At 64.4% G+C, this 57,671-nt stretch carries 40 protein-coding genes (2 of these 40 cut by a window edge); 17 read left to right on the top strand and 23 right to left on the bottom strand.

What is annotated here, in order from left to right; genetic code table 11:
* Positions 1-2,568, top strand: the 3' portion of a protein-coding gene (locus ACW73L_RS12250; RefSeq protein WP_498922342.1) for an AAA family ATPase. 765 nt of this gene lie to the left of the window's left edge; the window shows 2,568 of its 3,333 coding nt (coding positions 766-3,333); its start codon lies beyond the left edge, outside the window; it ends in the stop codon at positions 2,566-2,568.
* A gap of 46 nt (positions 2,569-2,614) precedes the next feature.
* On the opposite strand, the gene ACW73L_RS12255 is transcribed toward ACW73L_RS12250, so the two are convergent.
* From ACW73L_RS12255 to ACW73L_RS12280, 6 genes are all read right to left on the bottom strand, one after another.
* The gene (locus tag ACW73L_RS12255; protein WP_498922344.1) at positions 2,615-5,974 is read right to left on the bottom strand and encodes an adenylate/guanylate cyclase domain-containing protein; all 3,360 of its coding nucleotides are present in this window, start codon (positions 5,972-5,974) and stop codon (positions 2,615-2,617) included.
* Between the two features lie 73 nt (positions 5,975-6,047).
* Entirely contained in the window at positions 6,048-7,094 is a 1,047-nt protein-coding gene (locus ACW73L_RS12260; protein ID WP_498922345.1) for an NAD-dependent epimerase/dehydratase family protein, read from the bottom strand.
* 105 nt (positions 7,095-7,199) lie between these two features.
* Positions 7,200-9,659, bottom strand: a complete 2,460-nt coding sequence (locus tag ACW73L_RS12265) for a hypothetical protein (RefSeq protein ID WP_498922346.1) — start codon at positions 9,657-9,659, stop codon at positions 7,200-7,202.
* A gap of 36 nt (positions 9,660-9,695) precedes the next feature.
* Entirely contained in the window at positions 9,696-10,757 is a 1,062-nt protein-coding gene (locus tag ACW73L_RS12270) for a polyprenyl synthetase family protein (protein ID WP_498922347.1), read from the bottom strand.
* Positions 10,754-11,584, bottom strand: coding sequence for a hypothetical protein (locus ACW73L_RS12275; protein ID WP_498922349.1), 831 nt, complete (start codon positions 11,582-11,584; stop codon positions 10,754-10,756). The genes ACW73L_RS12270 and ACW73L_RS12275 overlap by 4 nt, the downstream gene beginning before the upstream one ends.
* Entirely contained in the window at positions 11,565-13,772 is a 2,208-nt protein-coding gene (locus tag ACW73L_RS12280; RefSeq protein WP_498922350.1) for an FAD-dependent oxidoreductase, read from the bottom strand. Before ACW73L_RS12280 ends, ACW73L_RS12275 begins: the two co-directional genes overlap by 20 nt.
* A gap of 469 nt (positions 13,773-14,241) precedes the next feature.
* On the opposite strand from ACW73L_RS12280, the gene ACW73L_RS12285 reads away from it, so the two are divergent.
* Complete coding sequence (locus ACW73L_RS12285) at positions 14,242-15,621, top strand: OmpP1/FadL family transporter (protein ID WP_498922352.1); 1,380 nt, start codon at positions 14,242-14,244, stop codon at positions 15,619-15,621.
* Between the two features lie 221 nt (positions 15,622-15,842).
* Here the strand turns inward: ACW73L_RS12285 and ACW73L_RS12290 are convergent, their stop codons facing one another.
* The 5 genes from ACW73L_RS12290 to ACW73L_RS12310 form a co-directional block, all read right to left on the bottom strand.
* The gene (locus ACW73L_RS12290; RefSeq protein WP_498922353.1) at positions 15,843-16,325 is read right to left on the bottom strand and encodes a hypothetical protein; all 483 of its coding nucleotides are present in this window, start codon (positions 16,323-16,325) and stop codon (positions 15,843-15,845) included.
* A gap of 210 nt (positions 16,326-16,535) precedes the next feature.
* Entirely contained in the window at positions 16,536-17,396 is an 861-nt protein-coding gene (gene rpoH, locus ACW73L_RS12295) for an RNA polymerase sigma factor RpoH (protein WP_498922354.1), read from the bottom strand.
* A gap of 100 nt (positions 17,397-17,496) precedes the next feature.
* Positions 17,497-19,497, bottom strand: coding sequence for a signal recognition particle-docking protein FtsY (gene ftsY, locus ACW73L_RS12300; RefSeq protein ID WP_498922355.1), 2,001 nt, complete (start codon positions 19,495-19,497; stop codon positions 17,497-17,499).
* 175 nt (positions 19,498-19,672) lie between these two features.
* Positions 19,673-20,272 carry a redox-active disulfide-containing membrane protein gene (locus ACW73L_RS12305; protein ID WP_498922356.1) on the bottom strand — a complete coding sequence of 200 codons (600 nt, stop codon included), beginning with the start codon at positions 20,270-20,272 and terminating at the stop codon, positions 19,673-19,675.
* A 34-nt stretch (positions 20,273-20,306) separates the two neighbouring features.
* On the bottom strand, positions 20,307-21,053 hold the full coding sequence (locus ACW73L_RS12310; RefSeq protein ID WP_498922357.1) for an SURF1 family protein: 747 nt from the start codon (positions 21,051-21,053) through the stop codon (positions 20,307-20,309).
* A gap of 72 nt (positions 21,054-21,125) precedes the next feature.
* Here ACW73L_RS12310 and ACW73L_RS12315 point away from each other — a divergent pair, with 72 nt between their 5' ends.
* Together ACW73L_RS12315 and ACW73L_RS12320 are read left to right on the top strand one after the other, a co-directional pair.
* On the top strand, positions 21,126-21,389 hold the full coding sequence (locus ACW73L_RS12315) for a twin transmembrane helix small protein (protein ID WP_498922358.1): 264 nt from the start codon (positions 21,126-21,128) through the stop codon (positions 21,387-21,389).
* 56 nt (positions 21,390-21,445) lie between these two features.
* Positions 21,446-22,207: a GGDEF domain-containing protein gene (locus tag ACW73L_RS12320; RefSeq protein WP_498922360.1), complete on the top strand. Its 762-nt coding sequence runs from the start codon at positions 21,446-21,448 to the stop codon at positions 22,205-22,207.
* On the opposite strand, the gene ACW73L_RS12325 is transcribed toward ACW73L_RS12320, so the two are convergent.
* Complete coding sequence (locus tag ACW73L_RS12325; protein WP_498922362.1) at positions 22,113-23,015, bottom strand: DNA-formamidopyrimidine glycosylase family protein; 903 nt, start codon at positions 23,013-23,015, stop codon at positions 22,113-22,115. The two genes, ACW73L_RS12320 and ACW73L_RS12325, sit on opposite strands and share 95 nt — an antisense overlap.
* A gap of 495 nt (positions 23,016-23,510) precedes the next feature.
* On the opposite strand from ACW73L_RS12325, the gene zwf reads away from it, so the two are divergent.
* The gene (gene zwf, locus ACW73L_RS12330; protein ID WP_498922364.1) at positions 23,511-24,977 is read left to right on the top strand and encodes a glucose-6-phosphate dehydrogenase; all 1,467 of its coding nucleotides are present in this window, start codon (positions 23,511-23,513) and stop codon (positions 24,975-24,977) included.
* A 97-nt stretch (positions 24,978-25,074) separates the two neighbouring features.
* On the opposite strand, the gene glgB is transcribed toward zwf, so the two are convergent.
* Together glgB and ACW73L_RS12340 are read right to left on the bottom strand one after the other, a co-directional pair.
* Positions 25,075-27,309, bottom strand: coding sequence for a 1,4-alpha-glucan branching protein GlgB (gene glgB, locus ACW73L_RS12335; protein WP_498922365.1), 2,235 nt, complete (start codon positions 27,307-27,309; stop codon positions 25,075-25,077).
* 352 nt (positions 27,310-27,661) lie between these two features.
* The gene (locus ACW73L_RS12340) at positions 27,662-30,484 is read right to left on the bottom strand and encodes a putative Ig domain-containing protein (RefSeq protein WP_498922367.1); all 2,823 of its coding nucleotides are present in this window, start codon (positions 30,482-30,484) and stop codon (positions 27,662-27,664) included.
* A gap of 330 nt (positions 30,485-30,814) precedes the next feature.
* Between ACW73L_RS12340 and hemN the strand changes: the two genes are divergently transcribed.
* The 7 genes from hemN (at position 30,815) to ACW73L_RS12375 (ending at position 41,259) form a co-directional block, all read left to right on the top strand.
* On the top strand, positions 30,815-32,203 hold the full coding sequence (gene hemN / locus ACW73L_RS12345; RefSeq protein ID WP_498922368.1) for an oxygen-independent coproporphyrinogen III oxidase: 1,389 nt from the start codon (positions 30,815-30,817) through the stop codon (positions 32,201-32,203).
* 63 nt (positions 32,204-32,266) lie between these two features.
* Entirely contained in the window at positions 32,267-33,961 is a 1,695-nt protein-coding gene (locus tag ACW73L_RS12350) for a choice-of-anchor tandem repeat GloVer-containing protein (protein ID WP_498922370.1), read from the top strand.
* A gap of 497 nt (positions 33,962-34,458) precedes the next feature.
* Entirely contained in the window at positions 34,459-34,998 is a 540-nt protein-coding gene (hemG, locus tag ACW73L_RS12355; protein ID WP_498922372.1) for a menaquinone-dependent protoporphyrinogen IX dehydrogenase, read from the top strand.
* Between the two features lie 321 nt (positions 34,999-35,319).
* A complete protein-coding gene (locus tag ACW73L_RS12360; RefSeq protein WP_498922373.1) occupies positions 35,320-36,738 on the top strand; it encodes an acetyl-CoA carboxylase biotin carboxylase subunit in 1,419 nt (472 codons plus the stop codon).
* 18 nt (positions 36,739-36,756) lie between these two features.
* A complete protein-coding gene (oadA, locus tag ACW73L_RS12365) occupies positions 36,757-38,559 on the top strand; it encodes a sodium-extruding oxaloacetate decarboxylase subunit alpha (RefSeq protein WP_498922375.1) in 1,803 nt (600 codons plus the stop codon).
* A 220-nt stretch (positions 38,560-38,779) separates the two neighbouring features.
* Positions 38,780-39,244, top strand: a complete 465-nt coding sequence (locus tag ACW73L_RS12370; RefSeq protein ID WP_498922376.1) for a hypothetical protein — start codon at positions 38,780-38,782, stop codon at positions 39,242-39,244.
* A gap of 110 nt (positions 39,245-39,354) precedes the next feature.
* Positions 39,355-41,259, top strand: a complete 1,905-nt coding sequence (locus tag ACW73L_RS12375) for a SpoIIE family protein phosphatase (protein WP_498922378.1) — start codon at positions 39,355-39,357, stop codon at positions 41,257-41,259.
* Between the two features lie 19 nt (positions 41,260-41,278).
* Here ACW73L_RS12375 and ACW73L_RS12380 read toward each other — a convergent pair whose 3' ends face one another.
* The 5 genes from ACW73L_RS12380 to ACW73L_RS12400 all read right to left on the bottom strand — a co-directional run bounded on the left by ACW73L_RS12380 (position 41,279) and on the right by ACW73L_RS12400 (position 45,126).
* The gene (locus ACW73L_RS12380) at positions 41,279-41,725 is read right to left on the bottom strand and encodes an ATP-binding protein (protein WP_498922379.1); all 447 of its coding nucleotides are present in this window, start codon (positions 41,723-41,725) and stop codon (positions 41,279-41,281) included.
* 15 nt (positions 41,726-41,740) lie between these two features.
* Positions 41,741-42,061: an STAS domain-containing protein gene (locus ACW73L_RS12385; protein ID WP_498922380.1), complete on the bottom strand. Its 321-nt coding sequence runs from the start codon at positions 42,059-42,061 to the stop codon at positions 41,741-41,743.
* A gap of 23 nt (positions 42,062-42,084) precedes the next feature.
* Positions 42,085-43,506 (bottom strand): aldehyde dehydrogenase family protein, encoded by a 1,422-nt coding sequence (locus tag ACW73L_RS12390; protein WP_498922382.1) that lies wholly within the window; start codon positions 43,504-43,506, stop codon positions 42,085-42,087.
* A gap of 143 nt (positions 43,507-43,649) precedes the next feature.
* Entirely contained in the window at positions 43,650-44,636 is a 987-nt protein-coding gene (locus ACW73L_RS12395) for a serine/threonine protein kinase (RefSeq protein WP_498922384.1), read from the bottom strand.
* Positions 44,637-44,745: 109 nt separating this feature from the next.
* Positions 44,746-45,126 (bottom strand): YajD family HNH nuclease, encoded by a 381-nt coding sequence (locus ACW73L_RS12400; protein ID WP_498922386.1) that lies wholly within the window; start codon positions 45,124-45,126, stop codon positions 44,746-44,748.
* Between the two features lie 249 nt (positions 45,127-45,375).
* Here ACW73L_RS12400 and ACW73L_RS12405 point away from each other — a divergent pair, with 249 nt between their 5' ends.
* The 3 genes from ACW73L_RS12405 to ACW73L_RS12415 all read left to right on the top strand — a co-directional run bounded on the left by ACW73L_RS12405 (position 45,376) and on the right by ACW73L_RS12415 (position 48,915).
* On the top strand, positions 45,376-46,764 hold the full coding sequence (locus ACW73L_RS12405) for a DEAD/DEAH box helicase (RefSeq protein WP_498922388.1): 1,389 nt from the start codon (positions 45,376-45,378) through the stop codon (positions 46,762-46,764).
* Positions 46,761-47,228: a YaiI/YqxD family protein gene (locus tag ACW73L_RS12410; RefSeq protein WP_498922389.1), complete on the top strand. Its 468-nt coding sequence runs from the start codon at positions 46,761-46,763 to the stop codon at positions 47,226-47,228. The genes ACW73L_RS12405 and ACW73L_RS12410 overlap by 4 nt, the downstream gene beginning before the upstream one ends.
* A gap of 328 nt (positions 47,229-47,556) precedes the next feature.
* Positions 47,557-48,915 carry an O-linked N-acetylglucosamine transferase, SPINDLY family protein gene (locus ACW73L_RS12415; protein ID WP_498922390.1) on the top strand — a complete coding sequence of 453 codons (1,359 nt, stop codon included), beginning with the start codon at positions 47,557-47,559 and terminating at the stop codon, positions 48,913-48,915.
* Positions 48,916-49,000: 85 nt separating this feature from the next.
* Here the strand turns inward: ACW73L_RS12415 and ACW73L_RS12420 are convergent, their stop codons facing one another.
* Together ACW73L_RS12420 and ACW73L_RS12425 are read right to left on the bottom strand one after the other, a co-directional pair.
* Entirely contained in the window at positions 49,001-51,277 is a 2,277-nt protein-coding gene (locus ACW73L_RS12420; RefSeq protein ID WP_498922391.1) for a TIGR03032 family protein, read from the bottom strand.
* A gap of 110 nt (positions 51,278-51,387) precedes the next feature.
* Positions 51,388-52,380, bottom strand: coding sequence for a Do family serine endopeptidase (locus tag ACW73L_RS12425; RefSeq protein ID WP_498922392.1), 993 nt, complete (start codon positions 52,378-52,380; stop codon positions 51,388-51,390).
* A 393-nt stretch (positions 52,381-52,773) separates the two neighbouring features.
* Here ACW73L_RS12425 and ACW73L_RS12430 point away from each other — a divergent pair, with 393 nt between their 5' ends.
* Together ACW73L_RS12430 and ACW73L_RS12435 are read left to right on the top strand one after the other, a co-directional pair.
* Positions 52,774-54,453 (top strand): ExeA family protein, encoded by a 1,680-nt coding sequence (locus ACW73L_RS12430; RefSeq protein WP_498922393.1) that lies wholly within the window; start codon positions 52,774-52,776, stop codon positions 54,451-54,453.
* A gap of 14 nt (positions 54,454-54,467) precedes the next feature.
* Positions 54,468-55,301, top strand: coding sequence for a general secretion pathway protein GspB (locus ACW73L_RS12435; RefSeq protein WP_498922394.1), 834 nt, complete (start codon positions 54,468-54,470; stop codon positions 55,299-55,301).
* A gap of 210 nt (positions 55,302-55,511) precedes the next feature.
* Here ACW73L_RS12435 and ACW73L_RS12440 read toward each other — a convergent pair whose 3' ends face one another.
* Both ACW73L_RS12440 and ACW73L_RS12445 read right to left on the bottom strand, forming a co-directional pair.
* Positions 55,512-56,897, bottom strand: a complete 1,386-nt coding sequence (locus ACW73L_RS12440; RefSeq protein WP_498922395.1) for a right-handed parallel beta-helix repeat-containing protein — start codon at positions 56,895-56,897, stop codon at positions 55,512-55,514.
* Between the two features lie 660 nt (positions 56,898-57,557).
* On the bottom strand, positions 57,558-57,671 hold the 3' end of the coding sequence (locus tag ACW73L_RS12445) for a hypothetical protein (RefSeq protein WP_498922397.1). Its footprint extends 201 nt past the window's final position; 114 of the gene's 315 nt are visible here — the last part of the coding sequence; its start codon lies off the right edge, out of view; its stop codon occupies positions 57,558-57,560.

A 57,671-nucleotide genomic window follows, 5' to 3' on the forward strand; every position in this document is an offset into this window, starting at 1 on the left:
GGGGTTCCGGAGCACCTTCGGCGGGCTCCGCCCAGTCTGGCAATTCCTCTGGTGGGGCGGTCGCAACAGCGCGCCGTGCTGACCCGTTGTGCAGCGCGCCTGCACGACGGATCGGGACAGATCGTGTTGATCCGGGGCGAGGCCGGGGTCGGAAAGTCACGGCTCGCCAAGGAAGCCCTGCAGTGGCTGGGCGGCCGGTATAACACGTTTGCGATCGAACTCTGTTGTTCTCCCGCACACACTGACAGTGCCTACCATCCACTGATCCAGTGTCTGAATCAGCTGTTTTTCGCGGGCCGCCGTCCTCCGGAAGCGCTGGACGCCTGGTCCGGCATCTGCCGCTTGCTGGCAGAGCTGGCCCTGGAAGACCTGGCGGAGGTGCCGCCGCTGTTCGCGCAATTGCTGTCCGTGCCGCTGCCGTCCGAAGCAGGCCAGGCGACCCGGGCTCCGCATGTTCCGGAGCGGCAGCAGCGCCTGATTCAGCAGTCGCTGTTGTCGTTGATGCTGCGGCGAGCCGGCGGCAAGCCATTGTTGCTGGTGATCGAGGACCTGCAGTGGGCCGACCCCTCGACGCTGGATTTCGTCGCGTTTGTCGCGACCCAGGCCGCCTCGCTGCCGGTGTTGGGGCTGATCACGGCACCCGCCGACTTCAACCCCGCCTGGTTCCTGCAGCGCAACGTCACCCTGATCGCTCTGGAGCGCCTCGACACGGCGGATGCGACCGCGATGGCGGCTGCGGTGGCCGCACCGGCGACGCTGGATCCCGCGACCATCGCCAGGGTGTTGGCGCGCAGCGGCGGCTTGCCGTTGTATATCGAGGAATTCACCAAGGCGCTCGTTGCCGCCAGTGCACGGCGCGACATGACCGCTGACGACCGGATCCCGGAGCCAGGATCGCTGCGGGACGCGGTGCGCAGCCGGCTGGGCAGTGGTGCGGCGGTGGCGCGACTGGCCGCGGTGCTCGGCTACGAATTCCGGCTGCCAGTGTTGGCCGCGGCCTGGTCCGGCGCTCCGGACGCGCTGGCACCCGGACTGACCGATCTGCTGCAGGCCGGTTTCGTGGAGACCCGGGGCCCGTCGTCGGCGGGTCGCTATGTGTTCAAGCATGCCTTGATTCGCGACGCCGTGTACGGACTGTTGTCACCCACGGAGCGGGTGGCGGAGCACGCCCGTATCGCGGGCATACTCGAACGCGATTTCCCCGAGCTGGCTGCCTCAGAGCCCGAGACACTGGCCCAGCACTTTGCCGGGGGCGACATGGCGATGCGCGCGGTGGGGTGTCTCGAGTGGGCCGGGCGACGCGCGGTCGAACTGGGCGGGCACGCGGAAGCCGGCGTCCATTTCTCCCATGCACTGCGCTTGCTCGCGACGCTCCCCGAAAGTGCGGAACGTCAACGTCTGGAGCTGGATCTGCTGGTGCAGGCCGGGGTCAGCCTGTCCATGCGTTCCGGGTACGCCGCGGCGGAGGTCGAGGCCACCTACGATAGGGCGCGTGAACTTTGCCGCTTGCGCGGCGACAGCGCGGAGTTGTATCCGGTGTTGAGGGGGCTCAGCGCGTTCTATCTGGTGCGGTCCAAGCTGCAGACCGCACGTGAACTGGCCGAGGAGTGCGTGCGCCTGGGCAAGGAACTGCAGCGCGTCGATTATCTGATCGGGAGTTACGACGTGCTCGGTTATGCGCTGGTGTTCGCCGGCGAACTGGGCGCGGCGCGTTCGGCGCTGCTCGCGGGTTTCGATCTGTTCCTGACCCACGACGACGGGCAGTTCACATATCCGACGCCCCAGCATCCGGCGATTGCCTACGGTTGCCTGCTGGCCGTGATCAGCTGGATGGCCGGGGACGATAACGGGGCCACGCGCTACATGCGGGAAACCTTGGAGCGCGCCGAATGCTCCGGACGCCCTTTCGACCAGGCCTACACGCACGGTTTTGCCGCGCTGCTCGAGACGCTGCGGCGCAACCTCGCGGCGGCAGTCGATCAGGCGAATCGGGTGATCGAATTGTCGCAGCAGCATGGGTTCGCCGTCTGGTTGCAGGCTGGCACCCTCTATCTGGCCGTGGCCGAAGGCCTGCGCGGCGGCGGGAGCGAAGCCATCAACCTGCTGATCACCGGACTGCAGGGCTGGCGGGCGTCAGGCGGCGAAATCAATCGCTCGTTCTTCCTCGGCCATCTGGCCGAGATCTACCGCAACAACGGAATGCTGGGTCCTGCCTTCGATACGATCGAGGAAGCGGTCGAACATGCGCGGCACCACAACGAGCACCTGTACGACGCGCTGCTGTTCCAGCTTCGCGGCGAATTGCGGGCGCTCAGTGAGCCCGGAGACGATGAGGCGGCGCAGGCTGACCTGATGCGGGCCATCGAGATTGCCCAGGGCCAGGGAGCCGTGATGTTCGAACTCCGGGCTGCGACCAGCCTGCACAAGCTGTGCATTGCCCGCGGCTGCCCCGAGGTGTCGCGGGCGGCGCTGGAATCGATCTGCGAAGCCGTCGGGCACGGCAGTTCGGGCGACATGCTGGCCGACCTGCACGACGCGCGCGCGCAACTCGGCAAGACGATCTTCTAGGCGATCGCGTGCGCCTCGGGCATCCCCCGCCTGGAGCCGTCGCCGTTCATGCGGACGTCGCGATGCTCTCCTCGGTCAATGCCTTTGCCGCCAGCACGTCGACTTCTTCGGCAAAGCCGCCCGCGGTCAATCCCTCGCACAGCGCCGTCAATGCCGCGCGGTCCTCGGCCGGGCGCCCGGCCTGGTGGTCCAACCGATACAACGAGATCAGGGCCCGCAGATGGAAGAAGCGCGCGCCCTGCTGCTCGGCAAAGTCCCGGGCGCGTTCCAAATCGGCCCGCGCGGCAGGTGATCCAGGGCCCTCCTTGTGCGCGCGCAGTTCACCGCGCAGTCGCAGGATTTCCGCGAGAAAGAAATGCTCGTGGAAGTCTTCGGCGTGTTCGCGAGCCTGTTCGATCATGCTCAGCGCGTCGTCGTGGCGGCCGGCATCCCGGTAACTCTCCGCAAGTCCCGCCAGGAAGTACGCCCGATGCAGGCCGGCGCCCTTCTCGTGCCACGCATCGAGCGACTTTTCCAAAAGGCGGATGGCCTCCTCACTTTTCCCGAGACCGTTCAGCGCCATGGCTTGGTGGAACCGCGCGGCCTCCTCCCATAGCGTGAAGCCATAGCGGTGCGCCAGTTCCAGCGTCAAGGTCGCATAGCGGGCACCGTCGACGTACCGCCGCCGCATGATCTGCAACTCGGCCGTGTAGCAGCAGGCGTAGGTGCGATCGAAGGGGCGGTCGAGCCGTTCAGCAGTCGCAATCGGGTCCATGCGCCCATTGCGCGACAAGGCGCGGTTGCCGGTCAGCCAGGCCAGATGCACCAGCAGCGCCTGACCGGCGACCAATGGATGGTGCTGCGTGGCATAGTGATCGACCTTGTCGTGCTCGCTGCAAATGCGCACGCATTCCTGCAGCCGCTCCACGCTTGCCGGGAAGTCACCACGGTACATCAACGCGTACCCCAGGGCGGAGAAGGTTTCCGCGAGGCAGTCGGTCCGTCGTTGCTCCGTGCCGAGGCGCAGACAGTCCTCGGCCAGACCGATGGCCGTGTCGATTTCGCCACGGACCAGATAAAAGCTCCACAAGCCCAGTAGTACAGGAAACTGCTCGATCGCATCGCCGAGTTGCCCGCACAGGTCCCGTGCGCGCTGAAAGGCTGCACCAGCCTCCGGCGCGGTATAAACGAAGGTCGACAGGCTCATTCCCAGCTGCAGTTGCAGGCTCAGTTCGAGTGCATCGCGGTTCATCTCCTGCGGCAGTCGCGCCAACAGGCCCAGCGCGGTCGAGAAATGCTGGCCTGCCTCGTAGGGCGCGGCCAGCGCGTTCGCGCGCTGCCCGGCCTTCTCCCACCAGGTGATGGCCTTGAAGGTCGCTTTCGCCGCACTGTAGTGGTGGGCGAGCAGCTCCGGCTGCGCGTTGGCGATTTCCGGGAACCGGTTTTCCAGCGTCTCGGCGATCCGTCCGTGATACTTCAGCCGGGTGCTGCGCAGCAGCGACTCGTAGGCGGCGTCCTGCAGCAGCGCGTGCCGGAAGATGTAGCTTTCCTGCGCGGGCTCGGGATGGGCGTTGACGACTTCTTCGTCGATCATGCGCTTGAGACCGGTCCAGAATGCGTCGGAACTGCCGGTCCAGACCGCTTCCAGCACCGGCGCGCTGAACTCCCGTCCGAGCATCGCGGCCAGTTGCGCCAGAAACTTGGCGTCGCCCAGACGGTCGAGGCGGGCCAGCAGCAGCTCGTGCAGCGTGGTCGGGATCGGGTTGGCTCCGCTGCGCGCAGCGGCTCCATCGGCGCGCGTATCGGACATCGCGCGCGCGTACTCCTGGACATAAAGCGGTATGCCGTCCGTTTTCTCGACCACGGCGGCGACGATGTCCGGTGCCAGATCGGCGCTGCCGATACTCTCTCGGGCCAGGGCCTGAGCGTCCTGGCCGGCGAGTCGGCCCAGGGGAATGACGGTCACGTGAGGCCTGAAGGTCCACGGCGGGGTGAAGTCGGGGCGCGTCGTGAACAGGGCCAGCAGCGAATCCGAGCCGCCGCGTTCGACGATGAAGTTGACGAACTCCAGCGTGGAGGGATCCGCCCAGTGCAGGTCCTCCAACAACAGCAGCAGCGGCTGGCGGCGCGCCAACTGCGCCACCAGGGCAAACAGGTACTGCATGGTCAGCCGCCGCTGGCGCTCGGGTGTCATCAACGGGGCGGTGAGATGCGCGGGGACGGGTATGGACAACAGGCTCGCGAACAGCGGCAGCGCTTCCTCGGCGGGCGTCACTTCATGGTTGTCCAGAAAGGCCGTCAGCCGCGCCCAGGCGGCGGCGGTGTCCGCCGGCCGCGCGCCGCCGAACACCAGGTGCTCCAGCGTGTTGATCATGGGAAACAACGCGCTCTTCGTGTGCAGCGGCGAACATTGGATCTCGAGCAACTGGGCGGACCATTCCGTCCGCATCCGGTCAACCAGATCGCGCGCCAGCCGAGACTTGCCGATGCCGGGTTCGCCGCCGATCAGCACCACCTGCCCGGCGCCGGCCATGACCCGGTTGCAACGTTCCATCAATAGGGCCCGTTCGTGCGTCCGGTCTATCATGCGGGTCATGAACGACGCGCGCACCGCCTTGAAGCGGCTGTCGACCGCGCGTTGCGACACGACCTGCCACACCTGGGCCGGTTGCTCGAATCCCTTGAAGGCATGCTGGCCGGCATCGGCGTATTCGAATTGCTCCCCCAGCAGGCTACGTGTCAGGGACCCGATGTAGACCGAGCCGGGTTGGGCGACACTGGCGATGCGGGCCGCGAGGTTCGGCGTTTCGCCGACGACGCCGACTTCCCAGCTCTCACCCTTGGCGATGCGATCGCCGACTACGACCAGGCCCGTCGCTATCCCGACCTGGGGTCGCCATTGCAGGCTGATGGCAGCCGGCAACGCGGACACGGCTTCGATGATCTTGAGTCCGGCACAGACGGCCCGCTCCGCGTCGTTTTCGTGTGCCTTCGGATAGCCGAAATACACCATGACCTCATCGCCCACGAACTGGGCGACGAACCCGTCGAACTCGGCGGTGACCCGGGCACAGGTGCGTTCGTAGTCGCGCAGCAGGTTGCGCAACACTTCCGGGTCCAGGCTGTCGGCCGAGGTTCCGCACTTGACCAGCTCGCAGAACATCACCGTCAGCTGCCGTCGCTCGACCTGGGATTCATCGTGGAACGTCGTACCGCCGTCGCCGGACTTGGTCAGCGTGGCCGCTGCCAAGTTCGGTGAGTCGGCTCCCGCTCCGACTGCCAGGGGCTGTCCGCAGCCGCCGCAAAACCGGGCCTCCGGCAGGTTGAGGAAGCCGCAGGCGGCGCAGAAATTGTGCAACGCGGTGCCGCACGCACTGCAGAACCGGTGACCCGGGCGGACTTCAGTGGAACACTTCGGGCAATGCATGCTGGACTACCATCGACTTGACTGACTGTGACCCGCCCGGCCCGATCGCAAGCCGGCACCGCGGTGCGCTGGCTCAGGCCGAGGGCGTGGGCGCGGCCCCGGAGTCGAGGGTGCGCGCGGGTTCCAGATAACCCGCGGAAGCATACCAGTTGATGGCGTCGCGTAAAGTCTCGCTGAGTGGCCGCGGCACGATCCCGAGCTGCTTCTGCGTCGTTCCCGGTGTCATTGGATAGCTGTAGCGAGCCAGCAGAGACGGGAGCGACGGTACCGGCGAGTTCAGTCCCAGTGCGCCCCAGCCCGCTTCGCCCCAAAGCGCCAGGCCCGCCGCGCATCGGGTCGAGCCGTACAGTGGCGGCGGGCGGACGCCGGCCAGCGCGCAGGCTTCCCGGGTCAGCTCGCATAGCCGCAGGTTATGACCGCACAGCGGCTGGCGGGCGCCGAAGCGCCCGTTCAGCACGGCGCGGACCAGCCCGGTCGCGACCTCCCGGACATCGATCACGTTGATCACGCGGGTACTCGCGAACGGCAGCCGGCCGTTGAGGATTAGCGGCAGGAAGCAGAGGTCCGGATCCTTCCCGTCCCATGGGCCGAGCACGGCGGTGGGACTGATCACGAGCCCCTGCAGGCCGCGACGGGCGGCCCCCAGCACCGAGGCATCGATCGCCTGCTTGACCTCGAAATAGGGATGCAGCCGATCGAGCAGTCCGGCTTCGATACGTTCCGCTAGCCGTCCCGGGCGCGGCAGTGTCGTGAAGGAGCCGACTACGGCCAGCCGGCTGCGGGCCCGGCGCGCGGCCGCGATCAACGCCTCGGTCCGGCAGGCCGCGTAGTCGAAAGGGTTCATGCCGCAGGGGCGGTCCCGGTCGAAGATACGCAAGGGATAGGGGGCCGCGGCGTCGACGACGAGATCATGGCCGTGAACCAGATCGCCGGCCTTGTGGGGGATCTCGCCGCGGACCCTGACGAAGTCGATGTCCAGCCCCTGGAGGTTCGGTGTCCGCTCCGCACGCCGGGAGGTCACGGTGACCCTCGCGCCGCATGCCAACAGTTCGCGCACGACGGCATTGCCGATGTGGCCCGTGCCGCCCAGCACGAGAGCCCGCGCGACGCCCTGGCTCATGCCGGTGGCCGGAACGACGTCACTCGCTGGCGCATCAGGACGACGGAAAATGCGGGGTGGGGCGGCGATGGGCGTGGTTCCCTCCCGGGCGGCGTTCCGGTTGGGTCAATCCGGGTCTCCCGGGAGCCAGCGTCCCTCATGGGTGCGCCAGCACAAGGTTCGACCGAGTTCTTCTCGCAGGTGAACGCGCAGTCGGAATGCGCCCTTGGGCTCGAGAACCTGGAACAGCCGCGGTCCTGTGTGTTCCTCGCTCTGGACCGCAAGTCCCAGGATTCGCGCGATGGGATAGGCGGGCGTCAGCGCAAGACGGATCTGGACGCCGGGCTCGATCGACACGAGTTCATAGCCTTTCTCGACGTACCAGGGCATTGCGGTCACCGCTTGATAGCAGGCACGACCGACCTGCCGCGCATCGCGGTACTGCTTCAGGTTGTAGCGCATCAGAGACGGTCGGCCTGGGCTCTTCCGGGAGCGTGCCGCCGGATCGGGCGCGAGTGCCAGCCAATCGGGCAGCGGAATGCCGGATTGGGTAGAGGCGCCGCGCCGGGCTTTTTCCGGCGGGGGCGTTGCACTCGTCTCGTTTGCCCGGCTGACCTGGCAGATCTCGATCAAGGTGTCCCGCTCGGCTTCCTGCCCCATGAAGAACGCGGGAAACATGTCGGTCGAAACGGTCAGCAGCGGGCGCAGGTTCTCGGCATCGTCGCTGGCGGTGAACCGTGACCCGGCCGCGGCGTCGATTTCGGCATAGATCGTCGATCGCCCGTTGATCTCCCGGTCCGAGATCACGGCGCGGCTGCGGTTCGCGAACGCGAAGGGGGTCACGAGGCCCGTGTCCTTCAGGGCCCACTGCGACGCGGCTCCCGCCGCTCGCTGGTAGTGCTTGACGGGAATGGCGAACGACACATCCTTGTCGGCCCACCACCCGATGTCGTTCGACTCGGACCACATACCACCCCCCTTGGGCCCGAGCGTCGAAACCAGCACGTAGACCTGCGTGCCGGTCGCTTCGAAGCGGTGCTCGCCGTGCGACTCGTCGCTCCCGAGTGGAACGTTCAGATAGCCGTTGACGAACTCCTGGAGCGTCGACGGATCGGCGTCGAGCGGAAATACCTGAAGCGTCAGGTCGGGAAACTCGAAGGGACCCGAGACGGCCTGGGTGCCCGCGCCCTGCAGCGTGTTGTAGAGCAGAAAACCGGTCGCGGCTTTGGCCGCCTTGCCGGCGGTCGAAGGATCTGACGCAGGTCGGGGGGCCGCCGGTTCAGTCGTCTCCGTGGCCGGTGCCGGCGCATCGGTCTGCCAGTCGGTGCAAGGCGCATCCGGATGCGCGCACTGCGCCCGCCAGCACAGGGTTTCGCCCGTCCCGTACCTGAGGTCGACGTCGGTCCAGAAGGGAAACGTCGGTTTCAGAATATCCACGGTGTTCCCGCCGTTGGCTTCGCTGCGGTGGACCTGCAAACCCAGGCAGTCGACGATGGGTTGCGCCGCATAGCGGTGGATGCGGATGGCATAGCCGCCGGAAGGGTCTCCGCGCAGCAGGTTGTAGTCGCCCAGCAGGCCACAGCGATTGACGCGGTCGATGCTCATGCGCGAACTCACCACGGCCTGGTAGCAGGCCTGGGTGGGATCGCCGGTGTCGCGAAACTGTTTCAGCGTGATCATGTCGACGCCGAGGCCGGTGGCGTCCGGGGCGTCGAGCCGGTTCCACCCGAGCAACGGCTGCAGCCAGCCACCGACCTGCTGCGGCAGAAAGCTCAGTAGATTGCGGCCCGCCACCCGGCACATGGGCCCCAGTGCGGCCTTGTCCCAGCCATGTCGATAGCCGCGAGCCTTGGCGCGCACCAGCATGTCGGCGGCCTCTTCCATCAGGCCGAATGCGTTGCGTGCGCTGCCGGCCAGGACCGACAAGGGATTCCACGGGTTGTCGGGATCGGGTGGAATTTCCGTGAAGCGGGGAACCGAGTCGCGGTCGACCTGCAGCAACTCGCGCATGTGCTCGTCGCCGCCGTCGTACAGGTCGGCGATGATGGGCGTGCGCAGCGAGAACAGCCGTGTCGGTGCGCGCGGGTTGGTGGCCCACAGCGGCACGTCGGCGCTGACTTCGGCAAGGACCTTCGGCCAGCCGTAGACTTCCCGCCCGGTGCTCAGAGACAGCGCATCGTCGACGAAAATGAACGGTGAGACGCAGGCCCAGTCCACGAACCGCCAGGGGCCGTTGGCCTCGTCGCGCACCCAGCGTTCGAGCGGCACCGTGAACGTGACTTCACGTTGTGCGACCCAGCCGAAGTTCTGCGCGCGCGCCGACGCGGCGGACATGCTGCCGTAATTGATGACCATCATGTACACGTACGGCAGCGATGGCCGGAAGTGCACCAACCTGTCGGGGATGTCGAGGTTCAGGTACTGGTCGCAGAACGTGTACAGGCGGCCGATGTTGGCCCTGATCGGAAAGACCCGCGAAGTCACCTCGCGGAACAGGAAAGGCGGGCATGAAGCCAGATCCGCCAGCTCGGTCGGGCCGTTGACTTCGTTGTAGCGTGGTTTGCTGCCGCACGAATGCGCTGTCATGTCGTTTCCCCCTTGATCGATCGGGTGCCACCCCGGTCAGGGTGCGGAGCCCGAGGTGCGTTCGAAGACCCAGGTGACCAGGCCGCGAATGAACTGCTTGTCCCGCGAGTCGGGAAGATTCCGGTAGATTTCGGAGTACTCGTGCAAGGCGGCGCCGGCCAGGCCGTGCGCGATCCCGCGCGCGTACTTCACCGAGCCGTAGTGGTCCATCCGCTCCCGGATCCAGCCGACCTGTTCGGCCGTGCGCTGCTCCCGCGGCAGCGCCAGCATGGCCTCCATGCGGCAGCGTTCGACGGCGGTGGCCTTGCGGAGCAGATGGTTCAGCATCAGGGTCCGCTTGCCTTCCCAGATGTCGCCGTCCGGCTCCTTGCCGTACCGCGTGTCCGCTCCGAGGTTCAGCAAGTCGTCCTGGATCTGGAAGGTGGCCCCCAGAAAGAAGCCGAAGCGTATGAAGGGTTCGAGCTTCATCCGGCCGCGAGTGCCGATCAGCGCGCCGACCCGGCTCGGGTGGATGATTGCGAGCCAGCAGGTCTTCTTCAGGACCATCGTCAGATAGTCCTCGTCGGTCAGGTCAGTGGCATTGTCGCGCCGCCAGCCGAGTTCGAGTGCCTGACCCTCGGCGCTCTCCCAGGCCATGCGCTCCGTTTCGCGGAAGATTTCCATGGCCAGGCCCGGACCGATCCGGTGGATGTTGTCCAGCAGCGGTCGCAAGCTCAGCAGGCACAGCGAATCGCCCGCGTTCAGGGCGAGCGGAATGCCATGCAGCGCATGCAGCGTCGGACGTCCGCGCCGCTCCTCGCTGGCGTCCTCGATATCGTCGTGGATCAGCAGTGCGTTGTGCAGCAATTCGATCGAAGCCGCCGAACAAAGCGCGTCCTCGACGCGCGCGCCGAAGGCCCGGGCCGTGGCCACGCACAGACTGGAGCGCATCATCTTGCCGCTGCGCAGCGGATAGTCGGCGATCAGGTCGTAGAGGTAGGCCTGCGGTTCGCCGGCGGGCAGATAGTCCAGCAGCGCCTGCTGCGTCAGCGTGCCATATTCCGCGAGTACCTCGGGGATCAGGCGCGGTGTACTGACCGTGGCCGGTTGCGGCGTCACGGCACCGATGGCTCCGCCGCGACACGCACCGTCAGTGTGCCGGCCGGATCATTGGTCTCGGCGTCGACGACCACGCCGCTGTAAAGGCCGGGAGCTTGACGATCGGGAATGCGGACATCGAGCACGAGCGCGCCGTGAGCCGGCTCGAAGCGCAGCGCGACGGCCGTCAACGGCGGTGCGTCGGGTCCGGGCGCGTGCAGCGCGTGCACCCGCAGCGCCGTCGTGCGCATCTGGGGATCCAGCCGCAGATCGATACGCGCGTGTTGCCGGGACAACACTTCGACGACGACCCGAGTGGCCGGGCCGACCGGGTTCGCGCGGGCGTCGCCCAGCTGATCGGCGTCGCCGCGGGACGCCGGCTGAACCGCCCTGGCCAGGCCGCGCAGCAGGGCCGGACTTTTGGTCAGGGTTCCCAAGGCATCGAAACACAAGCTCCCGAGATCCTGGTACACGCGCTGGGCCTGTTCGATGAAGGCGTCGAGCTCGCCGTCGCCGTCCCCCGGTTCCGTGCGGGTCTGACGAAGTTGCCGCGCAGCTCGCTGACCCTTCAGGATGTGCTCCTCGATCACCTTGTAGCCGAGATGAACGCCGTGCGTGATGACGTCATCCAGTGTCTCCGCCACCGACTCGCTCTGTTCGGCGGTAGCATCCGGATCGGGAGCTCCCTCGTCCCAGGAGTGGGAGTCGCGAAAATAGGTCGTGGCATTGCGGATGGGACCGCTGCGCTTCGGGTCTTCGCGTTTAAGGCGCTCCCGCTTGGCGCTGCGGGGAGTGTCAGGGGAGTCCACGGGCTCCTGCGGAGCCGGTTCAGGGGTGATCGTAGCCAATGATGTCCTCCAGGGCGGGGGTCTGTGCGATGGCATGCGCGGCGAGTCGGCCCGACATGACGGCAGCCTCGACGCAGCCTTCGTTGAAGCCGCAGTCGGTCCAGTCGCCGGCAATCGTCAGATTGTCGTACGTGTTGTCGAGCGGTGAGATCCGGTACTGCAGCGTGCCGGGCAGGGCCAGCACATAGCGGTCGGTCGGGTTCACGTTCGCGCGCCAGTATTGCGAATCGAAGCCGCTTGCGTCGGCAGGGCCGGCGTTGTCGTGGGTCCGGTCCGCATCCGCGAGCAGTTCCCAACGGAACTCGCCGGGTTGGCGAACGGCCCCGGGCCACAGGTGGTGGATCTCGTGGTTCAGAAAACGCACCGCGTTCGCCTTGACCTCGGCGGCGCGCCGCCGCGGATAGTCGGCATCGGCGTCGTCGGGAGGCTGGTCCGGATCCCGCAGCACGTTGCAGAAATACGCCAAGGCCTGCGGCTGCGGTTCCGGCCAGCTTTCCTCAGCGATCGCGTGTGTCATGTCGGCCCAGGTGTCGAAGGGCTTCACGAAGCTCGACAGCGTGATGGGGGGCTCTTCCCAGCCGAGCTCCGCCATCTCTTTGGTCAGCCAGATCTGGCAGGCCTGACTCGCGACCGTCTTCACCTGTGTGGTCATGTTCCGCCAGCGCTCGTCGCGTGCGACGATCTCGCGGCAGACGTGCGGAATCGCGCCGACGCTGACGCCGAGCACGACGAAGTCGAAGTCACGGGTGACTTCCACGGTTCGCTTTGCAACGTGGCGCCGGTCCCAATGCGATTCGAAATCCCAGCCCTCACGGCGCAGTGCATCTCCGTCCTCGAGTTGATCGAGATCGGCCTGCGCCGGCCAGCAGGGGACATTCTTGACGGTGACCAGCGGCTGATACTCCCCGCCGCCGCGGATTCGGGCCTGTACATCGAATTCCAGGGCCTCGACATAGGGTCGTTCGCCAGGTAGCAGCCGCGAAACGTCGCACAGCCGGACGTTTTCCAGGCGGTGGAAGAATTCGAACCGGACGCCGCGGCGTTTCAGTACTTCGTAGAACGGTGCGAAGACGACATCGCCCATGCCCGCCCGCATTTTCCAGAAGATCGATCCGCGATAGGTGAAGAACATCCGCAGGGAGCCGCGCAGCGCCTGGCCGGCGGCCAGTCCCGGTCGTTCCGGATCGCCATCCTCGTAAGCCAGCGCGAGATCGTACAATCCCCGGACGAACGAGGAATTCAGCGACCGTTCGGAAGCGCCGTTGAGTCGCAGCCATTCCCGGCACTCGTAGTCGTTGATCGCATCGAGGCCGCGCGGGTCCCACAACAGACCGAAGCGAATCACGCCGACGACGATTGCGACGACGAGATCGATGATCTCCAGCTTGCAGCGTGTCTCGTCATCGGTGGCCACCCAGCCTTCGAGTTGCAGCCTCAGGTTGCCGGCCAGGGTCTCGATGAATTGCAGCAGCAGAGGGCGGGGACAACTGCCGATGGACCGCAGGATGGCTTCGAGTACCGCGAGTGCCTCGATGACACCGACCGCGGTCGTCATCAGTCCGCCGCGCAACAGGCGCAGCACGCTTTCGGCAATCCGGTCCGCCGAAGGAACGGCGCCGAGCTTCGCGCGCGCGAGATCGGCTTCGGCCTCCTGCAGGGGAACGCCCTGTACCGGGTCGAACTTCCGGCGCGTATGCAGGCTGAGCACCAAGGAGCGCAGCAGGGCAGCAGTGCGGCCCAGGTAACTGCCGAGCGAGAAGGGGTTGTGCGCAGTCAGAGGATCGCCGGGCAAACCCTTGCCTGGGGGAAAGAACGAGGACCACAAAACCCATCCGCCCCGGCGGGCCGCTCCAGCCATGCCGACATGGGCGTCGGGAAAGAAGGCATCCCGCCAGTCGGCCAGCGGGCAGGTCTGCGGGTCGCGGTCGAGTTCCCGATAGCACTGGCGCAAGAGTCGGAACGCGTTCTCGTAGAAGCCCAGCCAGACGTGCAGGCCATGCTCTTCGATCCGGTCAGCCTTGCCGCGGCCCGAGGCGCCCTTGCCTCCGAGTCGCCACCCCAATTGGTAAACGGTCACCCGATAGCGTCCTTCCAGTTCGGGCCGAGTCAATTCGAAGGCGGTTGCCATCGCCGCGCAACCGCCGCCGACGATGGCGACCTCGATCGGCTTCGTATCCTTCAGAGGCACGGGAGCCTCCGCTCGGAGCGCAGCGGTATCGAGTTGGGCGCGAACCCTGCCCCACGGCGTGGGGCGACTGGCCCAGGTCGGACCCTGTCGGCCAAGGGGCGGGATGGAGTGCTTTCCCTGGTGCGTAGCGCCAAATCGGATGTCCTGGTCAACGGAAAAACCCATGTCCTGCCCCGATTCTGTCAAGTCGTGGCCGGCGAGGCAACCTCGAGGCACGCGATGCGCCTGTTCCGGGCCGCTTCAATCCGCCGTGGCGGCCGAGATTGTCGGCGTCCGCCTGTCTTGACAGTGGAGGTAGTGGGCGGTTAGCTTCCTCCGCCCCGTCGAGCGGTTTAGGCCACATGGTTTAGTCCGCGGGGCGCGTTTCCCTCACCGACACTCGTCAACTCAGTACAAAGGCGTTCCGGACGATGAGATCCATCAACGAGCTTCGCGTACCGGATTCGGTAAGCGCTTCGGAGGGTTCGCGTTGACTGTTCCCCGCGTTCGGCAGCGCTTCGCGCACACCCTGGCTCGCCGGCTGCCAGCCGCGATTGGCGCCGTGGTCTTCTCGGTGGGGCCGGGGACGGCGCTGGCCGATGCCTATCGGGTTCCCTATCAGGGCGCCGCAGCGGCCGGACAGGGCGAGGCGTTCTCGGCGCAGGCCGACGATCCGTCCGCAATCTACTATAACCCCGCGGGGCTTACGCAGCTGAAGGGGTGGCAGGTGTACACCGGCACGAATCTGGTTGGCGGCACCGTCGGGTTCGAAAACGCCAGAGGTCAACGAATCGATGGCGATCTGGGCGGTAGCGTCGCCGTGCCACCCCCCAGCAATCTCTACCTGACGGCGAATCTCAAGGATCTCGGCATCGATGCCTTCGGCCCGTTGTCGGTGGGTGTGGGGCTCACCGGTACCTACGGACTCATCGTCCGCTATCCGAAGAACGGTCCGTTCTCGTCGGTCGTGACGAGCGCGAAGCTTCCGTTGCTGACGATCAAGCCAACGATCGCGTACCGAGTGCACGACTGGGTGTCGTTCGGCCTCGGGCTCGACATTTATACCTTTGCGTCGTTTCTTGGCGAGGGGCATTACGAAAGCAAGCGGGCGCTGCCGGGCATCGGGGGGGATGAGGTGAACGGCAACGGTACCGGCGTCGGCTACAACGCCAGTCTGATGGTCACCCCGTTGCGCACCGCGGTGGGCAAGCCTCAGTTGAACGTCGGTTTCGTCTATCGGGGTCAGACGACTCTGCCGCTCAGTGGTCAGTATCGGCTGAACGGTGTGCATGTTGCGAATGCGAAAACGGAACTGCCCCTCCCGCAGGTCGTCACAGGGGCCGTGGCCTACTGGCCGGTACGTGATGCGGAGCACGAGTGGAAGCTCGAATATGACATGGACTTCGTTGGCTGGGATTCGTCCCGCAGCTTCGACGTCCACCTGTCCAACGGCGGTACGGCGAGTACCCCGCAGCACTGGCGCTCGATCTTCACAGCCAGTGCCGGGACCGAATTCCGGTGGCTGGCTCCGGATTTCCTGCCAGGCTGGGAAGTTGCGTTGAGGACAGGTTACCAGCGCTCAAATACGCCGGTGCCGGAGTACACGTTCACTCCGACGGTGGCCGACGCGGACTGGAACATCTTCGCCGTGGGGGTCGGGTTGCTGTGCAACGGCAATGGCTCGCTGTTTGGCCTGTCCGGCTGCGGACGCGGGGAGGGTGGTGGGCCAGGGGCTCTCGGAATCGATCTGGCTTTCCAGGCGGCCTTCTTCGAGCCGCGCACGATTGCTGTGAACCGCCAGCCCAGCGTGATCGGCCGTTACGACACCACGCTGTATATCGGATCGGTCAATTTTCGGGTGGCGTTCTGAGGCCGTCCAGCCGGTCTGACGGGAATGAGCGATAACCTTGTCGGTTATTGGTCTTTCGGGGCCAGATCGGGCTGATTAGATCGGGGCTGCTCCTGGCGCGACGCAGTACCGGCTTGCCAGGGCGCGGAAGGCGTTCGATCAGGCGGCGCTCCGCCGCGAAGACGGAACGCCGTTGCCGTCACCGGATCGAGCCCCGGAGGCCGGGGCTAGCCCGAGCGAGGTCAGGATGCGGTACTGGCGCAGGCCTGATAGTCGCAGATCAGTTGATGCAGCTTGGTGCTGTCACCGGCACACTCTTCCAGCCGGCTTGCGATCAGCTGTTCGTAATGCCGACGGAGGGTCGAGTCGCTTGGCCGGGGGAAGGTCAGCGCCTCGACCATCGAGGCGACATGGGTCAGGTAGTGACGACGCAGGGTTGCGTCCTGAGGAATCTGGGTGACCGGTGTTGCAGCTGCTGCGCAACAGGCACTGGCCGGGGCCGCCGCAGCGCTGTGCGATGCCGGTGCGGGCTGTGCTGCCGGCTTCGCCGGCGCGGCGTCACGCGGTGCCGCCGGCGTGCTGGCCGCCACGCGTTTGCTCGGTTCCGGTTCTGCGCGCTTGGGCGCGGCCGCAGGGTTGGTTTCCCCTGCCTTTTTTTTTCGATAGGAACTGATCGCCATCAGCAGGAACAGGATGATCACGATGATGGGCAAAATGGAAGTCATAACTCGACACGCCTCCTGATTATCTTTTTCGAATCCGACAACACGCACGCCCCACCGGAGCAGGCCCGGTGCGCAGTGCGACGGGCAGAATGCTCGCGAGGCATGGCCTTGTCAATTGGGAGGTCGGCCCGCACCGTTTCGGGGACGGTCCGGATCGAAAGTGATGCCCTGGCGCCGGCGTTGTTTCCGGCGCCTGCTGCGGGGTGGATTTCAGGCCGGGGCGCTGAGCGCCTTGCGCAACTTGGACATCGCGCTGTTCTCGAGCTGGCGTATCCGCTCGGCAGAGACGTTGTAGCGGGCCGCCAGATCGTGCAGAGTGAGCTTCTGGTCTTGCAGCCAGCGGCTTGCCAGGATGTCTCGCGACCGTTCGTCTAGCGTCTCGATGGCTGCCGACAGCCGCTTCTGCTCGTTCTCACCGTGATCCAGCGTCTCCAGAACGTCGGCCGGGTCGCCGTTCTCCTGTCTGAGGTAATGAATGGGCGCAGTCGCGTCATACTCGCCGGTGTCGTCGTCGGCACTGCCTTCCATCGCGACATCGTAGTTGTGCAGCCGGTTTTCCATTTCGTACACGTCGGCGACATCCACACCCAGCTCGCCCGCAACGGCCTGCGCTTCATCCTGATTCAACCAACCCAGACGGGTCTTCAGCCGCCGCAGATTGAAGAAGAGCTTGCGCTGTGCTTTGGTCGTGGCGACCTTGACGATGCGCCAGTTCTGGATGATGAACTCGTGAATTTCAGCTCGGATCCAGTGCACGGCAAAGGACACGACCCGCACACCCAGTGAGGGGTCGTAACGCTTTACGGCCTTCATCAGTCCGACGGTGCCTTCCTGAACGAGATCGGCAATGGGCAGTCCGTAGCCCGCATAGCCGCGAGCGATGAAGACCACGAAGCGCAGATTGGCAACGACCAGTTTCCGCGCGGCGGCGAGGTCGTTGTGATCTCTGAAACGCTCGGCGAGTTCTCGTTCCTCTTCCGCCGTCAGCCGGGGAAACCGGTTGACGAGCGCAAGGTACTCGTCGAACGATCCAACCGAAACGTTGGTGGGAAGGGAAAGCGCGTTGGTCATTTCTGCTGTGATTCCTGTTGTCTGTGTGCCGGACGGAGATGTTAGCACTCTCCCGTTTGGAGTGCTAATCCCCCGACAAGTTCAACCCGCGGCATGACGGCTAATGGAGGCGTTCCTCGAACAGTGCCGCGATGAATTTCTCGGCGTCAAAGTCCTGCAGGTCTTCGATCCCTTCGCCGATGCCGATATAGCGGATCGGAATCCCGAACTGCTTGGCCAGCGCGAAGATCACGCCGCCCTTCGCCGTGCCATCCAGTTTGGTCAGTGCGAGGCCGGTCAGACTCACGGCTTCGTTGAACTGCCGCGCCTGCGCGATCGCATTCTGGCCGGTGCCGGCGTCGAGCACCAGCAGCACCTCGTGCGGCGCCGTGGCATCGAGCTTCCCGATGATGCGTTTGATCTTGCGCAGCTCTTCCATCAGGTTGGATTTGGTATGCAGCCGGCCGGCCGTGTCCGCGATCAGCACATCGATGCCGCGGGCCTGGGCCGCCTGCACGGCGTCGTAGATGACCGAGGCCGAGTCCGATCCCGATGATTGTGCGATAACGGGTATCTCATTGCGCTCGCCCCAACGCTGCAACTGCTCGACCGCAGCGGCCCGGAAGGTGTCCCCTGCGGCCAGCATGACCGAATGCCCCTGATTTTGCAGGCGCTTGGCCAGCTTGCCGATCGTCGTGGTCTTGCCGACGCCGTTGACGCCGACGACCAGGATCACGAATGGCCGCGTCGTCGGCGGAATCGCGAGGGGCGCGCTGCACGGCGACAGAATGTCGAGCAACTGGCCGCGCAGCCGGGCATTCAACACATCCCAGTCGCGGAGTTCGTGACGTTCGAGGCTGCCGGTCAGATCGTCGATGATGGCGTCCGTGGCCGTGACGCCCAGATCGGCCATCAGCAGGCGCTCTTCGATCTCTTCGAGCAATTCGCGGTCGATGGTTTTCCGGCCCAGCGCCAGGTTGGCGAGGACACCCGTGAACCCGCCCCGGGTCTTGCCCAATTGCGAGCGCAGCCGGTCGAACAGGCTGACCGGTGCGGCCGGAGGGACGACTTCGGGGGCCGGTGCGACGACTGGTCGTGGCGGAGGCGGCTGGCGCTCTTCCGGGATGGCAGGGGTGGGCGAACGTTGCGCGACCAGGGTTGGCCGTCGCAAACGCAGGTTCACATGCAGCACGTTCAACAGCAGCACGCCCGCGACGACGCTGTGCGCGACGACCGCTGCGGCATGCAGCTTGAAGATCAGCGTGGCGATCCCCAGGGCGACCTCCGCCAGCAGCCAGAAACTGAGCCACACGCCCGTCCGGCTTAGGCCGGGAAAACGCCGGCCGGAGCTGATCCCGAGGGCGAGCGCGGTCAGCAGCAGGAACGTGCCCAGCGCGCCGATCCGATGCACCCAATGGATGGCCACGCGCCCCCCGATCGTCAGGCTGCTGGTTCCCGACGCGGCCGCGGATGCGCCGAAACCGGTCGCGTAGTCCGCCTCAGGCCACGGCTGGCCCAGACAGGTCGGGAAGTCGGGGCAGGCCAGACCGGCGAAGTTGGCACTGGTCCACGCGCCCGCCGCGATCTCGACCGCCAGCGCGAGCAGGGCCAGCCGCGCCAGTCCGCGCTGGCCGAGGCCGACCCCGAAGGTTTTCAGGCCGCCCGGCGTCGCGCTCAGATAGGCGCTGTACAACAGCGCCAGCAGCGTGAATCCGAGCAGCAGATGCGCGGTCACCACCAGTGGCAACAGCCGCAATTCGATCAGCCAGAAGCTCAGCGCGCCCTGCAGAATGACGACCCCGAGGCTCGTCAGGGTCAGTATCGCCGTGCGGAGCCGATTTTCGCGGAGCCGCCAGACGGCCAGCGCCAGCACCAGGATCGCGACGGCGACGACCGCCGACAGATAGCGGTGACCCATGGCGATACCAGTCTCGAGCGCGGCCGCCTTGGCCTCGCCGGAACCCATCCCCATGGCAGGCGGAGGCGCGGTGCCCAGTACACCGGCGGTGCAACTCGGCCAGTCGGGACAGGCAAGGCCGGCGCCCGATACGCGAACATAGGTACCCAAGGCGATGGTGCAGAGCGCCAGCAGGATGGTGATCAGCGTGAGCTTTCTAAACATGGCGAAGGTCGGGTGGTGCGGTTACGTCACGAGTGTGACTGCATGCCGTCAGCGTATCGCTGCGGGTGATCCGTGCGGCAATCGGTGTGCGGGCAACCGCTAGTCGTGACGGCAGCATGGACTCGTTTGGGGTTGGGTGGAAAAAATCGGCGGGTCCGCGGCGCGGGAGCCGCACTCAGCCGATTTGCGAATAGCGCAGCAGATGCTTCAAATCCCTGAGCACGCCGTGGGGATCGAAATCGGGTGCGTACCACATCATCACGTTGGCGAAGGGGTCGATCAGGATCACGGTCCCATCGTCCGGCTCATGGCCGACGATCGCGGTGAGTTTCTTTCGCAGTTCGTCAGGCAGGCCGCCGTACTGGAGATCGGTGTCCTCCTGCAGACCCTCGACCGGCTTGCGGTTCGGCACGGCTGTCAGCAGCAGGCGCCGCACGCGGACGATGTCCTTATTGAGCAGCAGGCGAATCTGGCGCGTCATCTGCAGGCTGTTCTGGCAGGGGATGCCGCAACCGGAGGGACCCTCCACCTGAAGTAGAATCCAACGGCCCTTGAGTGCATCCAGCGGCGCGGCGTCGGGACCGACCGGGCGCAGCAGGTCGGAGTAGGCTACCGGCTGGGCGGGCACGATCAGGTTTCCATAGTTGCTGCGCCCGGATACCCACTGCGGATTCTGAAAATAGAGCCACGCCAGCAGGAACGGAATTAGCGAGATCAGCGCGATAAGCAGCAGCATCAGCCGGTTGCGACGCTGCGGGGTTGATTCGGTGGCCACTGGGAGGGATTCGCTCCGTCTTTACTCGGGTCTGCTACACCGCTTCTCGATCGCTGCGGCTATTGTTGCGGCGCAGCCCATGCCACAGGAACAGGATCGTGAGAACCGCGGCAAAGGCAAACCATTGCAGCGCATAACCCCGATTTCTTCCCGGGTCTACGCTAGCCGGCTTCCAGTCGCGGACATAGCCCTGCGGTTCGGCGGGCGACAATAATACCTGATACGGAAGAATCGAGTAGCCGAGGCGTTCCGACAATGCCGCCGGCTCGGCGACCAGCGTAACGGCCGGCCAGCCGGGCGCCGGAATCTCGGCGCCGGAGAGGTGCCAGGCCACTTCCGGAAACTTGTCGGCGATGCCGTGCAGCGTCACGCTCACGGGCGCAAGGTCGATCGGCGGCAGCCGCGTTCTGTCCGGACCGACGCCGATCCAACCCCGGTTCACGAGGACGGCCTGATCGCCTGGCCCATCCAGTTTCAGCGGCGTCAGCACATGGTAGCCGGCGTGGCCTTGGTGGATCTGATTGTCGAGCAGGAATTGATGGTCCGCATCGTAAGTGCCCCGCACGACGACCGGGCGATAGCGGATCTCATCCAGCGGCGGGGCCGGTGCGTCGATGACCCACTCAGCGCCCCCGAGTCGTGCGTCCCGCAAGGACAACAGCGCTTCCTTGGCCGCGGCGCGGTCGAGCTGCCAGTTGCCGAGGGCCACGAAGGTCGGTACCAGCAGGGTGACGGCAAAGGCGGCGCCCCATCCCGGTTTGAAGCTATAATCGACGTTCATTGCAGTGGCAGGCCCTCGGGTCTCGTCGTCGTCATTTCTTGATGTCCCCTGGGGACGCGGTGGCCGGAGTTCATGCAAACCCTGATCGTCCTCGTGCTGCTGATCATCGTCGGAAGTCTCGGCTCGGCGCTCTATTATCTGCTGAAAGACCGCGGCCGTTCGCCGCGGACGGTCAAGGCCCTGACCTTCCGCATTGGACTGTCGATCACGCTGTTCGTGCTGCTGCTGCTCGGTTTCCAGTTCGGTCTGCTCCATCCGCACGGCCTCGCGCCGGCCCAGCGCGGTATGCCTGCGACCGGCACGGTGTCTCCCGAGGCCGGGAGTCCCGCCCGGTGAAACGCCATGCCACGTTTCGCTGTCTGGCATAACGGGCTACCGGTCCGAGTTGCGCCATGCCCGTCCCCGCCACGCCCGCGATAGACGTCCTGCTCGATCAGGCGCCCTGCGGCATTGGCTTGCGCCAACCCGGACGACTGGTATGGGCCAACGGGACGCTGCGTGATCTGCTGGGCCTTGCCACCGACGAAGCGGTGCCGGTCGGGTTTCCACCCGATACGCGTCTCGAAGCCCTGCTCGGAGACGACGAAACTTTTGCCGTCACCGATCGCGTCGGGGCCACGCGCTGGCTGAGACGCGTGCCGGCCGCGGGATCGACGGATCAGGAACGATGGGAATATTTTCTCGATGTGACGCGAGAGATCGAATTGGCGGCTGAAGTCGAGGTGCTGGAAGTACGTGACCGCGAGACAGGGGTGCTGAATCGCAAGGGCATCCTGGCGGCGCTCGAAAAGCAGCTTGCGCGCACACGCCGCTATGGCAATCCGCTCGCCGTCGCACGTCTGGAATTTCGCTCCGAGGCGTTTCCGGCGGAGTGCGCTGAGTCGGTTGCGGCCTTGATCCAGGAGTTGCGGGTACAGTTGCGATGGGTCGATGAGATCGGCCGACTGGATGCGACCCGGGTGTTGCTGGTTCTGCCCGAGACCGATCCCGCTGGCGCGCATCAGTTGCTCGAAACGCTGCAGCGGGAGCGCATCGAGCCATTGCAGCGTGATCTCGCCGTCACGACCGAGGTCGCCGTAACCGTCTGGCAGAAGGGCGACGATCAGCGTCGCTTGCTGGAACGCTTGGGCTGGCCGCCTGCGACCCGGGCTTGATCCACCCAACGCCCAAGGCGGTGTCGGGCTGACACGCCGGGCACCAATAGGTCGAGCGCCAGTCCTTGCCGCAGCGCCGATAGTGAATTGCCGATCCGCATTCGAAGCAGGGTAGCCCGGCCCGGCGGTAAACCCACAGGCGTCCGCCGGCATCGTTCTCGAACCGCGTCACGCGCGGTCCGGGCCGGAGATTACGGTCGAGCAAAACCGCCGCGTTGCGGTAGAGCGTGAGGAGTAGGGCGTCACTTACCGTGCCGAGCGGGGCGAGCGGGTGCACACGGTGCAGGAACAGGAGTTCCGATTTGTAGACGTTGCCGATGCCGCAGGCCACGCGTTGGTCGAGCAATACGTCGGTCATGAGGGTATCGGGTTCGCAGAACTCGCGGGCACGCGCCGGGATCGCGGCCAGATCGGCTTGTCGCTCGAGTAGGTCCACGCTCAACCGGGCTTTCAGCGTACGCTCGCGGATGCCGTCGGTGCGGAGGATTTCGCATTCCTTGGCGTTGAAGCAGACGTACACCGCGGCTCCGATGACCAGGGTCGCGGAAGCCTGCCGCCGCGGTTTCTGCCATGGCTCGGCCAGACTGTACCGATGCCACGATCCGTACATGCCCAGGTGAGTCCGCAGTGTGATGCCGTGCTCGAATGCGACCAGCAGATGCTTACCGCGTGCCGTCACCGAGCGGATGCGCCGACCGCTCAGCTCGGCACCATCTGCGGTCTTGAGCTCTACCCGTTGGGGGGCTTGTCCCACCCAGTGGGGTGCCAGGGCCGCGGCCAGCTTGTGGATCGTGTCGCCTTCGGGCATTCAGGCTCGGTCTAGACGATGGGGCGGGCAGAAAGCGATGGTAGCGACTGGCTGCAGCGAATGGAACGCTCTAACATGCAGGCTGACCCGGCTTTTGAATTTGGAGAAATGCTCGGCGCTTCCGCACCAAATCGGGCAGCTTTCGTGAGTGCGATCCCACTCCCGCAATTTTCTGTCCGGCCGCCGTTTCGGAGCACATGCCGCTTTGACCGCAGAGGTCGCTCTGAATCGTCCGCCTTGCCCGGTTTGCCGCGACCGTCAGTCAGGCGGGGCATCGCCCGCCCAAGGCGGCTGCCGGATGGTCAGACGGTGCGTAATGTGCCGCGCTTCGTGCTGCCCAGTTCCTAACACCAGTATGACAGGACATGGTTGCTCGCCGAATTCGGGGTTTATCCGCCGGACCATGGATTTGCCCTGCGCTTTCGCGACCGCCGGATCGGTATTCCGCGCGCAGCCCGACTCTTCGACCCGCCACCAGACCTAAGGACCAACCCAATGGCAAAAGATACTCCGACGACGATCGTGATCTTTGGCGCATCCGGCGACCTGACCAAACGCAAGTTGATGCCGTCCCTGTTCAACCTGTACTTGAAGGATCGATTGCCGAAGAACTTTCGCATCGTCGGTTTCGGCGGTACTGCGTTCACGGACGAGGCCTTTCGTGAGCAGTTGCTGGCCGGGGCGCGCCAGTTCGCCACCTATACGTTCACCGACGAGCAATGGACGGCTTTCGCCGCCGGTCTGCACTATCTGAGCGGAAAGTACACCGAGGCCCCCGACCTCCAGCGTCTCGACGAACTGATCTCCGGTTGGGAAAGCGGTAACGCCAGTCGGCTGTACTACTTGGCGGTGCCGCCAAAGCTGTTTCCGGTCATCATCTCGAACCTGGATGCGACCAACCAGCTCAGCGAGGATGCCGGTTGGCGCCGGGTCGTCCTCGAGAAACCCTTCGGCACCGATCTCGCGTCTGCGGTCGAACTGAACGAGCAGGTCCACAAGGCGCTGCACGAGAACCAGATCTTCCGGATCGATCACTATCTGGGCAAGGAAACCATCCAGAACATCCTGTTCACCCGTTTCGCCAACACCATCTTCGAGCCGATCTGGAATCGCACGTACATCGATCATGTACAGATCACGGTGTCGGAGCAGGTTGGGCTGGAACACCGGGCCGGTTTTTACGACGGGGTGGGTGTGCTTCGGGACATGTTCCAGAACCACCTGATGCAGTTGCTGATGCTGGTGGCGATGGAACCGCCGGCCTCGTTCGAGGCCGGGCACCTGCGGAACGAGAAGGTCAAGGTGCTCAGCGCGATCAAGCCGATGACGCCCGAGCAGGTCGCGGCGAACACCGTCCGGGCACAGTATCGCGGGTATCGCGAGGAGCCCGACGTCAAGCCGAACTCGTCGACGGCCACGTTCGGCGCGATCCGGCTGTTCATCAACAACTGGCGCTGGCAGGGCGTGCCGTTCTATCTGCGCTCCGGCAAGTCTCTGGCCGAGAAGAAAAGCCACATCATCATCCGCTTCAAGGAGCCGCCGCTGTCGATGTTCCCGATGCAGACGCTGAAGCCGAACATGCTCGTGTTATACCTGCAGCCGGACGAAGGCGTGCATCTGCGGTTCGAGGTCAAGGCCCCCGATACGGTTGCGGAATCGCGGTCGGTCGATATGGAGTTCCGCTATGCCGAGGCCTTCGGGCAGAGCGCGATCCCGGAGTCCTACGAGCGCTTGCTCCTCGACGCGATTCAGGGCGACGCTTCGCTGTTCACGCGGGGCGATGAGGTCGAGGCTTCCTGGACGCTGATCGAGCCCATTCTGGAGGCCTGGGAAAAGCGTCAGTCCCCGCCGCTGGCGACTTACCGCCCCGGCACGTGGGGGCCGGTGGAAGCCGACTCGCTGCTGGCTCGCGACGGGCGCTGGTGGATGCACGACGAAGCGGAACTGATGCTGGAGCGCTAAGCGACCGACTCACCGCTGCAGCGAGACGTGCGACGGTATTCCGCAGTACCCCGGATCGGCGGGTGATGCCGACGATCCGGGGCGCGGGCCGCGCGTATCAGTCCTCGGCCGTTTCAGTCGAGACGAGGGCGGCTGCGGTTGTCGTCGCCTGAACGACGGTCGGAGGGATGGTCTTCAGCACGATGCCGCCCAGCGGTGGCAAGGTGATCACCAGCGAGTAAGGCTGCCCCATCCAGGGCCGCTCTTCGGCGATCAGTTCGCGCGCGCCATTGCCCATGCCGCTGCCGCCGTAGACACCGGCATCCGAGTTGACGATTTCCCGATAACGGCCGGCGGCAGGCACGCCAATGCGGTAGTCGCTCCGCGGCGTCGGGGTGAAATTCAGCCCCACGGCGACGAACTCATCGTCCGACCGGCGAAGGTAGGTCAACACGGAATTCTGCGCGTCGTGGCAGTCGATCCACTGGAAGCCGGAACCGTCGAAATCCCAGTAATTCAGGGCGCGCTCGGAGCGGTAGATCACGTTCAGGTCGCGCACCAGGGTTTCGACCCCTTGATGCGGTGCATAGTCGCGCACGTACCAGTCGAGCACGGCGGTGCTGTCCCACTCGCGACCCTGGGCGAACTCGCTGCCCATGAACAGCAGCTTCTTGCCCGGGTGCGTGAACATGTACACGTACAACAACCGGAGATTCGCGAAGCGCTGCCACTCGTCCCCGGGCATCTTGTACAGCATCGAATGCTTGCCGTGCGCGACTTCGTCGTGTGAGAACGGCAGCAGGAAGTTCTCGGTGAACGCATAGAGCATGCTGAAGCTCAGCTCGCCCTGATGGTACTGGCGATAGATCGGATTCTTCTCCATGTACCGCAGCGTGTCGTTCATCCACCCCATGTTCCACTTGAGGTCGAAGCCCAGCCCGCCGAGGTAGGTGGGACGCGTCACCTGCGGCCAGGAGGTGGATTCCTCGGCCATGATCAGCGCGCCGGGAACCTGGGAGTGCGTGACTTCGTTGAGTTCGCGCATGAACTCGATTGCCTCGAGGTTCTCGCGTCCGCCGTGGCGGTTGGGGATCCATTCGCCTTCGTTGCGTGAGTAGTCGAGGTAAAGCATCGACGCGACCGCATCCACGCGCAGACCGTCGATGTGGAACTCCTCCAGCCAGAACAGCGCGCTGGAAATCAGGAAGTTCTTCACCTCGTAGCGGCCGAAATTGAAGATCAGCGTGGACCAGTCGAGGTGTTCCCCCAGGCGCGGGTCTTCATGCTCGTACAGTGCGGTCCCGTCGAAACGGCCCAGGCCATGCGCATCCTTGGGGAAATGCGCGGGCACCCAGTCCAGGATCACGCCGATCCCGTTGCGGTGGCAGTGATCGACGAACCAGCGGAAATCGTCCGGCGTGCCGAAACGGCTGGTCGGCGCATAGTAGCCGGTCGTCTGGTAGCCCCAGGACTTGTCGTAGGGGTGCTCGGTCACCGGCATCAGCTCGATATGCGTGAACCCGAGTCGGAGAGCGTGGTCGACCAACATCGGCGCGAGTTCGCGGTAGTTCAACAGTTCGCCTTCCGGGCCTCGCTGCCACGAGCCGAGATGTACCTCGTAGATCGACATCGGTTCGTGCTGCCAGTCGAACGCGGCGCGCTTTTCCAGCCATAGCGTGTCGCTCCAGGCGAAGGTGCTCGGCGGCTCGACAATGGAGGCGGTCTTGGGCCGTAGTTCGAAGCGCCGGCCATAAGGGTCGGCCTTGAGCTGAATGCTGCCATCCTTGCCGCGAATCTCGTACTTGTAGACGATGCCGGTCGGCAGGTCCGGGATGAAAAGCTCCCACACGCCGTTGCCGTGCACGCGCATCGGGTGAGCACGGCCATCCCAGCGGTTGAAATCACCGACGACGCTGGCGCGCTCGGCGCTGGGCGCCCAAACCGAGAACAGCACGCCGGCCACGCCGTCGCACTCGTGCACACGCGCGCCGAGCAGCCGGTGGGCATGCCAATGCTTCCCCTGGCCGAACAGGTGCAGGTCGAAGTCGGGCAACTGCGGCGGATAGCAGTAGGGGTCGTGTCCGATATGTTCCCGCCGCTGATCATCCCGCCAGATGAAGCGATAGCGCGCCGGCAGGTCGCTGCTCTTGCCGCGCCATTCGAAGATGGCGGTGCCCTCCAGGCGCTCCAGGCGATGGCCGCCCTCGGCAATCGTCACTTCCTCGGCATGGGGTAGGAAAGCCCTGACGAGAACGCCTTTCTTGTCATCCTGCCGTCCCAGAATCGAGAAAGGATCGCTGTGCCGGGCCTCGACCAGTTTCTGCAACTCGGCAGAGAGTTTCTTGGAATTCATGATGCGCCATCTCGTAGTGGGTTCTGGAATCCGGTCCGCGGCCACTGCGCCGCGCCGCGCGCGGGCGGGGCCTTGCCCCTGTGAGTTCGGATGCGGGCATTCTACAGCCTGCCGTCCGTGTTGTGTGCCGGGTGCCCCGTTTAGTCCATGGGCCGCATTTCCAAGGCTCGGCGAGAACCAGGTTGGCCTCGATGCGGGAACGTTCCGGTGTCGGCGAAGCGTCGTACCCGGGACCTCCCAAGGCACGACGGGACTCGTGGCTTAAGTCAATGTGTCTCGGTTGGTCGGAGGGGCAGCGGTCCGATCGCCCACACGGTTGTGTTCCGCACGCGGTCAACGGTTAGATCAGGCCCTAGACCAGTGCCACCTGGCCGGTCAGCAGGGTCGCGTTGGCCTCGACGACGCCGATCAGTGTCAGCTCCGCGGCGCTGACGGGGTTATCGACGGAGGTACCGGCGCTGCTTTCGGTATACAGCCACAGGGCGCTGTGATGGCTGCCGGTGGTGTTGTCGTTGACCAGCAGCAGGGTGCGTTGGCCCTCGGTGACGGTCAGGTTGAACTCGGCGTTGAGTTCGGTCGCGAGGGCAGTCGCGTTGGTCAGGCCGCTGGTCGCGAGGCCGTCGTTGGCGGTACCCGCCAGATACAGCGCTTCGGTGTTCGCGAGATTGACTGCGGTGTTGCTGTTGTTGGATGTTCCGCTTCGGCCGAAGCTCAGGGTGCCGCTGGCGTTATCGTCGAGCCAGACGCGCAGTGTGCTGGTGAGGTCGATGGTATCGGTCTGGGCGGTGGTTCCGGTCGCGTCGAATTTTCGAATCACTTCGCCCAGGCCTCCCTCGCTGAGATCCCCGTAGACGGCATGATCCTTGAGATTGTCGCCGCTGTTGCCGAAGTCGAGGGTGTCACTCCCTAGTCCACCATGAAAAGTGTCGCCGCCGGTGCCGCCGTACAAGTGGTCGTCGCCGGCGCCGCCGAACAGACTGTCGTTGCCGTTGCCGCCGAAAAGTGTGTCGTCACCGTCGTCACCGAAGACGCTGTCGTCGCCGCCCGCCGCGTAGAAAACGTCATCGCCGGTGGAGCCATCGAGCGTGTCGCCGACGGTGGAGCCGGTACGGAGAGTGACCGTTTCGTCATGACTCAGACCGGTCTCGTCGGTGGCCCGCAAGATGAGTCGATGGGTGGCATTGGTACCGAGGAGTGTGCTGCGGGTAACGTTGCCGTCGGTCAGGCTGAAGCCGGCACTGCTACCGGGAAGCAGGGCGTAGGTGAAGGCGGAGGAATCGGCATCGCTCGCGTCCAGGGTGGCCAGCACTTCGCCGGCTTTGGGCAGGGTGCCGTTGGCCGGCACGGCAGCGTTCCAGCGGATATCCGAGGGGGGCGCCGCTACGACATCGGACTGGCCGATGATCGTGATGGCGATGGTTTGCGTGGTGCCGTCTGCGGTGAGGACGTCGAACCGATCCTGCAGTTCCTCATCGGTCGCCAGCGCATTCACCGTGGCATTGGCGTTATCGAGGACATACGTCCAGACGCCGTCGACAGTCAGGGTGAAGCGGCCATAGCCCAGGCTGCTGACGGTGGGCGAAGTGACGGCCTGGAAGTTTGCGGGACTGTCGATATCGGTGACGGTCAGGGTGCCGGTGACGCTGTTCGGCGCGGCGTCCTCAATGAGAGAGCCGGTGAGGGTGCCGCCAACCTCGGCGGGGTCGTTGACATTGGCAATGGTCAGCTTGAAGGGCGGCGCCGAGATGGCGGCGCCGCTGCTGTCCGTGGCTGTCAGGCGTATGGAGACCGTGCCGACGTCGTCGTTGGTCGGGGTGCCGTTGAAGCGGCGGGTGGCGGCGTCGAAGCTGAGCCAGGCGGGCAGTGCGGCTCCGTCGGCAAGGGTCGCGGTAAAGGTCAGTGTATCGCCGGCATCGACATCGCCGAACGTGCCGGCGGGAACGGTGAAACCGAACGGGGCGTCCTCGATCGCTGACTGGTCGCTCAGCGGAATGAGGAGGACCGGAGCGTCGTTGGTATTGACCACGGCGATGTCGAACGTATCGCTGGCGGTTTCGCCGGAGGTGTCGGTGGCGGTTACGGTCACGCTGACGGTGCCGACAGCGGCGTTCGGCGGGGTGCCGAAGAATCTACCGGTACTGGCATCGAAGCTGAGCCAGGCGGGCAGCGCTGAGCCATCGGCGAGGCTGGCGCTATAGGTCAGCGTGTCGCCGGCGTCGACGTCGCTGAAGGTGCCGGCGGGGACGGTGAAGTTGAACGGGGTGTCCTCTATGGCGGACTGATCGCTGATCGGTGTCACGACGGTCGGGGCCGTGTTCGTCGAGTTCGCAAGATTTTCGAAATAGTTCAGGTTGCCGTCGTTTCCCCCGACGATGATGTCGACGTCCCCGTCGGCGTCGAGGTCAGCCAGCGTTGGTAGGCTGAAAAACGGCCCCGCGTCGATCCCGCTCAGAGGATTGTCGGTGCCGGTGCGTTCGATGAAGATCGGGGCTCGGGCGGTCCCGATGTTCTCGAAGTAATGCAGCAGGCCGTAGGTTTCCCCGACGACGGCGTCGAGGTCGCCGTCCCCGTCGAGGTCGGCCAGGGCCGGCGCGCTGTCACCGCCGACGTCCAGTCCATTGAACGGGTTAGCCGTGCCGGTGCGCGCGGTGAACACCGGTGCCGTGGCACTTCCTGTATTCTGAAGATACTGCAGTGTGCCCGAACCTTGGCCGATGATGGCGTCGAGGTCGCCGTCAGCATCCAGATCGGCCAAGGTCGGGATGCTGAAAGAATCCACCGAGATGCGATTGAAGGGATTGGCCGCACCGGTGCGTGCGGTGAAGACCGGTGTCGTGGCACTGCCGGTATTCCGGAAATAGCTTAAATCTCCATCGGCATTACCCATTACGGCGTCGAGGTCGCCATCGCGGTCGAGGTCGCCCAAAGTCAGGGCGACATAGGGTCCTACGTCGATACCGTCGAAGGGATTGCTGCTGCCGGTGCGTTCGATAAAGATCGGCGCGGTGGCACTGCCGACGTTCTCGTAATAGAACAGTTGTCCGCTGCTGCTCCCGACGACGGCATCGAGGTCGCCGTCACCGTCGATGTCAGCCAGACTTGGCGTGCTGTCCGTGCCCTCATTGAACTCATTGAAGGGGTTCGCGGTACCGGTCCGTTTAGTGAAAGTACTCATGGCTGGCCTCGGAAGAAGACGGAGCAAAAGAATCGTAAGCTTGCGTTCCCTGAATCTTACATCACGAAACATGCCCGGCGCGGCCGATTCATGCCAACGGGAGTCGGTCTTTCCCTTACTGCTACATCGATTGGTGCGCCGCATCCCGGTGGCCACGGTGAGATCGATGACGGTGCCGTTGACGCTGGAGCCGACCTCGTGGGAAGCCCCGCACCAGAAAACGGTGACGTGGATCGCAGGCGTCGGACCGATGCAACGGACCTTCGCGTGACGCCGCAGGCCATGCCAGGATTGGCCGCAGGCCGGCGCGAATCGCGATAAACTTCGCCCATGCAAACTCCCAGTTTCGACACAGCGCTGATCGAGCGCTACGGCGGCCGCGGCCCGCGCTACACGTCCTATCCCACCGCCGTGCAGTTCCAGCCCGGATTCGGCGAGGCCGAGTATCGCGCCGAGGTCAGACGTTCCGATGCCGCGGCTCCGGACGCGCCGCTATCGATCTACGTGCACATCCCGTTCTGCCACTCGTTGTGCTACTACTGCGGCTGCAGCAAGGTCGTCACGCGTCACACGGAGCGCGCCGAGGACTACCTCGGATTGTTGATCCGCGAGATCGAATTGCAGGGTGCGCTGTTCAGTCGGACGCGCACGGTCGAACAGCTCCACCTGGGGGGAGGCACGCCGACTTACCTCGACCGGGAACAGATGCGCCGGCTGTTCGAGGCGCTGAACGCGAATTTCAGCCTGTGCCCGGGCGGGCGCCGCGAATTCTCGATCGAGATCGATCCGCGCACGGTCTCGCCCGCCGATATCGTGGCGCTGGCAGAGTCCGGCTTCAACCGTATCAGCATGGGCGTGCAGGACTTCGAAGCGGACGTGCAGCAGGCGGTGAACCGCATCCAGTCCGCCGAGGATACCGCGGCGCTCGTGCGCGCTGCGCGTGATGCCGGATTCGGCTCGGTGTCGCTGGATCTTATCTACGGCCTGCCGCTGCAGACCGTTGCCGGGTTTGAGCGAACGCTGGCGCGCGTGCTGGAGATGCGCCCCGATCGCCTGGCGGTCTACAGCTATGCCCACCTGCCACAGATGTTCCGGGCCCAGCGCCTGATCCATGAAGCGCAGCTCCCGGAACCCGCCGTGAAACTGGAAATTCTCCGGACCACGATCGAGCGGCTGACCGGCGCCGGCTATGTGTACATCGGCATGGACCACTTCGCGCTGGCCGACGATGAGCTCGTCAAGGCCCAGCAGCGCGGTGAGCTGCAACGCAACTTCCAGGGCTATTCGACACACGGCAATAGCGATCTGGTGGGTCTGGGGATGACGTCCATCGGCCAGGTCGGCGATTGCTATGCCCAGAATGCCAAGGAGGTGGCGCCGTACCGCGCCGCTCTGGAACAGGGCAAGCTGCCAATCGTGAAAGGCCTGCTGATGACGGCGGATGACCGGATCCGCCGCAGCGTTATCCAGGACATCATGTGTCGCGGGGAACTCGATTACGCCGCCGTTTCCGAACGGAGCGGCATCGAGTTTGAGCGCTACTTCGCGTCCGAGATCGCCAACCTCCATCCGCTTGAACGCGACGGTCTGATCGAACCGACGCCGACCGGATTCCGTGTTTGCGAGCGGGGACGCCTGCTGTTGCGGGCCATCGCAATGAGCTTCGACGGCTATCTCGCCGCGAATCGTCCGCAGCAGGCCTTTTCCAAGATCATCTGAACTCGCGCGCCGCAGTCGGTGCGCGTATGCCTCTATTCCCCTTTGAAAGCCAGGACAATCCCCATGAAGAACATGACCGGAACGCGATCGCGGGCCCAGCCCTCCTTAATGGCGCGAGCCACGCTCGGCGTGATTTTGGCGCTCGGGTGGGGTGCTGCCGCGCCAGCCGCCACGCTGACCAGTCTGCATGACTTCAATGGCAGCGACGGTTCGCATGGCTTTCTGAGTGGTCTGCTCGCGCAGGGCCGCGACGGGAGCCTATACGGGACGTCCTACCAAGGTGGCGCCTACGGGTATGGTGTCGCCTTCAGATTGACGCCGAGCGGGACGTATAAAAAGTTGTACGACTTTGATGAGACTAATGGAAGCTACCCTTGGGGGGGGCTGACCCTGGGCCGGGACGGCAACTTCTACGGTACGACGGTAGCTGGGGGCGTTACTGGAGGAGACGGCACGCTGTTCAGTGGATCGGGTACGGTGTTCAAGATGACCCCTGCCGGCGTGGTAACGGTCTTGCACCACTTCGGTACGGCATCGCCCGATGGCTGCGGGCCGTACTCACCGCCGATCCTAGCCTCGGATCGGAATCTGTATGGTACGACACAGGGTTGCGGCGCGAACGATAGGGGTACGGTGTACAAGATCACTGCCGACGGGGCTTTCAGCGTGCTGCACAGCTTTGATGGCGCCATGGGCCAACGTCCCTACGCGCCGTTGATCCAGGGAACGGATGGCGCGCTTTACGGCACCGCGTCATCCGGGGGCGAGGACAAGGGTTATTACGGCACCGTGTTCAAGATCACGACCAGCGGCGTATTGTCGACGGTCTACAGCTTCGACGGCATTCATGGCGACCAGCCCTTCGGCCCAGTCATTCAGGGCACGGACGGCAATCTTTACGGCACCACGACGCGGGGTGGTGCCTATGCCGCCGGGAATGTTTTCAAACTGACCCTGGCCGGTACCATCACGAACCTTCACAGCTTTGATTACAGTTCCGTCAGTGTAGTCCAGGGCGCTTTTCCGTATGCCGGGTTAGTGCAGGGCAGCGATGGCAACTTCTACGGCGTGACTGCCCAGGGGGGCAACTCCGACCTTGCTGGGGTGCTATTCAGGGTGACCCCGGATGGCGAGTATACGGTGCAGGCCCGCTTCGACCCCACCACGACTGGTGGTCGCCCAACAGCCACCCCTTTCGTGCATACGAACGGCAGGATCTACGGCTTGAGTGGAGAGGGCGGCCCGAACGACTATGGGACGGTCTATGGTCTCGACGTAGGCGCGCCCAGCTTCATCCGCGCGGTGCCGGGTACGGCCAAGGTGGGCCAGACGATTGGGTTGCTGGGCGCCGTCCGCGGCGCGACCGCGGTCAACTTCAACGGATTGGACGCCCCCTTGTCGGGAACGGCTGCCAACTACCTCACGGCGGTCGTGCCCGCAGGCGCAGCCACGGGTTTGATCGAGGTCATGACCCCGGCCGGGACCGCACAAACCTTGAAGCCGTTTCTGCAACGGCCGGCGCAGCAAGGTTTCAGTCCGCATCGCGGGGCGGTCGGCAGTTCGGTCGTGCTGAACGGAACGGGCCTGACGCAGACCACCGAGGTCCTGTTCGGCAACGGCAAGAGCGCAAGCTTCGTCGTGAATAGCGATAGTCAGATCACCGCCACGGTGCCGGTGGGCGCCGCCACCGGGAATATCACAGTGACCACCCCGGGCGGGCGTTTCAGCACGGTGGCCGCGTTCACAGTGAAGCCATAACGGTCGCCTGCCGCACCCCTGGCCCATGGCTGGGGATTGGGGGTGCATCGGTTCGGTCGCCGCGCGGCTGGCGCGGGCTCCACGATCGGCCTCGTCACAGCTCAATGACTGACCTCTCGATGCGCGGCGAATTCCCGGCCAATTCCCCTCCGGCCCCGACTTTTCCTTCCCTTGGGACGAATAATCCACAGCCAATCGCCGGGAGGGGGCGGTGAAGTCGGCTCGGTTCCGATCTTGCGAGCCTGCCACAGCGACGGAATGCCGCGCGGTCCGCAGTTGCCAGGATGTTCGGAGCGTATTCGTTGGCCCCCGCCCTGGATCGGCCTGAAGGAGCGTGCCGCGCAGCGAGTTGCGGGGCACTCGGCGCGGACAGTCAACAGGGTCTGGCATCAGACGTGTCAAGCCGGGACCTGTCGCCTCGTTCCGCAGCACGCATCGGGAGTTTTTGCTGATACGATCGCCAGCGATGCGCATCGCACCTTCCCCAATCCTACGCCATGGCCAAAATTCTGATCCTTTATTCGACCACCGACGGACAATGCCTGAAGATCTGCGAGCGGCTGCGTGATCGCTTGGAGCAGGCCGGTCACACCGTGACGCTGGTCTCCATCGCCGATGATCCTGCCGTCGATCCCGCCCCCTACGATCGGGTCGTGATCGGCGCGAGCATCCGCTATGGGCGGCATAGTCCGTTGATAATGGCCTACATCAAGCGCTACGCCGCGGTGCTGAAGGCGAAGTGCGGCGCCTTTTTCTCGGTAAATCTGGTCGCGCGCAAGCTGGGCAAGGACCAACCCGCGACCAACCCCTATCTGAGGCGTTTCCTTCGAAAAATTCCCTGGCAGCCGGAATTCTGCGCAGTCTTCGCCGGCCGGCTGGACTACCCGCGATACGGCGTGCTCGACCGCTGGCTGATCCGGATGATCATGTGGGTGACCGGTGGCCCGACGGATCCTACCGCCGTGGTCGAGTTCACGGATTGGGACCAAGTGGATGCGTTCGCCCGGCGGCTGGTTTCGGCGGCTGATGCGTCCTGACGGGCCGGATGGCCACTGCCGATGCCGTCTCTGGTCTCTTGCGTCGCAGCATGAACGGTTCCGCGTCTTGCGCTTTCCACTCGCGAGGGAAGTCGATAGACTGTAGTCCTAGCTTCGGATATCGTCTATGTGGAGGCCTCGGATGATTCTAATTGACAGAATTACAGGGGTTTTTTGTGAGGCGCCTTACTGCATGGCGTTAGGCGCCACTCCGCAAAGGGCGATTCCTCCCGTTTTCGGTTTGTTGGGCGCCGCAGAAATCTCGCATTGCGCTGCCGCATCGCTGCCGGTTTTCAGTCTCGTCGCGGCGAGTTTGATGCGATGATCCGCAAGATCCTGATTGCCAACCGCGGCGAGATTGCGGTGCGGGTGCTGCGCGCCTGCGCGGAGATGGGCATCCGTTCTGTCGCGATCTACTCCGAAGCCGATCGCTTCGGCCTGCACGTCAAAAAGGCGGACGAGTCGTACTGCATCGGTCAGGAAGAACTGGCCGGGTATCTGAATCCGCACCGCATCGTGAACCTGGCGGTCGAAACCGGCTGCGATGCGATCCATCCGGGTTACGGATTTCTGTCGGAGAACCCGCTACTGGCGCAGATCTGCGCTGACCGGGGCGTCCGCTTCATCGGTCCCGGTGCGGGCGTGATCCGGCGCATGGGTGACAAGACCGAAGCGCGGCACGCGATGATCGCGGCCGGGGTGCCGGTTACGCCGGGGTCCGAGGGGAATGTCTCGGGCCTGCAAGAAGCCCTGTCCGTCGCCACCCGCATTGGTTATCCGGTCATGCTGAAAGCGACCTCCGGCGGAGGCGGGCGCGGCATCCGTCGCTGCGATACACCCGCCGCACTGGCCCAGAACTTCGATCGTGTCGTGTCCGAGGCGACCAAGGCCTTCGGCAGCGCCGAGGTTTTCCTGGAAAAATGCATCGTCAATCCGCGGCACATCGAGGTGCAGATCCTGGCCGATAGCCACGGCCAGGCGATTCACCTGTGGGAACGGGACTGCTCCATCCAGCGCCGGAACCAGAAACTGATCGAGATCGCACCGTCGCCGCAACTGACGCCGGAGCAGCGGTCCCATGTCGGTGAACTCGCCGTGCGGGCGGCCCGCGCGGTGAATTACGAGAATGCCGGCACGATCGAGTTCCTGCTGACCCAGGACGGCGAGTTCTATTTCATGGAGATGAACACCCGGGTTCAGGTCGAGCACACGATCACCGAGGAAATCACCGGCCTCGACATCGTCAAGGAGCAGATCCGCATCGCCGATGGTCTGCCGCTGAGCCTGGCGCAGCCCGAGGTCGAACTGCACGGCTGCGCGATCCAGTTCCGGATCAATGTGGAGGATCCGCGCAACGATTTTCTCCCGAGCTTCGGCCGGATCACTCGCTATTATGCCCCCGGTGGCCCCGGTGTCCGGACCGACACCGCCATCTACACCGGCTACCAGATTCCGCCGCACTACGATTCGATGTGCGCGAAGATCATCGTCTGGGGTCGGAATTTCGACGAGGCGATCGCGCGCAGCCTGCGTGCCCTGGACGACACGATCATTGCCGGTGTGCCGACGACGATGCCCTTCTACCAGGAAATCCTGCGGCATCCCGATTTTCGCAGCGGCCGCTTCGATACCGGCTTTCTGGCCGCTCACCCGGAACTGACTCAATACTCCCTGAAGCGCAGTCGCGATGCCGCCGTGCTGGCGGCCGTCGCCGCGATCGCCGCGCATGTCGGCCTGTAACCCCCGGAAGCCTTGCCGATGAGAAAAGTATTCGTTACCGACCTGATCCTGCGCGATGCGCACCAGTCGCTTATCGCGACGCGCATGCGGACCGAGGACATGCTGCCGATCTGCGACAAGCTCGACCGCGTCGGGTTCTGGTCGCTGGAGGCCTGGGGCGGCGCGACCTTCGATGCCTGCCTGCGTTTCCTGAAGGAAGACCCCTGGGAACGCCTGCGGGTGTTGCGCAAAGCGCTGCCGAACACGCGCCTGCAGATGTTGTTGCGCGGCCAGAACCTGCTCGGATACCGACACTATGCCGACGACGTCGTGCGCGAATTCGTGCGTCACGCCGCCACCGAAGGCATGGATGTGTTCCGCATCTTCGATGCGCTGAACGACAGCCGCAATCTGCGAACCGCGATCGAGGCGGTCAAGGCCACCGGGAAGCATGCGCAGGGCACGCTGAGCTATACGGTCAGCCCGGTGCATGATCTGGCCGGCTACGTGAAGCTGGCGAAAGAACTGGTGCAGATGGGCGCCGACAGTATAGCGATCAAGGACATGGCAGGTCTGCTGACGCCTACGGCGGCCGCGGAGCTGGCCGCGGCGCTGAGCAGCGCCGTCGATGTCCCGCTGTTCGTGCATGCGCACGCGACGTCAGGGCTGGCCGAGATGTCGCAGTTGAAGGCGATCGAGCACGGCGTCACCCACATTGATACGGCGATCTCGCCGTTTTCGGGCGGCACCAGCCATCCGGCGACCGAGAGCATGGTCGTCGCGCTGAAGGGCACGGCTTTCGACACCGGACTGGATCTCACGCTGCTGCAGGAAATTGCCGACTATTTTGCCGGTATCCGTCGCAAATACCGCCAGTACGATAGCGAATTCACCGGGGTCGACAGCCGGGTGCAGACCAGTCAGGTGCCCGGCGGCATGATGTCGAATCTGGCGCGTCAACTGGAAGAGCAGGGCGCGCTCGACCGGATCCAGGAAGTGTTCGCCGAGATTCCGCGGGTGCGCGCCGATCTCGGGTATCCGCCGCTGGTCACGCCGACCTCGCAGATCGTCGGCACCCAGGCCCTGTTGAACGTGCTGACCGGCGAGCGTTACCAGACGATCACCAACGAGGTGAAGCGCTATCTGCAAGGCGGCTACGGCAAGCCACCAGCCCCGGTCAATCCCGACGTGCAGCGGCGCGCGATCGGCCATGAACCGGTCATCGATGTCAGGCCCGCCGACCTGTTGCCGCCCGAGATGGACAAGCTGCGCGCGGAGATTGCCGATCTCGCGACATCCGACACCGACGTGCTGCTGTACGCGATGTTCCCCGAGGTCGGGCGCACCTTCCTGCGCGAGCGCAAGGAAGGCACCTTGCAGCCTGAAGCGCTGGTGCCGCCTGAAGCCGTGTCGCGGGCGGTGCCGGTGGCGCCGGAGGTGCCGACCGAGTTCCGCGTCTCGGTGCACGGCGAAAGCTACGATGTCCAGATCACGGGCGCTAACCTGAGCGATCAACGCAATCGGCGCTTCTATATCACCCTGGACGGCGTGCCGCAGGAAATCGACCTCGAGGTTCTGAGCGGCGTCGAGCGCGGCACTGTCGGCGGGCGCAAGGCGCCTCGGAAGCCGGGCGATGTCGTGACGACGATGCCCGGAAACATCGTTGCGATTCTCGTCAAGGTCGGCGATCGGGTCGGCGCCGGGGACGGCGTGCTCGTGACCGAGGCGATGAAGATGGAATCCGAGATCAAGGCGCCAATCAGCGGTCTGGTCGCCGCCATCCACATCCAGAAGGGCGACCGAGTCAATCCGAACGAAGTGCTCATGGAGATCGAAGCATAGACCCGACAGCTCTTGGGCCGAACCTGTTCGGCTCGATCCGCCGCTGAGCGAGAGTCCCGTTCTGCGCGATTCCGTTGACATGCGATGCGGCGACACCCGCGCGCTCGCATGCGGCAGCGGCGCGATCGAAATCGATGCCGCGCGCTGCTTCGGGCCGATTCAGCCCAACCGCAAAACGTGCGATCATCACCGGACTCTTTTGCGAGAATCCGAGTTGGCGGTGGCCACAGTGGAACGACGACTGACCTCCGGGGCGTTGATGACGGCGCTCACGACGCTGTTCGCAGCGGTGATGCTGACCGGTTGCGGCTGGTCCAACTGGGGAGGCGGTGGTGGCTATCCGGGAGGCTACGGCTATGGTTATCCAGCCTATGGCGGGTATCGTGGAGGCTATGGTTACCCCCTGTACGGCTATGGCGGCGGGTCCAACGGCTACTCCTACGGCTACAACCGCGCCCGTGAGGAAGACTGGCGCCGTTGGCAGGCCTACCAGTACGGCCTGAGCCAGGGGCGCAAACAGGCGCAGCAGCCGGGAGTGCCCCCGCCACAGGGCGGGAGCAAGCCGCCGCGACAACAGCTACCCTACGGCATCACGCGCAATCCCGGTGGCACTTATCATGTGCCGGGACGCGGCAATTTCACTGCCGGCCAGATTCAGAACTACGTCCGCAAGCACCGCCGCTAGATCGAAGTTGGTTTAGATTCACGGTGACGGGTGTATCTCACGCGGTCGAGGCGGGTGGTCTGGCCAAGGCTGATCTTGCTGGCCTGGAACGGTTCTGATTGCTACGCAGCATGCTGACTCCCCGTTTCCACTCCCTACGTACGCGTTTGTTATGGGGTATCGGTCTGCCGTTGCTGGCCCTGCAGTTCGCGGTGATCGCACTCGAGTACCGCCTCGGGCGTGATGAGGCACTCGATGCGATGCGCGGAGAACTCGGCGCGCTGACCCGTCTGGTTGCGGTGCGGATCGATCAGGCCTTGTCTCAGGTCGCACAGACCACGCAGACGAAGCTTCGCCTATTGGCCTTGAATCCGGAGTTCAGCGACACGCAGCGTGAACGTTTGCTGCGCATCGATGCCGGCGAGCGAAATCTCGCGTTCCGGTCGGTCCTGGCTTTTCGGCGCAAACCTGCCCGGCCCGCCGCTCCTCTGCGGTTGTACCTCCTGCCGGAGGACGGTCCGGTCGAGCCTGCCGATCCGAGAACGGAATCTATCCTCAAGGCGGCTTGGCTGGATCGAGCGCTGGCGGCCCGGAGCGGATTCTGGTCGGGGCCGCATCAGGCCGTCGGTGGTGTCCCGGGGACGGTCGTCAGCTACGTCGCGCCGATGCTGTCACATCCGAAACTCGACGGCGCCGTCAGCGTCGAGGTGCCTGTCGCGCGACTGCAATCGGTACTTCGCGATGCGGACTTCGAGTCGGGCGGCTTTTGGATCGCGGATCGGGCCGGCACGGCCCTCGCCACGGACGATGTGCAGCCGCTGCCCGCAGCTCTCGTCGCCAGCTGGATCGCCCCGGTTTTCGAACCGGGCTGGCGCGAACGCAGCGAGGGAGAAAGGATTATCCGCCCACCGGCAGATGCGACCGGCGGTTCACAGCGCTGGCTCTTGATCGCCCCGCTACCGGCCACGGGCTGGGCTTTGTTGGCTAGCGTGGACGAACAGGCCGTTCTGGCCAGCGTCAGGTCCCGGCTGCGGCGACAGGTGGTAGTGTATGCGTTCGGAACGGCCGCCGTGCTGAGCCTTTTGGCTTGGCTTTCGGCCCGGGCCACCAGGCCCTTGGTGCCGCTGGCGGAGGCGGCCCGCCACGCAGCGGCGGGTGATCTGGATGCGCGCGTTGCCGGTCCGCTGGGTGGCGACGAGATCGGCCGATTCAGCATGGTCTTCAATCGGATGATGGCGGATCTCAAGGCCAACGTTGCGGGGCGAATCGAGGCGACGGCCGCGCGCCAGGCTGTAGAGAGCGAGCTGGAAGTGGCACTGAAGATCCAGCGGACCTTGCTGCCGGCGCCGTTTCCTGTCGTCCCGGGTGTCGAGATCGCCACGCGGTTCGTGCCTGCACGCTACGTTGCGGGTGACTTCTACGACCACTTCCTTCTCGGGCCGGAGACCTTGGTCGTCGCGATCGCTGACGTCTCCGGCAAAGGTGTGGCCGCGGCGTTGTTCATGGCGGCCGCGCGAACATCGATTCGGAACTTCACCCGGCCGGGTGTCAGCCCGGCCCAGACGTTGGCCGCGGTCAACCGCGCGCTGTTCGAAGACAATCGCCAGTTGGTTTTCGTGACGACGTTCCTGGGGCATTATGATCTTCCGACAGGTCGGCTGACCTATGCGAATGCTGGCCACAACCTCCCTTACGTGGTCCGGTCCGACGGCACGCCGGAGGTCCTGGGAGACTCGACCGGCCCGCTGCTCGCCGTGTTCGATAACGCCGAATTCGGCGATCGGCAAGCGCAGCTCGGCGACGGCGACACACTGGTGCTCTACACGGATGGTGTCGTCGAGGCCAGTGATCCGGGCGGTGAACTGTATGGCGAAGAGCGGCTGGAGGCCTTGCTGCGGAGCAACGCTGCGGCTTCCCCCGAAGCGCTTTGCACGCGGATAACGGAGACCGTAAAGCAACACTGTGTCGGCGCACCGCAGGATGACGTGACGCTACTGGTGCTGCGGCGGCAGGCCCTCACGGGAGCGCGTGGATAGGATCCTGCCTCGCCTGGGGTCAAGCCCCTTCGATGGGGGAGATGAAGCGTACGGTCACCCTGTTTTTTCCGTTCGTGCGGCGGTATTGGATGCTGGACGCGAGACGCTGCGTGATGAACAGACCGAGTCCGCCGATCGGACGCTGGTCGATTGGCAAAGAGGTGTCGGGCACAGGCGCAGATAGCGGATCGAAGCTTGTGCCGTCGTCTTCGAGCGTAAGCGTGAATCCGCCCGTATCCTGCTCCAGTCGGATCGCTATCGAATGGGTTCCAGACCCTGCATCATCATCGCCAACGAAGGCATAACTCACGATGTTCGCAAAGAGTTCCTCAAGTGCGAACTGAATCGCGAATACGGTATTCGGGTTGCAACCGGCCCGTTCCAGGAAAGCTGCAGTCTGCTCCGCGATGGCGCTCAGTTCCTCGATGCGACTGGTCGCCGTCAGTTCCAGCGTATTGCTGCTCATGGGGCGCCGAGCAGGTCAGTCGATCCGGATCGGCCCGTCCAGCCCCGCGATCTTGAACACCTTCTTGATGGTCGGCGCGGTGTTTACGAGGCAGACGTTGCCGTCCCCCACGGCCCGGCTGGCCAGTATGCATAAGCGCAGGAACGATGACGCGACGAACGAAACCTCGGCGAGATCGAAGGTGATGCCCTGGTTCGATTCCTGGAGCCGCGACAGCAACGGTTCCGTGATGCGCTCGCACCGTTCGGTGTCGAGCCTTCCGGTCAATACGCAATGCCAGGTTCCGCCGGTGTCGGTCAGGTCGAAATCCGTCTGGGTGGTTGTCGCGGTTGCCATCGGTGTTCCCGGTCCCTTCGCGTTCAATAGTTGCGGTTGAAGGCTTCGTGGATTGCGTCTGCATCCACGCCTTCGTCGAGGTAAAGCGAAAGATCGAAGCGTGCGAAACGACGATCTTCGCGGCGGCGTGTGACCCGCTGGATATTGATCAAATGGCGCGCCGTGACGTTGTCGGTGGTGATGTTCTTGCCGCCTGTGCCGCAGCCCAGCGTCAGCGACGGACTCAGGCTATTGTACATACGGCCCACGGCGCCCTGTGCCGACGGCATGTTGACCACGATGCGCCCGGCGTTCATCAGGGACGCGAACGCCGTGATGCGGGCCTCGTCGTTGCAGAACAGGCTGACCGTATGACCGATGCCACCATAGAAGTTCAGGTCGATGCAGACGTTGACTGCGTGGTCGAAGCCCTCGACGGCATAGAACGCCAGGATCGGTGCCAAGATCTCCCGTGACAGGGGATAGTCATCGCCGACGCCATCCAGCGGTGCGATCAGCAGGGTCGTGTCCGGCGGGACGGCAAGGCCGGCCCGCTGCGCGATGTCGGTCGCAGGGCGGCCGACGATGTCCGCACTCATGTGTCCCGAGGCGTCGAGGACGAGGGCTTCGAGCTGCCGGCTTTCGGCTGGATTCAGGAAATAGGCACCGTGTTGGCGGAAGGCGGCCATGACATCGTCGGCCAGCGCCCTTTCGACGACGATTGCCTGTTCGCTGGCGCAGATCGTGCCGTTGTCGAACAGCTTCGATGCGCAGATTTCGTTGACAGCAAATGGGACATCGGCGCTGCGGTCGATGAACACCGGCACATTCCCGGGGCCTACGCCGAGCGTCGGGGTGCCCGAACTGTAGGCGGAATGCACGAGACCGGTGGCGCCGGTCGCGAGGATCAGTGCCAGTCCCGGATGTGCCATCAATGCCTGCGTCTGTTCGCGCGAGACGTCCGCCAACCACTGCACGCAGTCCTCGGGAGCTCCCGCGTCCAGGGCCGCTTCGTAACAGATCCGGGCGGCCTCGACCGTGCATGCCGTGGCGCGGCGCGACGGGCTCACGATGACCGGATTGCGCGTCTTCAGGGCGCTCAGCACTTTGAACATCACCGTGGAGGTGGGATTCGTCGCCGGGATGATGGCGAGTATCGGCCCGACCGGCTGGGCGATCTCCAGGATGCCGCTGTCCGTATCCTCGCGGATCACGCCGACGGTCTTCAGATCGCGGATGTCTTCGTAGACGAATTGGGTCGCGACGACGTTCTTGATGACCTTGTGGTCCCAGCGGCCGATACCGGTTTCCTCCTGGGCGAACCGGGCCAGTCTGACCCGGGCGGCAAAGCCGGCGCGGTAAACGGACTCGACGATCCGGTCGGTCTGCTGTTGGTCGTACTGGCTGAAGATACCTGCGGCGGCCGTGGCTCGCTGCATGATCTCATCGACACTGACTGCGCTCACGATCCGTTCCTCGTATGGTGTCTTGGGGCTTGATGGTGACTTCGGGAGGCCACGTTCCGGCGCCGGGTCAGATGCGCGATCGGCCGAGTCATCGCAGAGTCTAGATCAGTCCTCGTATCCCCGCACCGTTGGCGGTCAGGTACTCATGCGGCCAGGACCAGTGGGGGCTCGTCCAGCACGGCGATTTGTTCACGCAGTTCCAGGATGCGCTCCTGCCAGTACCGCGGTGTGCCGAACCACGGGAAGGCCTGCGGGAAGGCCGGGTCGCTCCAGCGCTGGGCCAGCCAGCACGCGTAGTGGATCATGCGCAGCGTTCGGAGCGCTTCGATCAGGTGCAACTCACGGGGATCGAAGTCGAAAAAGTCGCGATACCCGGCAATGACCTGTCCGAGTTGCAATGTCATGGTTATCCGGTCGCCGGAGAGCAGCATCCAGAGATCCTGAACGGCCGGGCCGCTGCGTATGTCGTCGAAGTCCACGAAGTGCGGGCCATCGTCCGTCCACAGAATATTGCCGACATGGCAGTCGCCGTGCAGGCGGACCGGGCGGACGTCGCCTGCCCGGTCGTAGCACCGCCGCACGCCGTCCAGAGCCATCGCGGCCGACTGAGCATAGCTGGCCGACAGGTCTGCCGGCAGCGCCTGCTGTTCCAACAGATACTCCCGAGCCTGCACGCCGAAGGTGGCGATATCGAGACTGGGCCGGTGACGAAAACGGCGCAGCGTGCCCACCGCGTGGATGCGGCCGAGCAGTCGTCCCAGGCGTTGCAGCGTACCCGGCGCATCGAGTTCCGGCGCGTGACCCCCCTGACGCGGAAACACCGCAAAACGAAAGCCTTCGAAGCGGTGGAGCGTTGCGCCGTCCGTCGTGGCGAGTGGCGGTACGGCCGGCAACTCCGCATCCGCCAGCTCTTGTGTGAATCGATGTTCTTCCAGAATGGCTTCGTCGCTCCAGCGCTCCGGCCGATAGAATTTCGCGACCACCGGGGCGGCCTCATCGAGGCCGACCTGATAGACGCGGTTCTCGTAGCTGTTGAGCGCCAACAGCCTACCATCCGTGTGGAAGCCGACACTGTCGAGTGCGTTCAGCACGCAGTCAGGCGTCAGACTCGAAAAGGGATGCACGTCCATCCGTCCCACTTTAGCAGCATGACTGCGGGGAACCTAGCGACTCTCGCTGGGGCTGGTGTCGGTGCGGCTGCCGAAACGATGCGGAAAGTGAACGGTGGTTCCGCTCGCGTTATTCACCTTTTGGATTTTTCAGCAAGGATTCGAGGCCCGCAAAGGCCTTGAACGTCGAGCCCTGGTTCTCAGGGCCTGCGGCGGCAGTCTTGTTGAGGCGCACCTGTCGGGCATGCTCCTCATCGTGGCAGTACAGACACAGCAATTCCCAGTTGCTGCCGTCGCTGGGATTGTCGTCGTGGTTGTGGTTCTTGTGGTGGACGGTCAGTTCCTGCAGGTTACGTAGCCCAAACTCCCGACCACAGCGCCCGCAGATCCACGGATACAGCTTGAGTGCCTGTTCGCGATAACCCTTCTCGCGCTCGTCGCGCGCGCGACGTGCCTCGGCTACGACCTGGTCGAGTTTGCTGCCGGTGGATCGGGTGTCTTTCTTGGCCATGGGTTACCTAACCTTTGCGATGCTGTGGTTGAGGGTTCGTGGCTGATCGGCTTCCGCGGATCAACCCAAAGTCATTTCGCTCGCATTGGCGAGCCAACTGCGTATAATCCGCGGAGCCGAGGCGTTCTGCCAATCAGCGTCTCAGTTTCCCTTTTTACTCCGATCGTACCGATCGACTTTCCGTCTGCCTCGATTGGCGTCGCTGTTCTGTGAGCGACGGGCCGTCGCAGGAGCTTTCCCATTACTTCCGTGAATGACTTTGCCAGCCTCGGGCTGGTCGAACCCCTTTTGCGTGCCGTTTCCGATGCCGGTTACACGCAGCCCACTCCCGTGCAACTCAAGGCGATACCCTTGGTGCTGGCCGGCGGGGATTTGCTGGCAGGCGCTCAGACCGGCACCGGAAAAACGGCCGGCTTTACCCTGCCGATACTCCAGCGTTTATCGGCGAACACCGCGCCGCGCCGCGTACCCGGCCGGCCACGCTGTCTCGTGCTGACGCCGACCCGCGAGTTGGCCGCTCAGGTCGAGGAATCGGTTCGAACCTACGGGCGCTATCTCACGCTCGATTCTATGGTGATGTTCGGTGGCGTCAACATCAAGCCGCAGATCGATCGTTTGCGACGCCCGGTGGACATTCTGGTCGCCACGCCCGGACGTTTGCTCGATCACTACGGTCAGCGGACGCTGGATCTGTCCGGGGTCGAAATCCTGGTGCTGGACGAAGCGGACCGGATGCTCGACATGGGCTTCATTCGGGACATCCGCAAGATTTTGGCCCTGCTGCCAAAACACCGGCAGAATCTTTTGTTCTCCGCGACCTTCTCGAATGAGATACGTGCGCTGGCCGACAGTCTTTTGCACAAACCCGGCTCGGTCGACGTCGCGCCCCGCAATGCGACGTCCGATCTGGTGGAACAGTCGGTCCATCTGGTCGAACAGAATCACAAACGCGACCTTCTTTCGCATCTGATCCGGCACAACGACTGGCGGCAGGTGCTCGTGTTCACACGGACCAAGCACGGTGCCAACCGGCTGGCCGAAAAGCTCATCCGGGATGGCATTGCGGCCGCGGCGATTCACGGCAATAAGAGCCAGTCGGCGCGCACCCAGGCACTCGCGGGCTTCAAGGACGGCAGTCTGCCGGTGCTCGTGGCGACCGATATCGCGGCGCGGGGTCTGGATATCGACCAGTTGCCCAGGGTCGTGAACTTCGAACTGCCCCATGTTCCGGAGGACTATGTGCACCGCATCGGCCGCACCGGCCGCGCAGGCAGTAGCGGAGCCGCCGTGTCGCTGGTCGACTCCGAGGAGATCAAGCTGCTGAAAGGCATCGAGCGGCTGATTCGACGCGAGATTACCCGCGTCGATGTCGAGGGCTTCGTGCCTCCGGTCCGCATCGTCGAGAACTCGTCGCGCGATACGGGCGGTCGCGACGCACGCCGGGGTTCGGGACCGGCGCGTTCGACCGCGGGCGACACGGCCGGTCGTGACAGCCGTTCCCCGAGGCGGTCTGCACCGCGCCGCGGCAATGGCAACAATGCCGCCGGTCAGGCCCGACCGGGTGGTCCGCGTCGGGATGGGCAGCCTGCGTCACTGTTTACTGCACCAAAGCCGGGCAGCACGCGCGGCCGGGGATGACTATCTGGGTCGATGCGGACGGCTGCCCCGCGGTCATCTGCGAAATCCTGTACCGGGCCGCGAATCGGGCGCCGGTGCCGCTGTGCCTGGTGGCCAACCGGGCGCTGCGGCCCCCGCCCTCGCCGTGGATACGGGCGATCAGGGTGCCCGGCGGCTTCGACGTTGCCGACACCCGCATCGTCGACGACGTCGAACCGAACGATCTCGTGATCACCGCGGACATTCCGCTGGCGGCCCGGGTGATCGAGCGCGGTGCCCAAGCGCTGAACCCCAGGGGCGAGCTCTACACAAGGGAAAACATCCGCGAGCGGCTCGCGCTGCGGAATTTCATGGAGGAATTGCGGAACACCGGTGTTTCGACCGGCGGACCGCCACCGCTCGGCAACGGCGACCGGAAAGCGTTTGCCGCACAGCTGGATCGCTATCTGGCCAAGATGCCGCGATCAGGATCCCAAAAGGTTTAGGCGCGACTCCGTCCCCGGCCGCGCCCGCAGTCGAACTCCGCCGTCCTCCGAACCAGCGGTTCGATCGCAGCGGTCTTGTGGCAACTGATGGAACCCGCGGGCCGCGTCACTTGCGCCTCTCCTCGGCAGAGCTCTCTGGGGCGCCGTGCCCTTCCTCCGTGATCTGCTTCCCTTATGGTCCGAGTATTGCTTTCTGCTATCGATGCGGCCACGCTTCCGGACGCATCGCTGCCCACGTAAGCCTTGCATGCCCGGCCGCGCCTGAGCGCGGGGGGCGCAAGCCTTGCGTGTCCTTCACGCGGTTCGTCCAAACCATGGCAGCCATGACATGAAACGACTCAGCCTCGCTCAGCAAATGTGCGAATGGGAGAGGGTGGATGAATGGCGCGCGCAGGTCCGCTCGGTGATCGCCAAGGGCGAAGAGGGCAAGCTCGCACCGTTTCTTGCGCTGTCGATACCTGGCATTACCGCGAACGAGCAGCGGCAGTGCTCCGAACTCTGGATGAAGCAGCGGATAGCCGCCTCCGCCTTGCATCGATCCGCCTCGGCATTCACCTTCGCCATGCAGGCCAAGCCGAAGATACGGGTGGGCTATCTGTCATGCGATTTTCACGAACATGCCACCGCCCTGCTGATGGCGGAGATGCTGGAAGCGCACGATCGGCAGCGTTTTGATGTCCTGGCCTATTCCTACGGTGCGAGCGATGGCAAAGCCATGCGCCGCCGTCTGGAGCGCACTTTCGACCGCTTCATCGACATCGAGGCGCTATCGACCGCTGAGGCCGCCGCCACGATTCATGGTGACCAGGTGGACATCCTGATCGATCTGAAGGGCTATACCGCGGCGACTCGTACCGCGATTCTGACCTACCGGCCGGCGCCGATCCAGGTGAACTACCTTGGCTACCCCGGCACGCTGGGCGGCGATATCTGCGATTACCTCATTACGGATCGCTTCCTGACGCCGCCGGAAACCGCCGCGGACTACAGCGAAGCCTTCGCCTATTTGCCGGGAACCTACCAGCCACACGGACGACACTGTCCCGTCGGCGCGCGACCGACGCGCTTGGAGGCCGGCCTACCGGAGGGCGACTTCGTGTTTTGCAGTTTTTCTCAAACCTACAAGATCACACCGGAAATATTTGACCTTTGGTGCCGGCTGCTGATCGATGTTCCCGGCAGCGTGCTCTGGCTCCTCCGAGATCCGCTGGCCGAGGGCAATCTTCGACGGGAGGCGTTCCAGCGGGGGATAACCGCCGAGCGCATTATCTTCGCCGATGATATGGGACAGGTGGACCACCTTGGCCGCCTGCAGTTGGCGGATCTGGTGTTGGACACACTTCCCTACAACGCTCACACCACGGCCAGTGATGCATTGTGGGTGGGGGTGCCCATCCTAACCTGCGCCGGGGATACGTTCCCCTCGCGTGTGGCAGGGAGCGTGCTGCGAGCCATCGATATGGAGGAACTGATCGTCGCTGACCTGGACGGGTACTATCAGCTGGCCTTGGACCTGGCGACGGATCCGGAGCGATTCAGCGGCGTCAAGGCGAGGCTGGCTGCCAATCGGCTCACGACTCCCCTCTTCGATGTGGTGAGCTACACGCGTGACCTCGAGGATTTATACGAGGCGATGTGGCTGGGTTATCTGCGAGGCGAGAAACCGAGAATGGTCGGCCAGGGTTGAAGCGGAGGCTCGGGAATCGCATAGCACGCCTTTGCTTGGCCCCGAGCGATGGCAGCGTGGAACTCGGCCGGCCAGCTTGACCGGCTCAGGGATAGGCGCCGGTCGGATGTCCACCCACCTCCGGTGCGAGGCGGGCGATGACCTGCTCCCAGCTTTCCGCCTTTCCGCGGCGCTGTATTCGGACGCTCGGATACCAAGGGCTCGCAGGTTCGTGTCGCAGCCATCGCCAATGGTGATACGGTCCGATCAGTACCCAGGCGGGTTTGCCCAGCGCGCCGGCCAGGTGGATCGGCAGGGAGTCGACACCGATCACGCCATCGAGCTGATCGACCAACGCGGCGGTCCGGGCGGGGGTCGCCATCTCGGGCTCCAGGTCGACGATGCCGCGGCTTTCCAACCATGCCGCATCTTCGCGGGAGGGTTTGTCCTGCAACGAGAAGAACCGGGTGCCTTGGTCTTCCAGCAGAGCTGAAAACGCCGCCAGCGCCGGCCCGCCGCGGTCGCAGCCGCTCCAGCACAGGCCGACGCGTCGCTGGCCCTTGCCGGGAAGAGGTGCCGGTCGTGCCGAGATGTCCGCAAGCGACAGGTAAGGCACTGTAGAGGGGAGATCCACCCGCGTGATGCCCAGGAAACACGGCAGACTCAGCAGCGAGCAGTAGACATCGAACCGATCAAGCGCTATCGCGTCCGGGATGCGGGCTTCCGCGACGCCCTCGAGCGTGGCCAGCAGTGGACGCTGTTCCTCGCTGCACGAAACGATCAGCCGGCGGCAGCGGCGAGCCGCAAGCGGCAGGAACCGGGCGAATTGCACGACGTCAAGCAGGCTGCCTTCGGTATGGACCAATAGCACCTGGTCATTGATCGGTGCGCCCGTCCATAGCGGTTGGGGGCAGGCAAAGCGGATAACGTCGGGCAGTTCGCGCCGCCACTCCCACTCGGCCCAACCCTCGTCATAACGCCCCTCGGACAGCAGCACGACACCGCGAGTGACATGTGCCGCAGCGAACTGACCGTCGGCGGCCAGCGACGCTTCGGCGCCTTGGAGTGCCTGGACCCAGCGCCCCTGGGCCGCGTGGCATAGCGCCAGTTGATGGTGGGCATCGGCATGGCTGGGCTCGTCCCTGACGAGGCGTGTCAGCTCGCGCTCCGCCTCGTGCCAGGACTCGCAGTCCATATGGACCTTGGCCAACTCGTAGCGGGCTCCCGTCTGCTCCGGCTGGTCGGCCTGGATCGCCTCCAAGATTGACGCCGCCGCCGCGGGATGGCCGGTCCTATGCGCCTGGGCGGCCTGTGCGATGGCTGAAAGCACAGGGTCTGGCGGCACAATATCCGCCAGTGCCTCGTCCGGCAGCGCGTAGGAGGAGCGCAGCAGATCGTCATGCGTGTCGAGTACCGCGGGGTAGCGGTGCGGCATGACCTGAACCGCAAAGACTTCCTGCACCGAGCCCGTAAACATGACGAACGCGACGGTCGTCCCCGTGGCGGTGTCGACGACCCAGACCCCGCTCTGGCGCTCGGCAACCCGCGCCGTCAGCGGCAGGCCGGCGAATACCGCCGTTTCGCGCACCTGCGACAAGCCGACGAAGGCGAAACGGCCGACGAAATCGAGACCGCGCGTGAAGCCCGGTACTTCGGCGACCACGGTTTTTTTCCCGTTCGACGGATCGACGGTCACCAGGGTGCCGGCGCCCGATTCCAATACCCACAAGCGGCCATGATGCCAGCGGGGCGAATGCGGCATCGACAAGCCCTCGGCAACGATCCGGCCGGCAGGAATGCCCATCAGAACTCCGCCGCGAGCCTTGTCGGCGCGCCAACCGGCCGCCTGGTCCGAGCGCCCGAGAGCGGTCGCGAAAGCCGGCTGCCCGTCCTTGAGTGCGAGTCCGTTCAGGTGGCAGCGGTCGGTCAGATCGTAGCCGGTCACGAACGGTGGGCGCCAGCGCGGGCGAATGCTGTAAGCGGGATCACGCGTGCACAGGCAGGACATGCGGGTGTTCACCAGCCAGAGCTCGCCGTCGGCCGCATAGGCCATTTCGTGGATGTCGATGTCGCCGGTGACGTGGATCTGGCGTGGCAGGTAACAGGCATCATGCTGCTCGGCATCCGGCAGTTTCTCCGCGACTGCGGGCACATCCCGGTATTCGATCAGCTGGTAACCCGTGCCGACCGCCAGACGCCCGCCGTCGGCGGCGAGGCCCATCGGCCGCTCGAGTCCGCAGAAGTGCGTATTCAGAACCCCGCCCTGTGCGCGGAGGATGATCAGCTGTCCGGCCTGATAGGTGGAGACGAGCACCGAGATACCCAACTGTTCCAGGGCAGCGGGGAACGAAGTTGTATGCTGGCTGGCGAAAGGTAGGGCCACTGAGTGTGTTCCAGGAATGTCGGACCGGCCCGGTGGCGGCCCGAGGGCCGCCCGGTATTGACGGTGCTATCGTAAGCAGCAGGGCGTGCGGGCGGGCCGGATAGGGATCTTCAGCGTGCGCCGATAGCGACGCTGAGAGTCTTGGAAGCACCGTTCCGCAAGATTTCCAGGTCGATTTCCTGACCGGGCGGAGTCAGGCCGACCGCGCTGCGCAGGCTGCTCGCATTGGTGACGGATTTCCCGTTCACGGCGATGATGATGTCTCCGACCAGGAGTCCTGCACTGGCTGCCGGCGAGTCCGGTGCAATTTGCGCGACGACGGCTCCGGCCGTCCGCTTGAGGCCGAAGCTTCGAGCGAGCTCCGGGGTGAGATCCTGCACCGAAACCCCAAGCTGACCGCGGCGGACCTTTCCGGACCCGATCAACTGTTCCATGATGTCGCGCGCCATGTTGCTCGGGATCGCGAAGCTGATGCCGACGTTGCCGCCGCTCGGCCCCACGATTGCGGTGTTGATGCCGACGAGTCGTCCGTCCAGGTCGACCAGGGCGCCCCCGGAGTTCCCCGGATTGACCGAAGCGTCGGTCTGAATGAAGTTCTCGTACCCCTCGATACCGAGGCCAGATCGGCCCAAGGCGCTGACGATGCCGGATGTCACCGTCTGGCCCAGGCCGAAGGGATTGCCGATCGCGACGACGAAATCGCCGACGCGCAGCGTATCGGAATTCCCCAGCGGAACGGACACCAGTCGATCGGGCGTGATCTTGATCACGGCGATGTCGGTGTCGGCATCGCTGCCGACAAGCTTTGCCTCGAACTGGCGCTCGTCCATCAACGTCACCGTTACCTGATCGGCATTGGCGACGACATGGTGGTTGGTCAGGATGTAGCCACGGGCGGCGTCGATCACGACGCCCGAACCCAGGCTTTGCCGCTGTTGTTCGCGCGGCATTTGTGGGCGACCGAAGAACCGCCGAAAGAACGGATCGTTGAACAGGGGATTGACCTCAAGTCGCACGCGGGAGGTCGTCGAGATATTGACGACGCCGGGTACGATGCGATCCAGCATCGGGGCCAGCGACTGCGGACGGTATTCGGCCCGCACAGGCGGCAGCCGCGACGGCGGCGCGACCACAGGCTGGGCCGCAACAGGTTCCGGCGGGCGCACCGGACTGCAAGCACCGAGCATGAGCCCCAATGCCAAAACTCCAAACCTGCTCTGTTGACCGATACACTCCATCATCGACGACTCACTCCGGCATGGTGCCATCACACGAAGACCCGTAATGATAACCGACGCATCGGCTCGTTCGCGTGGTGGCGCCGGCTCTGGCCCGCCTCTCCCGGTACCGACGCATGACGGCGGACTCGCGTCGGCTTGCATTCGACTGCGCTTAGCCGTTAGCCTGACGTAATTGATTGTGCGATCTTCACTCCGAGGTCAGATTCCGACCGGCCGCTCTTGCGCTGTCGCGGCGCGCCAGCCCCACGCTACCCCATGTACCTGAAGCATTTCGGCTTCGATGCCGCGCCTTTCGCGATCAATCCGGATCCGCGTTTTCTCTATCTGAGTCATCAGCACCAGGAGGCCCTTGCGCACCTGTTGTATGGGCTTGGGGAAGGCGGCGGCTTCGTGATGCTTTCGGGAGAAGTCGGAGCCGGCAAGACGACGCTCTGCTACTCCCTGCTGGAACACCTCGGTGGCGACGTCGATGTGGCGTTCATCATGAATCCGCGGCTCGGCGCGGTAGAGTTGCTGGCGGCACTGTGCGACGAGTTGCATGTCCCTTACCCTCCGGCGACGGAAAGCTGCAAGGTATTGATCGATGCTCTGAATCGCTTTCTTTTGGAAAACCACTCCAAGGGTCGCAGGACGGTCGCGGTCATCGACGAGGCACAGCACCTCAGTACGGATGTGCTGGAACAGATTCGCTTGCTGACCAATCTGGAGACGCCGACCACGAAGCTGCTGCAAATCATTCTGGTCGGGCAGCCCGAACTTTCCGATCTGCTGGCGCGTCGGGAAGTGCGGCAGGTGGATCAGCGCATCACGGCGCGTTATCACCTCGGACCGCTGAACGAAGCCGAGACCCAGCGCTATGTCCATCACCGGTTGAGGGTGGCGGGCGGAAACGCGGATTTGTTCAGCACGAGGGCATTGGCGGAGATCTTTCGTGCGTCGGGAGGTGTCCCACGGCTCATCAACGTCATCTGCGACCGCGCCCTGCTCGGCGCCTATACGCTCGACCGGCTCCGGGTCGACGTTCCGATCGTCCGGAAAGCCGCCCGCGAGGTGCATCGGATTCCCACGCAGGCCGGTTTGCCGAGGTGGCAGAAGTTCGCCGGCGTCCTGTTCGTGGTGGTTGCCGTCGCGTCACTGGTTCCGTGGCCAGGCAGTCACGGTGAACCCTCCGTGTCGCTTACCGTCGCGCGCGGCGATCCAGCCACGCCGCCGACCCAGACGATACTTCCACCGCAGACAGTTGCAGCCTCGGAACCCCCTAAAGACAATCCGGCAGTGGTCACGCCCGCAAATCCGCGGCCCGGGCCACCCGTATTGCAGGTTTGGGCCACTGACCCAATCTTTGCGGAGGAACGCCATGCGCTGGGGCAAGTCGTGCAGCTATGGCAGCCGCAGCGGCCTTTTGAGGCCATTTCGTGCGCGGCCGTGGTCGACGCCGGGCTGCGGTGTCTCCATCTGCGGAGAGGTTGGGAGCCGCTGCTGCGCCTGAACCTTCCCGCCGTCCTGAAGCTGCGCCTGAATGACGGCCAAGGCCGCTTCGTCGCGCTGATCGGGGGTGACAGCGAGCATGCACACCTGGCGGGAAAGGATGGCGCAGCGCTGACTTATTCGCTGGCGGAACTCCTTCCGGTTTGGACCGGCGAGTCCACGGTCCTCTGGATGCCGCCGACGAAGCGGAAGACCTACTTCATGCCCGGTACCGCCCACTCGGGTATCCCGCTATTGAGGCAGCAACTTGCAGCATCCGGCTTTCCCGCCATGCCAGAGGGGCCCCCCGAACGTTTCGATTCGACCTTGAGCGAGGCGGTCACCCGTTTCCAGCGGACGCTTGGCATTCGGGCGGACGGGATCATCGGCCCGGAAACACAGGCGTGTCTGTCCGCGGCATTACCGCGGTCCGGCATGCCCACTCTTCGTGACCGAGCGAGTCCATAGCAGGGGCTATTCAGATGTCCTATATCCTCGAAGCCTTGCGCAAATCGGAGCGACAGCGTCGCGAAGCCGAGGCCCAGCCGCTCGCCCAGCTGGCGGCCTATCCTGCCGATACGCCCCGCTCGCATTGGCGCTCGGTGTTGCTGGCCATTTTTGCCATTCTGAACCTGGGTGTACTCGCGTTTGTGCTGCATTATTCGCTGAAGCGCGAAGAACCGATTGGCCGTACCCTCGGGTCCGCGCCGGGTTCTGAGGCGCAGGACATGGCGTCCCGCACCGCAGCCGCCGCGTTGAGCTCCGACAGGTTGGGGCCGGCCGGCGAGCCTTTGGGTTTTGCCGCAGCTCCGACCGCCCCGAAACCCCAGACCGTGACCAAGGAGTTGGCAGGGCCCAGGCCCAAGAAGCCCCGGGAGTCCGCCGCTCCGCCGCGCTCCGCGGCCCCACCGCATCGGCCGGTTACGGCAGCGTCGCCTGAGCGCACTCGTCGGGTTCCGAGCCCCCCCGGCGAGGGGGAGACGGCTCGCGGCCCAGTGCCCGAGGGCGATCCTATGGGGCGTCTGCGACGAGTCGACCCTGGATCCACGAGCCCGAGCGTGGCTTCGGGCCGCAGTGCGAGGCCGCGAGTTGCTGAACCCGTTACCAGTACGTTGGTCGATGACCACCTTCCACGACCGAGGATCAATGTCTACGCCTACTCCGCGACGGCTGAGCGAGACCGCTTCGTCGTGATCGGCGGACGCAAGTACCACGAAGGGGATCGCCTGCACGACGGTCCGGCGATTCGGCGGATCGAGGAATCGGCTGTCACGCTGGATTTCGAGGGGCAGACCTACAAGGTGCCGCGACCCTGATTCGCACTGCACGCCGAGATCGTCGGCCTGGAAAGGTTTGAAGTGCCGATGCAGGCGCATCCTTCTTTGCTAAAGGCTTCATACAAGAGCAGCGGCCGTAGAAAGAAAAGTCCCCCGTGATGTGGTCACCACGGGGGACTGATGATGAGGCTTGGTAGAGACGATGGCCCGCGTTGGGTGTGCTGAGATCGTCAGCGGCATCTCTCTGGCTCAGAGCTCGTCGCCGCCGATATCGGGCGTCGAGTCTCTGGCATCGCCGAAGTAGTCGTCAAGGATTTCGCTGATGACGCTGGCCTTGCTGATCGCCGGTGACGTGGCCTTGAGCTTGAAATACTCGCCCTTCAATTGACCGGCCAGTGTGGATCCCGTCTGGCTCAACTGCGGATCGGCATTGACATCGTCGTAGGCGGCGGCCCTGGTGACCGGTTTCTCTGACCAAAGATTGCTGGAAAACGTGAACTGGCCTGTGCCGACGGCGATCGGATTGCCGGTACCGTTCTGTTTCACGATATTGTTTAGGAACCGCACGTTCTCGTGTGCTGCGTTACGGAAAGTGATCGCATTTGAAGTCGATGAAGCCAGGTTCGCTTGCACGAAGGTATTGTTGGCGATCATGACGTTCGACATCTTGGCGCCAGGGTTGCGCTTGTCCGCCCACCAACTCATATGGGCGCTGCCGCCCATGATCAGGTTGTTGACGATGCTCACGTTCGCCGATGCGCGCACCGTGGTTTCATCGCAGAGGCCGATATTCATCATGTTTTTCTGCACTGCATTGTTCGGCGTCACGTAGATCAGATTGCCAGTGACGAGCGTATTGGTGGATTCTGAGACGTAGACATTCAGGGCCCAGTTGTCATATACCGTGTTTCCTTCCAGGATGGTGCCATCTGCCTCGAATGAAGAAAGCCCCTCGCCCCAATTATTGAATACTGTATTGCCCCGCAGAGTAGCGTTCTCCGTTATCCCGTTTACCTTGTCGCGAGCCGCGCTGAGTCCGGTACCCCATCCGCCATTGGGATAGCGAGTCGTCGGGCAACTGCTGAGCCGGCAGTTGTACCAGGCGTTGCCCCAAACCCGATTGTATTCGACAACGCTATAGTCACCCGCAGCCAGCACGCCTCGTTCGGCATGGTCATGGATGTTCGAGTTGCTGAGCTTGTTGTGGTGCCCTGTCAATACCACACCTTGGCCGAGTCCGTTTTTTACCTCGAAGCCATCCATATGCACATAGTTTCCGGCCAGATTGACCATCGTGCCCCAGTTCGATGCCAACTTCTTCTCGCCGTCTATGACCGGTAGCTCTCCTGGGTAGGCTTTGATCTGCACCGGTGCGGTTTCGGTGCCCGATTTGCTCCATGACACGGTTTGTGCGTAGGTTCCGCCGCGTACGTAAACCGTGTCGCCTGGCTTAACGATGTTCTGTGCTTTCGAAATCGTCTTGAGCGGGGCAGAGAAAGTTCCTTGATTGCCGTCATTGCCCCACGTAGCGACATAATAGTTGGCGGCGATCGACGCTTGGGAGACAGCCATTCCGCTCACAAGAAGTATCAAGGACGAAGCGGCTTTGTTCGATTTTCTGCTGGGGGTTTTCATCGTCGTCTCCGTAAGCTTTATCAGTCGTCTCGGTATTAGGTGCATCGCCGGGTGTGAGCCTATGGCTCAGAGACTCGCTGCGACGCTTGGTGACTGAAAGCTAGTTCAGGGGCGGCGCGGTCAGTCGTTCTCCCCGTGACGTAGATGGTGAAGTGCGACCGAACTCACATAAGGCTTCAAATCTTGAATGCGATTCGCTCATCAGGTGGTGCAGCAGGTCGCTGCGGTCACTGATCGGTGGTCGATCGTGGAGGTGACTCCCCCGAAAATGACGTTGGCTAAGTTCTGGTTTCGAATGAACCCGAGGGCGGTTCGAGCGAAAGCCGTCCTGGCTTTGCTCGGGGGGTGGTGAGAGGTCAAGCGTCTACAACGGCGCATCGTGCGGATCCGTCCCTGCATCGCGGACGGCCTCAGAGAAGTCTGCGCCTCACTGGGGGACAGCCATCGAACCCGGAACTGGGATCATCACCAAGGCTTAAGGGGGACCGATTGGTCCGGAAAAGGCGATCGAAAAAGGAATGGACGGTTTGCGCAGACCTTGGTCATGGGTCTGCCATAGCGGGTTTCAGGTGGCGGTGGACCAAGTCAGGTCATAAGGCGGCAGGGGAGGGGATGCCAATGCGCGCGCATTCCGCGGAATGTCTGCGGACTGCCTTGTCGCTACCGCTTCATCTCCCCCAGCAATGCTGAGTAGGTGTCGATCAACCGAATGACGCCGGGCAAACGTGCATGCGCGTCGCGCTGGCGCTCGTCCGCCGGCTCGAGGGTGCGCCA

The organism is Methylolobus aquaticus (assembly GCF_054172105.1).

Bases quoted from the DNA above. Each gene is read 5' to 3' on its own strand.
- ACW73L_RS12255 (WP_498922344.1), bottom strand. From the start codon at position 5,974: ATGCATTGCCCGAAGTGTTCCACTGAAGTCCGCCCGGGTCACCGGTTC.
- ACW73L_RS12260 (WP_498922345.1), bottom strand. From the start codon at position 7,094: ATGAGCCAGGGCGTCGCGCGGGCTCTCGTGCTGGGCGGCACGGGCCAC.
- ACW73L_RS12265 (WP_498922346.1), bottom strand. From the start codon at position 9,659: ATGACAGCGCATTCGTGCGGCAGCAAACCACGCTACAACGAAGTCAAC.
- ACW73L_RS12290 (WP_498922353.1), bottom strand. From the start codon at position 16,325: ATGACTTCCATTTTGCCCATCATCGTGATCATCCTGTTCCTGCTGATG.
- rpoH (WP_498922354.1), bottom strand. From the start codon at position 17,396: ATGACCAACGCGCTTTCCCTTCCCACCAACGTTTCGGTTGGATCGTTC.
- ftsY (WP_498922355.1), bottom strand. From the start codon at position 19,497: ATGTTTAGAAAGCTCACGCTGATCACCATCCTGCTGGCGCTCTGCACC.
- ACW73L_RS12310 (WP_498922357.1), bottom strand. From the start codon at position 21,053: ATGAACGTCGATTATAGCTTCAAACCGGGATGGGGCGCCGCCTTTGCC.
- ACW73L_RS12315 (WP_498922358.1), top strand. From the start codon at position 21,126: ATGCAAACCCTGATCGTCCTCGTGCTGCTGATCATCGTCGGAAGTCTC.
- ACW73L_RS12320 (WP_498922360.1), top strand. From the start codon at position 21,446: ATGCCCGTCCCCGCCACGCCCGCGATAGACGTCCTGCTCGATCAGGCG.
- ACW73L_RS12325 (WP_498922362.1), bottom strand. From the start codon at position 23,015: ATGCCCGAAGGCGACACGATCCACAAGCTGGCCGCGGCCCTGGCACCC.
- zwf (WP_498922364.1), top strand. From the start codon at position 23,511: ATGGCAAAAGATACTCCGACGACGATCGTGATCTTTGGCGCATCCGGC.
- glgB (WP_498922365.1), bottom strand. From the start codon at position 27,309: ATGAATTCCAAGAAACTCTCTGCCGAGTTGCAGAAACTGGTCGAGGCC.
- ACW73L_RS12340 (WP_498922367.1), bottom strand. From the start codon at position 30,484: ATGAGTACTTTCACTAAACGGACCGGTACCGCGAACCCCTTCAATGAG.
- hemN (WP_498922368.1), top strand. From the start codon at position 30,815: ATGCAAACTCCCAGTTTCGACACAGCGCTGATCGAGCGCTACGGCGGC.
- ACW73L_RS12350 (WP_498922370.1), top strand. From the start codon at position 32,267: ATGAAGAACATGACCGGAACGCGATCGCGGGCCCAGCCCTCCTTAATG.
- hemG (WP_498922372.1), top strand. From the start codon at position 34,459: ATGGCCAAAATTCTGATCCTTTATTCGACCACCGACGGACAATGCCTG.
- ACW73L_RS12360 (WP_498922373.1), top strand. From the start codon at position 35,320: ATGATCCGCAAGATCCTGATTGCCAACCGCGGCGAGATTGCGGTGCGG.
- oadA (WP_498922375.1), top strand. From the start codon at position 36,757: ATGAGAAAAGTATTCGTTACCGACCTGATCCTGCGCGATGCGCACCAG.
- ACW73L_RS12375 (WP_498922378.1), top strand. From the start codon at position 39,355: ATGCTGACTCCCCGTTTCCACTCCCTACGTACGCGTTTGTTATGGGGT.
- ACW73L_RS12380 (WP_498922379.1), bottom strand. From the start codon at position 41,725: ATGAGCAGCAATACGCTGGAACTGACGGCGACCAGTCGCATCGAGGAA.
- ACW73L_RS12385 (WP_498922380.1), bottom strand. From the start codon at position 42,061: ATGGCAACCGCGACAACCACCCAGACGGATTTCGACCTGACCGACACC.
- ACW73L_RS12395 (WP_498922384.1), bottom strand. From the start codon at position 44,636: ATGGACGTGCATCCCTTTTCGAGTCTGACGCCTGACTGCGTGCTGAAC.
- ACW73L_RS12400 (WP_498922386.1), bottom strand. From the start codon at position 45,126: ATGGCCAAGAAAGACACCCGATCCACCGGCAGCAAACTCGACCAGGTC.
- ACW73L_RS12410 (WP_498922389.1), top strand. From the start codon at position 46,761: ATGACTATCTGGGTCGATGCGGACGGCTGCCCCGCGGTCATCTGCGAA.
- ACW73L_RS12415 (WP_498922390.1), top strand. From the start codon at position 47,557: ATGAAACGACTCAGCCTCGCTCAGCAAATGTGCGAATGGGAGAGGGTG.
- ACW73L_RS12430 (WP_498922393.1), top strand. From the start codon at position 52,774: ATGTACCTGAAGCATTTCGGCTTCGATGCCGCGCCTTTCGCGATCAAT.
- ACW73L_RS12435 (WP_498922394.1), top strand. From the start codon at position 54,468: ATGTCCTATATCCTCGAAGCCTTGCGCAAATCGGAGCGACAGCGTCGC.
- ACW73L_RS12440 (WP_498922395.1), bottom strand. From the start codon at position 56,897: ATGAAAACCCCCAGCAGAAAATCGAACAAAGCCGCTTCGTCCTTGATA.